Annotated in this window: 55 protein-coding genes, 1 tRNA gene and 3 pseudogenes (2 of these 59 only partly in view); 29 read left to right on the forward strand and 30 right to left on the reverse strand. The window is 62.1% G+C overall.

Annotation, left to right across the window (positions count from 1 at the left end; genetic code table 11):
- The 4 genes and pseudogenes from ligD to NLY33_RS20520 form a co-directional block, all read left to right on the forward strand.
- On the forward strand, positions 1-1,270 hold the 3' portion of the coding sequence (gene ligD / locus NLY33_RS20505) for a DNA ligase D (protein ID WP_084565821.1). The gene continues 668 nt to the left of window position 1, outside the view; the window shows 1,270 of its 1,938 coding nt (coding positions 669-1,938); the start codon falls outside the window, past its left edge; it ends in the stop codon at positions 1,268-1,270.
- 185 nt (positions 1,271-1,455) lie between these two features.
- Positions 1,456-2,427 (forward strand): ArdC family protein, encoded by a 972-nt coding sequence (locus NLY33_RS20510; RefSeq protein ID WP_023709649.1) that lies wholly within the window; start codon positions 1,456-1,458, stop codon positions 2,425-2,427.
- Positions 2,424-2,790, forward strand: a pseudogene (locus tag NLY33_RS20515) (DUF2958 domain-containing protein). Before NLY33_RS20510 ends, NLY33_RS20515 begins: the two are co-directional and overlap by 4 nt.
- Before the next feature lie 175 nt (positions 2,791-2,965).
- Positions 2,966-3,325, forward strand: a pseudogene (locus tag NLY33_RS20520) (ParB/Srx family N-terminal domain-containing protein); the annotation flags it as partial.
- A 5-nt stretch (positions 3,326-3,330) separates the two neighbouring features.
- On the opposite strand, the gene NLY33_RS20525 reads toward NLY33_RS20520, so the two are convergent.
- The gene (locus tag NLY33_RS20525) at positions 3,331-3,618 is read right to left on the reverse strand and encodes an ABC transporter permease subunit (RefSeq protein WP_031196301.1); all 288 of its coding nucleotides are present in this window, start codon (positions 3,616-3,618) and stop codon (positions 3,331-3,333) included.
- Between the two features lie 13 nt (positions 3,619-3,631).
- On the reverse strand, positions 3,632-4,291 hold the full coding sequence (locus NLY33_RS20530) for an ABC transporter permease (protein ID WP_023708335.1): 660 nt from the start codon (positions 4,289-4,291) through the stop codon (positions 3,632-3,634).
- 273 nt (positions 4,292-4,564) lie between these two features.
- On the opposite strand from NLY33_RS20530, the gene NLY33_RS20535 reads away from it, so the two are divergent.
- Entirely contained in the window at positions 4,565-5,500 is a 936-nt protein-coding gene (locus NLY33_RS20535; RefSeq protein WP_023708336.1) for a LysR family transcriptional regulator, read from the forward strand.
- Positions 5,501-5,610: 110 nt separating this feature from the next.
- Here the strand turns inward: NLY33_RS20535 and NLY33_RS20540 are convergent, their stop codons facing one another.
- From NLY33_RS20540 to NLY33_RS20550, 3 genes and pseudogenes are all read right to left on the reverse strand, one after another.
- Positions 5,611-6,084 carry a Ros/MucR family transcriptional regulator gene (locus NLY33_RS20540; RefSeq protein WP_023708337.1) on the reverse strand — a complete coding sequence of 158 codons (474 nt, stop codon included), beginning with the start codon at positions 6,082-6,084 and terminating at the stop codon, positions 5,611-5,613.
- 259 nt (positions 6,085-6,343) lie between these two features.
- Positions 6,344-6,633: pseudogene (locus NLY33_RS20545) on the reverse strand (hypothetical protein).
- 45 nt (positions 6,634-6,678) lie between these two features.
- Entirely contained in the window at positions 6,679-7,563 is an 885-nt protein-coding gene (locus tag NLY33_RS20550; protein WP_023708338.1) for a LysR substrate-binding domain-containing protein, read from the reverse strand.
- 103 nt (positions 7,564-7,666) lie between these two features.
- Between NLY33_RS20550 and NLY33_RS20555 the strand changes: the two genes are divergently transcribed.
- Genes NLY33_RS20555 through NLY33_RS20585 form a run of 7 tightly spaced genes read left to right on the forward strand, consistent with a single transcriptional unit; the run spans position 7,667 to position 15,829 of the window.
- The gene (locus tag NLY33_RS20555; protein WP_023708339.1) at positions 7,667-8,875 is read left to right on the forward strand and encodes a trans-sulfuration enzyme family protein; all 1,209 of its coding nucleotides are present in this window, start codon (positions 7,667-7,669) and stop codon (positions 8,873-8,875) included.
- Between the two features lie 27 nt (positions 8,876-8,902).
- A complete protein-coding gene (locus tag NLY33_RS20560; RefSeq protein WP_245261120.1) occupies positions 8,903-10,498 on the forward strand; it encodes an ABC transporter substrate-binding protein in 1,596 nt (531 codons plus the stop codon).
- Positions 10,499-10,506: 8 nt separating this feature from the next.
- Positions 10,507-11,448: an ABC transporter permease gene (locus NLY33_RS20565; protein WP_023708341.1), complete on the forward strand. Its 942-nt coding sequence runs from the start codon at positions 10,507-10,509 to the stop codon at positions 11,446-11,448.
- On the forward strand, positions 11,445-12,335 hold the full coding sequence (locus NLY33_RS20570; protein ID WP_023708342.1) for an ABC transporter permease: 891 nt from the start codon (positions 11,445-11,447) through the stop codon (positions 12,333-12,335). Before NLY33_RS20565 ends, NLY33_RS20570 begins: the two co-directional genes overlap by 4 nt.
- Positions 12,335-13,336: an ABC transporter ATP-binding protein gene (locus NLY33_RS20575; protein ID WP_023708343.1), complete on the forward strand. Its 1,002-nt coding sequence runs from the start codon at positions 12,335-12,337 to the stop codon at positions 13,334-13,336. Before NLY33_RS20570 ends, NLY33_RS20575 begins: the two co-directional genes overlap by 1 nt.
- On the forward strand, positions 13,336-14,382 hold the full coding sequence (locus NLY33_RS20580; protein ID WP_023708344.1) for an ABC transporter ATP-binding protein: 1,047 nt from the start codon (positions 13,336-13,338) through the stop codon (positions 14,380-14,382). The genes NLY33_RS20575 and NLY33_RS20580 overlap by 1 nt, the downstream gene beginning before the upstream one ends.
- A 31-nt stretch (positions 14,383-14,413) precedes the next feature.
- Positions 14,414-15,829, forward strand: coding sequence for an amidase (locus NLY33_RS20585; protein WP_023708345.1), 1,416 nt, complete (start codon positions 14,414-14,416; stop codon positions 15,827-15,829).
- Positions 15,830-15,996: 167 nt separating this feature from the next.
- Here NLY33_RS20585 and NLY33_RS20590 read toward each other — a convergent pair whose 3' ends face one another.
- Positions 15,997-17,058, reverse strand: coding sequence for a site-specific integrase (locus NLY33_RS20590; protein ID WP_023708346.1), 1,062 nt, complete (start codon positions 17,056-17,058; stop codon positions 15,997-15,999).
- A gap of 115 nt (positions 17,059-17,173) precedes the next feature.
- On the opposite strand from NLY33_RS20590, the gene dusA reads away from it, so the two are divergent.
- Complete coding sequence (gene dusA / locus NLY33_RS20595) at positions 17,174-18,169, forward strand: tRNA dihydrouridine(20/20a) synthase DusA (RefSeq protein ID WP_023706854.1); 996 nt, start codon at positions 17,174-17,176, stop codon at positions 18,167-18,169.
- Positions 18,170-18,174: 5 nt separating this feature from the next.
- Here dusA and NLY33_RS20600 read toward each other — a convergent pair whose 3' ends face one another.
- Together NLY33_RS20600 and NLY33_RS20605 are read right to left on the reverse strand one after the other, a co-directional pair.
- Complete coding sequence (locus NLY33_RS20600; protein WP_023706853.1) at positions 18,175-18,879, reverse strand: TIGR02281 family clan AA aspartic protease; 705 nt, start codon at positions 18,877-18,879, stop codon at positions 18,175-18,177.
- Positions 18,880-18,892: 13 nt separating this feature from the next.
- On the reverse strand, positions 18,893-19,126 hold the full coding sequence (locus NLY33_RS20605; protein WP_023824914.1) for a DUF1289 domain-containing protein: 234 nt from the start codon (positions 19,124-19,126) through the stop codon (positions 18,893-18,895).
- A gap of 187 nt (positions 19,127-19,313) precedes the next feature.
- Here NLY33_RS20605 and NLY33_RS20610 point away from each other — a divergent pair, with 187 nt between their 5' ends.
- Positions 19,314-20,312, forward strand: coding sequence for a nicotinate-nucleotide--dimethylbenzimidazole phosphoribosyltransferase (locus NLY33_RS20610; protein ID WP_023688518.1), 999 nt, complete (start codon positions 19,314-19,316; stop codon positions 20,310-20,312).
- A 9-nt stretch (positions 20,313-20,321) separates the two neighbouring features.
- Here NLY33_RS20610 and NLY33_RS20615 read toward each other — a convergent pair whose 3' ends face one another.
- On the reverse strand, positions 20,322-21,845 hold the full coding sequence (locus tag NLY33_RS20615; protein ID WP_023708347.1) for a sensor histidine kinase: 1,524 nt from the start codon (positions 21,843-21,845) through the stop codon (positions 20,322-20,324).
- 75 nt (positions 21,846-21,920) lie between these two features.
- Between NLY33_RS20615 and NLY33_RS20620 the strand changes: the two genes are divergently transcribed.
- The 4 genes from NLY33_RS20620 to NLY33_RS20635 all read left to right on the forward strand — a co-directional run bounded on the left by NLY33_RS20620 (position 21,921) and on the right by NLY33_RS20635 (position 24,446).
- On the forward strand, positions 21,921-22,544 hold the full coding sequence (locus tag NLY33_RS20620) for a thermonuclease family protein (protein WP_023708348.1): 624 nt from the start codon (positions 21,921-21,923) through the stop codon (positions 22,542-22,544).
- A 38-nt stretch (positions 22,545-22,582) separates the two neighbouring features.
- Positions 22,583-23,194 carry a glutathione S-transferase gene (locus tag NLY33_RS20625; protein WP_023708349.1) on the forward strand — a complete coding sequence of 204 codons (612 nt, stop codon included), beginning with the start codon at positions 22,583-22,585 and terminating at the stop codon, positions 23,192-23,194.
- Complete coding sequence (locus NLY33_RS20630; protein ID WP_023708350.1) at positions 23,194-23,811, forward strand: uracil-DNA glycosylase family protein; 618 nt, start codon at positions 23,194-23,196, stop codon at positions 23,809-23,811. Before NLY33_RS20625 ends, NLY33_RS20630 begins: the two co-directional genes overlap by 1 nt.
- Positions 23,812-23,954: 143 nt before the next feature.
- Positions 23,955-24,446 carry an Lrp/AsnC family transcriptional regulator gene (locus tag NLY33_RS20635; RefSeq protein ID WP_023669013.1) on the forward strand — a complete coding sequence of 164 codons (492 nt, stop codon included), beginning with the start codon at positions 23,955-23,957 and terminating at the stop codon, positions 24,444-24,446.
- A gap of 48 nt (positions 24,447-24,494) precedes the next feature.
- On the opposite strand, the gene NLY33_RS20640 is transcribed toward NLY33_RS20635, so the two are convergent.
- From NLY33_RS20640 to NLY33_RS20680, 9 genes are all read right to left on the reverse strand, one after another.
- A complete protein-coding gene (locus tag NLY33_RS20640) occupies positions 24,495-25,064 on the reverse strand; it encodes a DUF3299 domain-containing protein (RefSeq protein WP_023706850.1) in 570 nt (189 codons plus the stop codon).
- 102 nt (positions 25,065-25,166) lie between these two features.
- Positions 25,167-25,871, reverse strand: coding sequence for a DNA alkylation repair protein (locus tag NLY33_RS20645; protein WP_023708351.1), 705 nt, complete (start codon positions 25,869-25,871; stop codon positions 25,167-25,169).
- 9 nt (positions 25,872-25,880) lie between these two features.
- A complete protein-coding gene (locus NLY33_RS20650) occupies positions 25,881-26,750 on the reverse strand; it encodes an NAD(P)-dependent oxidoreductase (RefSeq protein WP_023690739.1) in 870 nt (289 codons plus the stop codon).
- 103 nt (positions 26,751-26,853) lie between these two features.
- Positions 26,854-27,684, reverse strand: coding sequence for an ABC transporter permease (locus NLY33_RS20655; protein ID WP_023708352.1), 831 nt, complete (start codon positions 27,682-27,684; stop codon positions 26,854-26,856).
- The gene (locus tag NLY33_RS20660) at positions 27,681-28,397 is read right to left on the reverse strand and encodes an ABC transporter permease (RefSeq protein ID WP_023708353.1); all 717 of its coding nucleotides are present in this window, start codon (positions 28,395-28,397) and stop codon (positions 27,681-27,683) included. The genes NLY33_RS20655 and NLY33_RS20660 overlap by 4 nt, the downstream gene beginning before the upstream one ends.
- A gap of 75 nt (positions 28,398-28,472) precedes the next feature.
- Complete coding sequence (locus NLY33_RS20665) at positions 28,473-29,258, reverse strand: ABC transporter substrate-binding protein (RefSeq protein WP_023688509.1); 786 nt, start codon at positions 29,256-29,258, stop codon at positions 28,473-28,475.
- Between the two features lie 319 nt (positions 29,259-29,577).
- Positions 29,578-30,081 carry a molybdopterin-guanine dinucleotide biosynthesis protein B gene (gene mobB, locus NLY33_RS20670; protein ID WP_023708354.1) on the reverse strand — a complete coding sequence of 168 codons (504 nt, stop codon included), beginning with the start codon at positions 30,079-30,081 and terminating at the stop codon, positions 29,578-29,580.
- Positions 30,078-30,710, reverse strand: a complete 633-nt coding sequence (gene mobA, locus NLY33_RS20675) for a molybdenum cofactor guanylyltransferase MobA (protein ID WP_023708355.1) — start codon at positions 30,708-30,710, stop codon at positions 30,078-30,080. The genes mobB and mobA overlap by 4 nt, the downstream gene beginning before the upstream one ends.
- Before the next feature lie 7 nt (positions 30,711-30,717).
- Positions 30,718-31,638 (reverse strand): DMT family transporter, encoded by a 921-nt coding sequence (locus tag NLY33_RS20680; protein WP_023708356.1) that lies wholly within the window; start codon positions 31,636-31,638, stop codon positions 30,718-30,720.
- Here NLY33_RS20680 and NLY33_RS20685 point away from each other — a divergent pair.
- Positions 31,589-31,801, forward strand: a complete 213-nt coding sequence (locus NLY33_RS20685; protein ID WP_196813887.1) for a hypothetical protein — start codon at positions 31,589-31,591, stop codon at positions 31,799-31,801. The two genes, NLY33_RS20680 and NLY33_RS20685, sit on opposite strands and share 50 nt — an antisense overlap.
- A gap of 64 nt (positions 31,802-31,865) precedes the next feature.
- On the opposite strand, the gene NLY33_RS20690 is transcribed toward NLY33_RS20685, so the two are convergent.
- From NLY33_RS20690 to moaA, 3 genes are all read right to left on the reverse strand, one after another.
- Positions 31,866-32,222: a hypothetical protein gene (locus NLY33_RS20690; RefSeq protein WP_023669002.1), complete on the reverse strand. Its 357-nt coding sequence runs from the start codon at positions 32,220-32,222 to the stop codon at positions 31,866-31,868.
- Positions 32,223-32,318: 96 nt separating this feature from the next.
- Positions 32,319-32,819: a hypothetical protein gene (locus NLY33_RS20695; protein WP_023708357.1), complete on the reverse strand. Its 501-nt coding sequence runs from the start codon at positions 32,817-32,819 to the stop codon at positions 32,319-32,321.
- 52 nt (positions 32,820-32,871) lie between these two features.
- On the reverse strand, positions 32,872-33,867 hold the full coding sequence (gene moaA / locus NLY33_RS20700; protein ID WP_031196299.1) for a GTP 3',8-cyclase MoaA: 996 nt from the start codon (positions 33,865-33,867) through the stop codon (positions 32,872-32,874).
- A gap of 200 nt (positions 33,868-34,067) precedes the next feature.
- On the opposite strand from moaA, the gene NLY33_RS20705 reads away from it, so the two are divergent.
- Together NLY33_RS20705 and NLY33_RS20710 are read left to right on the forward strand one after the other, a co-directional pair.
- Positions 34,068-34,421, forward strand: coding sequence for a gamma-butyrobetaine hydroxylase family protein (locus NLY33_RS20705; protein WP_023668999.1), 354 nt, complete (start codon positions 34,068-34,070; stop codon positions 34,419-34,421).
- Positions 34,422-34,485: 64 nt separating this feature from the next.
- The gene (locus NLY33_RS20710; RefSeq protein WP_023708358.1) at positions 34,486-35,097 is read left to right on the forward strand and encodes a pyridoxamine 5'-phosphate oxidase family protein; all 612 of its coding nucleotides are present in this window, start codon (positions 34,486-34,488) and stop codon (positions 35,095-35,097) included.
- 26 nt (positions 35,098-35,123) lie between these two features.
- On the opposite strand, the gene NLY33_RS20715 is transcribed toward NLY33_RS20710, so the two are convergent.
- The gene (locus tag NLY33_RS20715; protein ID WP_023682500.1) at positions 35,124-35,576 is read right to left on the reverse strand and encodes a MarR family winged helix-turn-helix transcriptional regulator; all 453 of its coding nucleotides are present in this window, start codon (positions 35,574-35,576) and stop codon (positions 35,124-35,126) included.
- A gap of 48 nt (positions 35,577-35,624) precedes the next feature.
- On the opposite strand from NLY33_RS20715, the gene NLY33_RS20720 reads away from it, so the two are divergent.
- A complete protein-coding gene (locus tag NLY33_RS20720; protein ID WP_023706841.1) occupies positions 35,625-36,533 on the forward strand; it encodes an alpha/beta hydrolase in 909 nt (302 codons plus the stop codon).
- Between the two features lie 40 nt (positions 36,534-36,573).
- Here the strand turns inward: NLY33_RS20720 and NLY33_RS20725 are convergent, their stop codons facing one another.
- Together NLY33_RS20725 and NLY33_RS20730 are read right to left on the reverse strand one after the other, a co-directional pair.
- The gene (locus NLY33_RS20725; protein WP_023708359.1) at positions 36,574-36,972 is read right to left on the reverse strand and encodes a rhodanese-like domain-containing protein; all 399 of its coding nucleotides are present in this window, start codon (positions 36,970-36,972) and stop codon (positions 36,574-36,576) included.
- 62 nt (positions 36,973-37,034) lie between these two features.
- On the reverse strand, positions 37,035-37,643 hold the full coding sequence (locus tag NLY33_RS20730; protein ID WP_023706840.1) for a TetR/AcrR family transcriptional regulator: 609 nt from the start codon (positions 37,641-37,643) through the stop codon (positions 37,035-37,037).
- A gap of 99 nt (positions 37,644-37,742) precedes the next feature.
- Here NLY33_RS20730 and NLY33_RS20735 point away from each other — a divergent pair, with 99 nt between their 5' ends.
- The gene (locus tag NLY33_RS20735) at positions 37,743-38,489 is read left to right on the forward strand and encodes a 3-oxoacyl-ACP reductase family protein (RefSeq protein WP_023706839.1); all 747 of its coding nucleotides are present in this window, start codon (positions 37,743-37,745) and stop codon (positions 38,487-38,489) included.
- Between the two features lie 212 nt (positions 38,490-38,701).
- Positions 38,702-40,582 (forward strand): L,D-transpeptidase family protein, encoded by a 1,881-nt coding sequence (locus NLY33_RS20740; RefSeq protein ID WP_023702268.1) that lies wholly within the window; start codon positions 38,702-38,704, stop codon positions 40,580-40,582.
- Positions 40,583-40,678: 96 nt separating this feature from the next.
- On the opposite strand, the gene NLY33_RS20745 is transcribed toward NLY33_RS20740, so the two are convergent.
- The 3 genes from NLY33_RS20745 to NLY33_RS20755 form a co-directional block, all read right to left on the reverse strand.
- Positions 40,679-41,149: a hypothetical protein gene (locus NLY33_RS20745; RefSeq protein WP_023668992.1), complete on the reverse strand. Its 471-nt coding sequence runs from the start codon at positions 41,147-41,149 to the stop codon at positions 40,679-40,681.
- 91 nt (positions 41,150-41,240) lie between these two features.
- The gene (locus NLY33_RS20750) at positions 41,241-41,981 is read right to left on the reverse strand and encodes a lysozyme inhibitor LprI family protein (protein WP_023706838.1); all 741 of its coding nucleotides are present in this window, start codon (positions 41,979-41,981) and stop codon (positions 41,241-41,243) included.
- 83 nt (positions 41,982-42,064) lie between these two features.
- Positions 42,065-42,322: a PepSY domain-containing protein gene (locus tag NLY33_RS20755; RefSeq protein WP_023668990.1), complete on the reverse strand. Its 258-nt coding sequence runs from the start codon at positions 42,320-42,322 to the stop codon at positions 42,065-42,067.
- Positions 42,323-42,678: 356 nt separating this feature from the next.
- Here NLY33_RS20755 and NLY33_RS20760 point away from each other — a divergent pair, with 356 nt between their 5' ends.
- Positions 42,679-44,451 (forward strand): adenylate/guanylate cyclase domain-containing protein, encoded by a 1,773-nt coding sequence (locus NLY33_RS20760; protein ID WP_023706837.1) that lies wholly within the window; start codon positions 42,679-42,681, stop codon positions 44,449-44,451.
- Positions 44,452-44,580: 129 nt separating this feature from the next.
- Complete coding sequence (locus NLY33_RS20765; RefSeq protein WP_286438854.1) at positions 44,581-48,888, forward strand: cytochrome P450; 4,308 nt, start codon at positions 44,581-44,583, stop codon at positions 48,886-48,888.
- Between the two features lie 21 nt (positions 48,889-48,909).
- Here the strand turns inward: NLY33_RS20765 and NLY33_RS20770 are convergent, their stop codons facing one another.
- A complete protein-coding gene (locus NLY33_RS20770) occupies positions 48,910-49,596 on the reverse strand; it encodes a Crp/Fnr family transcriptional regulator (RefSeq protein ID WP_023706835.1) in 687 nt (228 codons plus the stop codon).
- Between the two features lie 400 nt (positions 49,597-49,996).
- Between NLY33_RS20770 and NLY33_RS20775 the strand changes: the two genes are divergently transcribed.
- Positions 49,997-52,390, forward strand: a complete 2,394-nt coding sequence (locus NLY33_RS20775) for a DNA/RNA non-specific endonuclease (protein ID WP_286438855.1) — start codon at positions 49,997-49,999, stop codon at positions 52,388-52,390.
- 248 nt (positions 52,391-52,638) lie between these two features.
- Entirely contained in the window at positions 52,639-52,911 is a 273-nt protein-coding gene (locus NLY33_RS20780; protein WP_023706833.1) for a hypothetical protein, read from the forward strand.
- A 38-nt stretch (positions 52,912-52,949) separates the two neighbouring features.
- On the opposite strand, the gene NLY33_RS20785 is transcribed toward NLY33_RS20780, so the two are convergent.
- Together NLY33_RS20785 and NLY33_RS20790 are read right to left on the reverse strand one after the other, a co-directional pair.
- A tRNA-Val gene (locus tag NLY33_RS20785) sits at positions 52,950-53,024 on the reverse strand.
- Between the two features lie 127 nt (positions 53,025-53,151).
- Positions 53,152-53,835 carry a phosphoglycolate phosphatase gene (locus NLY33_RS20790; protein ID WP_023706832.1) on the reverse strand — a complete coding sequence of 228 codons (684 nt, stop codon included), beginning with the start codon at positions 53,833-53,835 and terminating at the stop codon, positions 53,152-53,154.
- A gap of 155 nt (positions 53,836-53,990) precedes the next feature.
- Here NLY33_RS20790 and rpiA point away from each other — a divergent pair, with 155 nt between their 5' ends.
- Positions 53,991-54,100 carry the 5' portion of a ribose-5-phosphate isomerase RpiA gene (rpiA, locus tag NLY33_RS20795; RefSeq protein WP_023706831.1) on the forward strand. 622 nt of this gene lie beyond the right edge of the window, so only the first 110 of its 732 coding nucleotides appear in the window; the start codon lies at positions 53,991-53,993; the stop codon falls past the right edge of the window.

The raw sequence follows: 54,100 nt of genomic DNA on the forward strand, positions 1-54,100 counted from the left end.
CTACCGCCCAAGTGACACAGGACGTGGCATGGCATCGTTGATCCTCGGCACTTACGAGAATGGCAAGCTCATCTATCGCGGCCGAGTCGGCACGGGGTTCACCGCGGCGATGCGCAAGGACATCCTCGCGAAGCTCGAGAAACGCCGTGTTGAGAAACCGGCTTTCGTCTCCGTTCCGAGAGACATTGCCCGCCGTGCCCGGTGGGTGAAGCCCGAGCTAGTTGCCGAAGTCACCTATGCCGAAGTGACACCGGACGGCAGCTTGCGACATCCAAGCTTTGAGGGCATGCGCGAAGATAAGCGAGCCGACCAAGTGGTAATGGAAATGCCGAAGACGCCGGCAACTCGTGGCTCCGCCAATCTCGATCCCGGAATCGGCAAGGAGATCGCCGCTGCTGTCGGCGTCAAGCTGACGCATCCAGACAAGGTCATGTATCCCGGGACCAAGGTGACCAAGGCCACGCTCGCCGCCTACTACGCCGTGGTCGCCGAGAAGATGCTGCCGCACATCCAGGATCGACCGCTGTCGCTGGTGCGCGATACCGATGGCGACCTGCAGCAGACCTTCTTTCAGAAGCACAGACTGCCCGGCATGCCCAAGGCCATCCATGACGGCCAGTTGGAGAAGATGTCCGGGAAGGAAAGCCGCATCTTGTGGGTCGATGACCTGGCTGGGCTGATCGCAGGCGTCCAGATGAACGTGCTCGAATTCCACATCTGGGGAAGCCTGCGCCAGCAGCCGGATCTGCCGCATCGCATGATCTTCGACATCGACCCCGACGAAGGCTTGGGCTTCACTGCCGTCAAGCAGGCAGCCCTCGACATTCGAGGCATTCTGGAAGCGCTTGGACTGCAGTCGTGGCCGTTGCTGTCCGGCGGCAAGGGCGTTCATGTGGTCGTGCCGCTCGTCCCCGAGGCAGACTGGGACGAGGTCAAGAGCTTCTGCCAAGACTTCGCCGAACTACTGGCCCGTACAGATCCGTCGCGCTTCCTCGCCAACATGAGCAGGGCGAAGCGCAAGGGCCGAATATTTCTCGATTACCTGCGCAATGGCCAGGGCTCCACTGCAATCTGTCCCTGGTCCACTCGGGCACGCGCGGGGGCGGCGTGCGCGGTGCCCGTCAGTTGGAAGGAGTTGCCCTCCTGCGAAAGCGCCAACGGTTTCGATGTTTTCGCCGCCGCCGCGCGGGCTCAGTTGCCCGAAGCCTGGGAGGGCTATTTCGACGTCGAACAAACGCTTACCGATCGCATCCGCCACGCAGTCCGGTAGCAATAACCAAACCAGATGGTTAGCGACATTTGATTTGGCGCGGACCGCCTTTGCCCAAATTCGAGAGCGTCCCCCTTCTACGGGAGGTCCCCGCAACGCCGTCTAGAGTGAGAGTACGGACCGGTTTGCCGTGACGGGTTGAGGGCTGGAGGAGAGGCCTCCGGCGCCCGTCGCGGAGAACCGCGATGTCCAGACATTACGCTCGCGCCGGCGCCGACCGGACAAGCCTCTATGACGATATCACCAACAAGATCATCGCGGAGCTGGAAGCCGGCCGCTTCCCCTGGGTGCAGCCCTGGGGAACGACGGCGGGGCAAGCGCCCCTCGCCATGCCGGCCAATGCCACGACTGGCCGCGCCTATTCCGGGATCAACGTGCTGATCCTGTGGGGTGCGGTCGTAGAGCATGGCTTTCCGGTCCAAAGCTGGCTGACTTTCCGCCAGGCGCTATCGCTGGGCGGCAATGTCCGCAAGGGCGAACACGGGACCACCGTCGTCTATGCTGACCGCTTCATTCCTGACGACGAGAAGCATCGCGCGCGGGAAACCGGCGAGGCAGCACAGGCCATACCGTTCCTTAAGCGCTTCACCGTGTTCAACGTCGCGCAATGCGAAAATCTGCCAGACGATCTGGCCGCGGCTCCGCCTGCACCGGAACCCGGACTGATCGAGCCTACAGTCGAGGCGCTGATCAAGGCGACAGGTATCGATTTCCGCATCGGTGGCAGCAGTGCCTATTATGTGTCGGCGCAGGACTACGTGCGGGTGCCGCCCCCGCAGGCCTATTTCGAGACCATCGACTGGCACCGCACCGCCCTGCACGAGCTTGGCCATGCGACCGGCCATCCCTCCCGCGTCGGCCGTGACCTCGGCGGCGCCTTCGGCACCAAGAGATATGCTTTCGAGGAACTGGTCGCAGAGATGAACGCAGCCTTCTGCTGCGCCTCGCTTGGCATCGTGCCAACCGTGCGCCACGCCGACTACCTGGCCTCCTGGCTCAAGGTCCTGCGCGAAGACAACCGCGCCATCGTGCGCGCCGCCTCCCAGGCCAGCAAGGCGGCCGACTGGCTGCTCGCCTTCCTGCCGCAACCTGACGGTGCAGCCAGGGCAGGCCCGGCCGACGTCGATGAGGCCGAGATCGAGAGGAGGGCGGCATGATCCTCCTCACCGACGAACTGCGCAAACGCCTGCTGGCCAATGGCCGCAACGCCGATCACGTACCGGTCGTGAAGCTCTTCAATCCGCTCGACGAAGGAACCTGGCTCGCAACCGAGCTGAGTGCCGATGGTGACACCATGTTCGGTCTCGCCGGTCTCGGATATCCCGAGCAGGGCAGTTTCTCGCTCTTCGAGATGACGTCGGTCCGGCTGCCTATCCGCATGGGCATCGAGCGCGATATCCTCTTTACCACCGACCTACCGATTTCGGTCTGGGCAGAGGCCGCCCGCCGGGCCGGAAAGCCTTCGCGACGCGGAACGCATCCTCTACCACGCCGCCCAGTCTGGCCGAGACGGCGCGTGAGATCTCAGCTTGAAATCCCCAATGCCGCAGGTGCGCAAAGTCGTGTCTGCGGCCCTGTCGCCCTCCGGATTTTCGGTGTGCGGCGCAGTCCTCAGAGTGAGAGGGCTGCGCCCGTTTCTTTTGACGGGTTTGGAGGTCGAGAGAGTCTCGGCCGCCCGTCGCGGAGACAGTCCACATGGCTACGCCCAAGCAGAAGATCACCCTCAACGCTTCACGTGACATCCCCTTCAACAAGCTGGTGCTGAGCCAGGCCAATGTCCGGCGCATCAAGCGCGGGGAAACGATAGAGGACCTCGCCGCCTCGATCGCACGACGCGGCCTCTTGCAGAGTCTCAACGTCCGGCCAGTGCTGGATGGCGAGGGCAATGAGACCGGCATGTTTGAGGTGCCGGCTGGTGGGCGCCGCTATCGCGCGCTGGAACTGCTGGTCATGCAGAAGCGCATGATCAAGACCGAGCCAGTTCCCTGCGTCGTCAGCGACGCCCACAGCGCGGTCCCGATCGAGGAGGATTCGCTGGCCGAGAATTTTCAGCGCGAAGATTAGAAAGGATCCCGCAGGATAACCCAGAAGATGCTGGCTCGCACCGCCTCGATCTGAGCGAGGCCGTAGTAGAGCAGGAAGAGCTGAACGAGCATCGGCGTCCCGCGGATCACATAGGTGTATGCGAGCACCGAGAGCGAGAAGCCGGGGCGTCCAAACGCGCGGATGAAGGCCAGCGGGACCGACAGAAGAAACCCGGCCGTCAGCGACAAGACCGTCAGGGCCAATGTGAGACCAACGCCCGAAGGCAGGACAACCATTGCGTCGAACATCAAGCCGAGGTTCATGTGTCGCTCCCTCCTACCGGCCGAGTGCCGGATAGCGCCGCTCGGCCAGCCGGATCGACAGCAGCGTGACGGTGGTCAGCGAGAGATAGAGAGCGGAGGCCGCAAGGTAGAAGGTCAACGGAGCGCGCAAGGATCCGGCCCCCACATACGCAACGCGCATGATGTCGGTCAGGCCGACGATCGAACCCAGCGCGGTATCCTTGAACAGCGAAATCCAGAGATTGCCATAGGCAGGCAGCGCCAGCCGCAGCATCTGCGGTCCGATGACGAACATCCAGCGCTGCCAGGCATTCAGCCCAAGCGACTTTGCCGCTTCGGTTTGACCCGCTGGCACAGCCGCAATGGCGCCCCGAAACACTTCGGTCGCATAACCGCTGAAAACGACCGAGAGCGCGATAACGCCTGCGGTGAATGCGTTCACCTCGACATACCGGCCGGCGATCTTGCTGGCGAGCGTCGTTCCGCCGAAGTAGATGAGCAGGATAATGAGAAGTTCTGGTACACCACGGACAACCGTCGTGTAGGCCGTCACGACACGGGTGAGGTGCGTTTGTGCCGTGCCCTTCGAAATAGCCAAGAACAACCCAAATGCCGTACCAAGGCAGCCGCTGACAAGGGCCAGGCTTATGGTCACGGAGAGTGCGACAGCAAACTGATTAGTAAAACCACCCATGGGGCGCTTTCCTCGACTCGCAATTACCGCAGATTACGTCGGTCTTTCTCGCCAAAACCGAGAGGTATAACCCAAGGTTGCGAATTGTTATATTTGTAATTTGGAGTTACTTTGAGGTATTGGCTAATTCTATCGCTCAAAATTATACACTCAATCTATAATTTTTATTATTTGATCTATAACCCACCGTTATATACTGAGGCGGTTCGTTGCTCCCGCAGGTTGGCGTTATCCGCTTCCCGGGTAGCGTTGTCGGGGAAAGGTGCGCAGGGAATGGAGCTGCTGCAAAGCGACCTCAAGCTCCGTCAGCTGAAGGTCTTCCGGGAAGTGTTGCGGGCCGGTTCGACACGGCGGGCGGCGGCTGCGCTCGGGATAAGCCAGCCGGCCGTCAGTCAACATGTGAAGCAGCTCGAGACCACGCTCGGCATCACACTCTTCAAGAGATCAGCCAACCGCATCGTTCCCTTGCAGGAAGCCTGGGAACTCCTGCGAAACGTAGAACTTGCCCTGACGTCGCTGGATCGCCTGGAAGCGTCGATCTTCGCGATGAAGAACGAGGAAAAGCAGCGGATCGCGATTGCCGCGCCTTCTGTGTTCAGTTTCGTGACCTTGCCCAAGGTCGTGGCGATCATCCATTCAAAGACCGCTTCGAATGTCCGGTCGATTTCGGGAAGCTACGAGCAAATCGGCGAGCACATCCTGGCAGGGCGGGCGGATCTCGGAATTTCGAGATTGCCCCTGGATCCACGTCTGTTTGAATGGGCGCCGCTCGGGTCGGCACGAAACGTATGCATCTTTCATCCCGACCACCGCTTCTCAAAACAGACCTGTATCGAGGCTCAAGACCTGGCAGGCGAAACGATCGTCGATATCGATCCGCAGTTCGCCGCTCACCAGATGAACTTCAATGCCTTGCGCTTCGCCGGCGTTGAGCCAGACATACTGGTGGAATTCGATTGCAACGGTCACGAAGCCGGATACGTCTCGGCTGGCCTGGGCATTTCGATAACCAATGAGATCATCGCCCGTGAATACGCGGCGTTTAACCTCGAAGCAAAACCGGTGGAACCGTCCGCGCTTTATCACTACGTTGCGATTTGGCAGAAGGGACGGACCTTTTCCAACGCATTGAATGTATCGCTTGAGGCGATCATCGCCGCGTTTTCCCAGATGCCGTCCGCTAGAGGGGGATCATCCCTTGAGGGCTGATATCCTCGGCAGCCGCTGCCCTTGAACAAGAGGCAGGGGTTCTTTCTGACGGAGCAATCGGCCCGCGTCCTTGAACAGAATCCGGGCTTTTGTGCAAAATAGCCCCGATGTCAGGTTGTCTTGATGCCGATCTTGCGGCGCTTGGCCGGCGCCGGCAACGTTACGGGTTCAGGCGCTACGGCCTTCCGTCCCAGGCCGATCGCCTTTGCCATCGCGGATCGCACCGCGGCATAGTTCGGCGCAACCATTGGGTAATCGGAGGGCAGGCCCCATTTCGCCCGGTACGCATCCGGCGAAAGATCGTAGTGAGTGCCAAGGTGCCGTCTGAGCGATTTGAACTTCTTGCCGTCTTCCAGGCAGATTATGAAATCGGGCGTCACCGATTTCTTGATCGGGACTGCGGGTGTAGGCTTCTCTTCCGCTTTGGGTGGGAGTGCTCCCTGCAGCTTGCTGATCGCTCCATAGGTATCGGCAATTACCCGGGCGAGTTCTGCGACTGGAACCGGGTTGTTGCTGACATAGGCGGAAACGATGTCAGCTGTCATCTCCAGCAATTCCGCGTCGGAGTTAAGATCTTCAGGCATTTGGCCAACCCTTCATTTGCTCTTCAGTTGCCGTAGCCCCGATCTACGTCAGCAGCCTCGCTACAGCAAAGCGCACCGGGTGCACAAGACGAGAAGTTGCAAAGAGAGACGTGGCGGGGGCATGGGTCACTAAACTCTGCATGAAGCAGCTCAGTCGAGGCACCGCTCAGCAATGAAGGTGGAAGTGCAATTGGGCGGGAGGGCGGAAGTTGGTTTTTGAGCGAGCCTTGTTATGCGGCCGGCTGCATGGCTGCCCTCACTAGCATGCCGAACAGATCTCGCGGCTCGTCGGGATCGGCGAGCTCCTCGTAGAGGCCGGTCGCTTGTGGCTGGCGCGCACGTATCGCAGCGCCGAAAAATCCTCGATGGCGAAGCCGACGGAATCGAACAGCGTGATCTGCTGACCTCCCGGCGGCCTTGCGCCCTGGCGTCCCGGAATTCGGTCACCGAGGGACAGTTGGAGTCCAGCTGCTGGATCTCGCACTCGATGGGTGTCTGTGGTGGGAATTCGACGAAAATGTCGGAGCCCAGCAGGATATCGCGGTGCAGTTCAGTCTGACCGAAACCTTAAGCTTCGACGTTGATCGCGCTCATCTACGCCCCGGAGGACCCCTTCAACAGCTCTTCTATAAAATCAGCCACAATTGTCGAAGGCTCCCTTTGAGGCGGAAGCAACAGAAGCGTCCGAAAGTGAATTGCTGGCTCGAACGGCACGATCATCATTCCCCGTCCGAGGAAGGGGTCCGCCGTAATCGGATTGACCATGCCGCAGCCAAGACCAGCCTCGACCATCGCCGCGATCGTCGTCGAATAAGGGGTCTCCAAGACAATTTTTGGCTTCACCCCATGCTCCGCGAAGATCGCCTCCGCCTCTCGCCTTGTCGTGTCCTCCGGCGCGAGTGCGACGAAGTTTTCATCGTGGAGGTCTCTTGGATAGATAACTGCTCTGCCCTGCAAACGGTGGCCCGGAGGCAGGGCAATGGCAACCTGATAGCTGGCAAAGGGCCGAGCGATGACGCCCGCGAGATCGATCTCGTCCGCCGCCACACCGACGTCGAACTGGCCGGAAGCAACCAACTCCTTGACCGAGGACGACATCCGCGCTTGGAACGTTATAGCCACCTGCGGGTGGCGCTTCTGGAACGAGCGCATGACTTTTGGCATGACGTTAGTGCTTAACGCCGACAGGCTTGCCACTCTTATTTCGCCCGACCCAAAGTCTCTTATACGCGCAGCCGCACTCTTGAGATGGATCAGGCCGGAAAACGAGGTTTCAACCTCTCGGAAGAAGAGCCGCCCTTCCGCAGTTGGGCTCATGCGCCCCTTAGCGCGATTGAACAGCGCAAAACCAACGGTGCGCTCCAGCTCCTGAACAGCCTTGCTCACGGCCGGCTGTGAGATGCGCAGGACCTCGGCCGCACGTGTCGTCGTGCCGTTTGTCATCAGGGCGTGGAAGACTTCGATCTGCCTCAGGTTCATCTGACCCTATAACCTCCGCGAATAGTAAACCGTAATCTTGATATTAGACCGCATAGTGAGGAGTGTGCTTAAACAATCGCCATGTCCAGGGGGTGGCGAGAGAATGAACGACTTTACTGAAGTGGTGCTGACCCCGAAGGTTAGGAATGAGGGCTTCGATCCGCTTGGAACTGCGGTCCACAGAGCCTCGACAATCGTGTTCGAGAATGCGGAGGCATACGCCAACCGCGCGCAGCGCGGGCCTGAAGGATATTCCTACGGCTTGTACGGCACGCCGACGACGCGCACGCTCGAACAAAAGCTTACCAAGCTCGAAGGAGGCGTCCGGACGTTCCTCGCCCCTTCTGGCCAAGCGGCCAACTCGGTAGCGATGCTTTCTTTCCTGAAGGCTGGCGACAACATCCTCGTTGTAGACACGTCCTACCCGCCCGTCAGGGACTTCGCTAACCAGGACCTGGCACGCTTCCAGATAGAGACGAGGTACTTCGATCCATCCACGATCGATGATCTCGAAAGCAAGATCGACGAGCGCACCGCGATTATCTGGTGCGAGTCTCCTGGTTCGACGAGCATGGACGTCCAGGACATACCAGCCATTGTGGCGGTGGCCCGGCGCCGCGGCATTCTCGTCGGATGCGACAACACTTGGGCGACGCCGCTGAACTTCAAGCCGATCCTGCACGGCGTCGATATCGTCACAGAGGCGTTGACCAAATACATCTCCGGGCACTCCGACATACTGATGGGATCGGTTACGATCGCCCATCCCGAACACGAGGCTGTGGTCAAGGGTTTCATGGGACGCTTTGGGATAGGCGTCTCGCCGGACGACGCGGCCCTCGTCCTGCGCGGCATGGAGACACTCGGCATCCGGATGCAGCGCTCGTTCGAAAGCGCGCGGACCTTGGTCGAACAGATCGAAGGGCATTCGTTGGTAGACCGCGTGCTGTGGCCGCCACTCGCCCATTCGCCTGGTCATGAGTTCTGGAAACGCGACTTCGTTGGAGCGAGCGGGGTATTCGGCGTGCTATTCAAGGACGCCTGCACCGCACATGTCTCACCGGCGCTCGACGTCTTGACGACATTCGCCATCGGCGCCTCCTGGGGAGGTACCCGCAGTCTCGTCGCGCCGATGCCCGTCCGGCAGAACAGAACGGCGACAGAATGGCTCGCGTCCGACCTCGTGCTGCGCATCAGTGTCGGGATCGAGGCGCTTGAGGACTTGCAGGCGGACGTCGCCCGCCTGCTCGAAGACATATCTGTACGGACCGCACAAGATCGGTCCGGCACGGGAGCTCGCTCCTACGGGTAATCAAATCAAAAACAAGGGGAATGGAACATGGACAGCAGCAAATTCATAACAATTCACAGACGGTCGTTTCTGACAGGATTGTCCGGCATGATTGGCATCGCCGCCGGCGGCTCCCTTTTTCCGAGCATGGTCGCGGCCGCGGCTGATAATGATACGCTTAGGATCGCCATCTCTGTGGCCCCCGGCGACCTGGACCCTCACAAATTCAAGGGGCTCTACGCGGTCCAGGACATGGTGTTCGAACCACTCGTCACGTACTCCTATGACGGAAAAATTGAACCTGGACTGGCGACCGCTTGGTCGATCGAGAATGAGGGCAAGCTCCTGCGCCTGACGCTCAGAGAGCAAGTTGTCTTCCATGACGGGACACCATTCGACGCCACCGCCGCCAAGTGGAACCTGGGGCGCTGGATGGGGCAGGCTGACAACAACTGGATGAACTGCTCCAGGCTCTTCGTGGACGCCACTGTCGTCGATGACAATCATATCGATATCCGCTTCAAGGAGCCTGTTCTTGGGCTGCTGCAGGAATTGGCCTATGTCCGCCCCGGTCGATTCCTCAGCCCGAAATCGGTCGCAGCTGACGGGAGCTACAAGGCTCCGGTCGGGACCGGCCCATGGCGTGAAATCAGCGCGGATAACTCGGGCAGCGTCTTCGAGCGGTTCGACCGCTATTGGGGCGAGAAGCCCAAGTTCTCGAAAGTCCAGTTGAAGGTGCTCCCCGACTCTCGTGGCCGTATGGCTGCCCTCCGAGCCGGCGATATCGACCTAATGGGCGGGGCCTTCGTATCGCCGATCACCGCGATCGAGGCCCAGACCTTGAAGCAGGCGGGGCTAGACGTCGTTGTGGAACCCGGTTCGACGACGATGATCATGGCATTCAATCCCGACCGGGCTCCAGCTCTCAAGGAAGTCGCAGTCCGGAAGGCCATCGATATCGGCATCGACCGGGCAGCAATTTCAAAGGTACTTTATCGCGGGATGGCAGCGACGTCGGCCAATCTCTTCGCCGAATCCGTGCCACTGGCCGGAAAGCGCTATGAGGTTCCCCAGATCGACGTCGAAGGTGCTAAGGCGCTTTTGGAAAAGGCAGGATGGGTCGGCAGTCCTGTGAGAGAGAAGGATGGCTCTCCGCTCGCTCTCGAAATCGTCGTCAGTGAAGAACAAATTCCCGGATCGAGATCCGTCGCCGAGGTGCTTCAGGCGGAACTGCAGGAGATCGGCATTCAGCTTACGATCCGCTCGGTGGACCATGCCTCGCGACACAGCGATATTCCCGAACGCAAGTTCGATCTTGCTTTCTTCCAGACATACGGCGCTCCGTACGAGCCTTTCGCCACAATCGTCGGTCTTTTCCTGTCTACCTACGACAACGGCGTCGACGGTAAGCTGTTCGTCGACGCTGAGCGGCTCGATCCGCTCGTGACCGCGACGATGTCGGCGTTGGATCCAAACATGGAAGCCAACGTCCAGAAGGTTTACGATTGGCTGCACGATAACGTCGCCATCGCTCCACTGCTTTACGTGCCAGGTATCTGGGCGCACTCCAGCCGCGTCAAAGATTTCAAGGCCCCGGCAACGGAGTACGATATGCCTTACGAAAACATCAGCCTGAGCGAATAGGAGACGCCGTGTTCTTCTTCATCGCAAAGAGAGCCCGGAACGCGCTCGTTCTGCTTTTTCTGGCTTCGGTGTTGTGCTTTTCCCTGGTGGTGTCAGCCCCAGGCAACGTCGCCATCTTGATTGCGGAGCTTCGCACTCCAACGGCGACCAAGGCGGACATTGCCAAGGTCGCGGAGGAAATCGGCCTGAACAAGCCATTGCTCATTCGATACACGGACTGGCTTGGCAATGCCGCTCACGGCAACTTCGGCATCTCCTACAAGACTGGGGAGGACGTTGGAAACGCTCTTCGGAGCCGGTTATCGGTTACTGCGACGCTGGTCGCCGGCGGAGCCGTGGTCGCCCTCGTCTTGAGTTTGCTCATAGGATTTCTAGGGGCGCTGTGGGCACACAGAATGCCCGACCACATTGCACGCGGACTGGCGTTGTTCGGTGCATCCACGCCCTCGTTCTTCGTCGGTGCGCTTCTGGTCTATGCTTTCTCGGTGTCGTTCAAGATATTTCCGACATTCGGCTACGACGGTTTTCGCAGCTTCATATTGCCATGGCTCACAATAGCGATGCTGCCTGCCGCTGTCCTCAGCCGCGTCGTCCGAGTCGGCCTTGAGGAGGCCATGGCGCGTCCGTTCGTCCTCACCGCGATGAGCAAGGGCTTCAAACGTGAGCGGATACTTATGCGCGACGCTTTGCCCAACATTGCGCCGACCTACCTGAATGCGCTCGGAACTCAGATAGGTCTCATGGTCGTCGGCGCCGTCGTGGTGGAGCCGCTGTTCGCCTGGCAGGGGGTCGCAGAGCTGTTCCTGACCGGGGTCCGGTTCCGCGACTTCATGGTGGTGCAGGCCTGTCTGCTGATCTTCATAACCTTCTTCATTATCTTGAATGTGATCGTGGACGTCCTGATGATGCTCACCGATCCGCGCATGCGCCGGCAAAGGAGCGGATCATGAACATAGTAGGCAAATTGGCAGACCCGATAGGAAAACTGCCGCGCGCATCCGTCATCACCATTGGCGCTTTCGTATTCATCGGCGTGTTCGCACCGCTGCTCACACCTCACGCACCGAACACCCAGAATCTGCTGCTCGCAGGCGAAGGGCCAACCATGACACACTGGCTGGGCGCCGACCACCTTGGCAGGGACACGCTCAGCAGGCTGATAACCGCTGCCCGGACCTCACTTGTCGGCGTCTGTCTCGTGCTCGTCATCGCCCACACGATAGGAACCACCATCGGAACGGTCGCCGGATATCGACGCGGCTGGACGGACGAGATCCTCATGCGCATTGTCGACGTCGGTCTCGCTATCCCAAGCCTTATCATTTCGCTGGCGGTTATCGGCGTATTCGGGGCCAGCTACTGGAACATGATCCTGGCCTTGGCGCTGGCTTGGTGGCCGGGTAGCGCTCGCGTCAGCCGCGCGGTGGCCGTGAGCGTCATGAACAAGCCTGAGATGGAGGCGCTGCGCGTCCTTGGTGCTAGCCCTATGCGGATCTACTTCGTCCATCTTCTTCCAACGACGCTCGGCGCCGTCCTTGTCTATGCCACGGCAGACGCGGGCGCAGTAGCTCTGGCGATTGCCACTCTGAGCTTTCTCGGCCTCGGTATCCAACCGCCGACCCCGGAATGGGGGCAGATGCTGGTCGATGCGCTTCCCTATCTGGAAACCGATCCACGGCAGGTCGTTCTCCCGGGTCTTGCCCTTACGTTGGCCGTGATTGGATTCAATATCCTAGGGGAAGCAGTCGCGCTGAACCGCGTGCCGACCCCGCTCACGAACAAGATGCTTGTCGCCCGTCGCCGCGCCACGGCGCTCTGGGCAAAGGAGTCGATCTGATGCCCGCTGAAACCGTACTGGACGTGAGAAACCTGACGGTCGATCTCCTAACTCGCCATGGGGCGGTCCGTCCGGTCGATGGCGTCAGTTACTCGATACGACGCGGGGAGACGTTGGCTGTCGTAGGCGAGAGCGGCAGCGGCAAGACCGTGATGAACTTCGCTCCTCTCGGTCTGATGCCGCTTGGTGTAAAAGCGGACGTTTCGGGCTCAGTGGTCTTCGACGGCACCGAACTGGTTGGAGCCTCGGAGGATAAAATCAGACACTTCCGTGGAAAGTCGATAGGCTTCATTTTTCAGGACCCGATGAGTGCACTGAACCCCGCAAGGAGGGTGGGGCGGCAAATCGCGGAGATGGCTGAATTCCACTTGGGCATGTCGGCAACTGCCGCCGAAGCAAGGGCGCTAGACCTTCTTAAATTGGTCGACATATCCGACCCGGCGGCGCGACTAAGGCAGTATCCTCACGAACTGTCCGGTGGCCTCAGGCAGCGCGTGATGATTGCAATTGCCATCGCGGCCGAACCCAAGCTCTTGATTGCGGACGAGCCGACCACCGCGCTCGACGTCACCGTTCAGGCCCAGATCCTGCGCCTGCTCAAGAACATTCAGTCAAAGCTTAAAATGGCGATGGTTCTCATTACTCACGACATGGGCGTCGTCGCAGGATCGGCAGACCGAGTGGTCGTCATGTACGCAGGCCGGAACGCGGAAACTGGTCCCGTCGAAAAGGTTCTGGTTTCGCCGCATCATCCCTACACAATGGGGCTGATCGACGCCATCCCGCGACGTGAAGACGCGGTCGGGGCACCCTTCCGGGGACTCCCCGGCGTGCCGCCTATACTCGCGGCGCCCATTGTCGGGTGTGCTTTTGAGCCGCGCTGCGTTCATTCGGTCCAAAGCTGCAAATCGCATCGGCCCAGGCTCGTCGAGACGCTCGATCCTTCGGTCTTTGCCGCATGTCCTGTGATCAACAACCACCTCTTGGAGAGAGTAAGCTGATGGCTGTTCTCGAAGTCGAAAACCTTGTGACGAGCTATCCCAGCGCGATGAGGGGCAAGACCATCAAGGCCGTAAATGACGTGTCAATCACGTTGAACGCGGGCGAAATCGTCGGCCTCGTCGGCGAGTCTGGCTGCGGCAAGTCGACACTTGGCCGATCCATCGTGGGGCTGGAGAAACCTCAGTCGGGTAGAGTGATCTTCGACGGCGTCGATCTCGGATCCCTCTCGGGCGGACGCCTTAGGGAAGTGCGCCGTGCCGTCCAATACGTGTTCCAGGACCCCTACGCCTCGTTGAACGATCGACAGACCGTTGGCGAAGCAATCGCAGAGGCTCTGATCATCAAAGGGATGCGCTCGAAGGAACAACGGGCGGCGCGTACGACGGAGCTGTTGGACCAGGTCGGACTGGCGACCCAGGTCAGGGACCGGTTCACCCGAGAGCTGTCCGGTGGTCAGCGTCAACGTGTGGCAATCGCGAGGTCACTTGCCGTGGAGCCGCGGGTGCTGATCTGCGACGAGCCCGTTAGCGCGCTCGACCTTTCGATCAGGGCGCAAGTGATGAATTTGTTCATGGGACTGCGCAGGGACCTTGGCGTCGCCTGTCTGTTCATCGCTCACGACCTCGGCCTCGTTCGACAGGCTTCGTCGCGTGTTTACGTCATGTACCTTGGTCGGATCGTCGAGATGGGAACGTCTGAGGACGTCTACAACCATCCGAGCCACCCCTACACCCAGTTGCTGCTGGCATCGGTTCCAGCAGCCGATCCCATTGAGGAGAGAAATCGGAAGGTCCCGCTGCTCGTGGGAGAAATACCGAGCCCGACCAATCCTCCGTCGGGATGCGCGTTTCGGACGCGTTGTCCACTAGCTGTCGCCGACTGTGCGACAGCACTCCCGCCTCAGATCGAGGTCAGTGCCGGTCACCGGGCGGCGTGCGTGCTCGCGGAAAAGGTCTTCCGTGGAGAACGCAGTGCTCTCGACGTCCCGCCTGAATCCGGAAGAATGCCCGGGCAAGTGCGTCTGATGACTGCCGCCGCCCTCTGAAATTAATCATTCAAGATCGAGTCGCACCTGCATGAGTCTGTCATCGGACATCGCCCTGCTGTCGCTTGCGGAACTGTCCCGCAGACTTCGCGCGAAGGAAATATCTCCCCTTGAACTCACGAAGACGTACCTCGACAGAATCGCTGGGCTGGATCAGAGACTTCACAGCTTCAACTCGCTGCGAGCTGAAAGCGCGTTGCAGGAGGCATCTGCGGCGGAGCAGGCGCTCGTGCGCGGGGAGTGGCTAGGCCCTCTGCACGGCGTGCCCATTGGCATCAAGGACCTGATCGATGTCGCGGGACTGCCGACCACGGCGCAGGCTGTTCATCGGCGCGACGCGATCGCCAGCGAGGATGCAGGCGTCGTCGCATCCTTGAAGCGGGCCGGCGCGATTATCCTCGGGAAGCAAGCAACCACCGAATACGCAGTCTCCGGAACGCAGTTCGATCTTGGCTGGCCGCCCGCCCGCAACCCGTGGAACCTCGATCTCGACCCATCGTCGTCATCGAGCGGCTCGGCGATTGCGGTTGCGGCGGGTTTGTGCGCCGGGTCGGTGGGGACGGAGACCGCAGGCTCGATACGAGATCCTGCCGCGTGGTGTGGGGTCGCAGGTCTAAAGCCGACCGACGCGCTGGTAAGCCGAAAGGGCGTACTTCCGCTGTCACGATCAATGGATTGCGTCGGTCCGCTAGCCTGGACGGTCGAGGACTGCGCCCTGATGATAGCGTCGATGGTGTCGACGGATACTGACGATATTTTGCTTAGAGGTTTCAAGAGCCCCGATATCTCAAGGATAGGAGAAGGCATCCGAGGTCTGCGTGTCGGCGTCATAAGGCAATTCTACGAGGGCGATCCCGACGTCGATCAGGACGTGCTCGACGCGATGGAGAATACGCTCGCCGTCGTGCAGGAGCTTGGCGGCCGTGTTTCCTCCGTGAGATTGGCGGATTTCGGCCTATACGGTTCCGTCGCAAGAAACATCACCTGGCCGGAGGAATACGCCGAACACCGGGCGGAGCTCGATGCCTATCCAGAACGGTTTCATCCTGTCAGCCGCTCCCGCCTGCAGGACGGGAAAACCGTTTCGGCGGCTGACTATATTGATGCCCGCCTTCGGCAGGCGGCGCTGACTGAAGAACTCGCCGACGTTATGGAGGACGTCGACGTCCTTGTCCTGCCGACGATGAAGACGCCCGCTCAGATCCTCGGTTATGAGATGACGGAGATGGGCGAGATCGAACTTTCGCTCAGCCGTCCTTTCAACCTTACTGGTAGCCCGGCGCTTGCGATCTGTAACGGCTTTACCGCGACGGGACTTCCGATCTCGATGCAGATCGTGGGCCGCAAGTTTGAGGACGACACAGTGCTGAGGGCGGGACACTCCGTGGAGCAGGCGCTGGGACTTCGATCCAGGAGGCCGGTGGTGGCGACAGAAAATCCCGGGTGAGACCCGCCAAAGCGCAGCCAGCCGAAACGCGTCGATCTCATGGCGCCTTCGGACCTATGTGCAGAGCAATCTCCCAAAGGAGGTGCACTCGGTCAATGCCACGCTCGTTTTCGAAGACCTTGCAAGGCAAACGCCTGGCGGAGATGCCAGTCAACCTGAGCCGCCAACTACGCTGCCCTCGCCGCTTGGATAGTGTGCAGCATTTCCGGCTTGAGATGCGTATACCGCCGCAACATCTTCCAATCCTTGTGACCCGTGACCAGAGCTACCTGTTCGATCGTGAATCCAGCTTCGAAGAGGCGGCTTGTTCCTTCATGCCGCAAGTCGTGAAAATGAAGGTCGTGGATGTCCAGGTCAGCGCACCCTAGACGGAAGGCGGTGCCGACTGACCTATGATTGAATGGGAAAATTCGATCATCGTCATTGCTTCGCTTGGCCAGTCGGTCCTCGACAATGGCCCATGCGTCGTACCCAGTTGCCGCGAACAAGGGTATGCGTTGATTGTTCCCGTTTTTGTTTCGCGGGTCTTTCCGGTCACGGATGAGAAGCATCCGCGTGCGGGCGTCCATGTCGGACCACCGCGCCTTGCAGATTTCCTCCTGGCGCATCGCCGTTGCGACGGCGAAACGTATTATCTGACCAACCGGCGCTATTTGACGAGGATTTGCATCGAAGTGGGCGATGAGCCTGTCGAGTTCATCCTGGGTCGGCCTCCTGTCGCGCTGATTGCCCTTACCAACGAGGCCAAGCCTCTTTAGGGCAATACGCGCGAGATCAACCGGTTCGACCTTGACGGGCAGGCCGTGCACCGCAGCGGCATGAGCCAGTATGAGTTTTACAAAGCCGATGTCGATGCCGAGCGTCATCGGTCCGGCACCTTGGGCGGCCCGGTCGCGCCCAAAACGAATGAGCCGTTCGCGATCGAGAGCCGCGATGTTGCACTTCCCCAGATGTCTTTGGAGCATATCGAGAGCCGCAGCCTTGGAGCGGCGAGGGGACTTGCCTACATCACACATGTCGTCGATATGAAGGTCGATGAGTTCACCGAAAGTCTTCAGGCGGGCCAAACGGGACTTGGTCGGCGTCTCACCACGATCGACTTGGCGCTCGGCTTCGGTTGCCCAGCGCCGTGCGTCGTCTCGGCGCAGGAAGGTCTCGCTGACGTAGCGACCCTTGCGACGGACTTGGACGCGCCAGGAACCGGACGAGAGTTTTGTGTAGGTGGCCATTTTTTCGTGTGCGCTCCGTGTGCACTGAGAGATCGAAATGTGGCGAAAAGGGTCGTATTCTGGCGTAAATTCGTGTGCACTCGGTAGGTTCTAACGATTTGATGTTAAAGAAAAAATGCTGAAAAATCAAGAGCATAGACTGGCTATTGCACCCATGATGGACTGGACCGACCGGCATTGCCGGTTCTTCCACCGCCAGTTGACGCAGCGTGCGCTGCTCTACACCGAAATGGTGGTGGCGGACGCTGTCATCCATGGTGCGCGCGAGCGGCTGCTTGGTTTTGACGAGACCGAACATCCGGTGGCACTGCAGCTCGGCGGCTCCGATCCGCAAAAGCTGGCCGAGGCGGCGCGCATCGGCGAGGGCTTCGGCTACGACGAGATCAATCTCAATGTCGGCTGTCCGTCCGACCGCGTCCAGTCCGGCACGTTCGGCGCCTGCCTGATGAAAGTGCCTGACCTCGTCGCCGATTGTGTGGCGGCGATGAAGGCGGCGGTGAAAATCCCGGTGACGGTCAAATGCCGCATCGGCGTCGACGAGCAGGATCCGGAGCCCGCGCTCGACGCGCTGGCCGACGGCGTTTTCGCGGCCGGCGCCGACGCGCTGTGGGTGCATGCGCGCAAGGCTTGGCTGGAGGGTCTGAGCCCGAAGGAAAATCGCGACATCCCGCCGCTCGACTATGACAGGGTCTATCGCCTCAAAGCGGGAAAATCGAACAAATTCATCGGCATCAACGGCGGCGTTCAATCGCTCGAAGAGGCGGCTCGCCACCTCGATCATGTCGATGGCGCCATGCTTGGCCGCGCCGCCTACCACACGCCAGGCATCCTGGCCGGCGTCGACGCGGCATTCTACGGCGACAAGGCCGGCGCCTACGATTTTGCCGCGCTGATCGACACGATGGCCGACTACGCCGCGCGGCATATCGAGCAGGGCGGGCGGCTCGGCCACGTCACCCGCCACATGGTCGGGCTGTTCCACGGCCTGCCGGGCGCGCGCCGCTTCCGGCAGATACTGTCCACCGACGCGACGAAACCCGGCGCCGGACCGGATGTGCTGAAGGCAGCGTTCGCTGCCGTCGATTTCGACCGTGTTGAAAAGGCCGCTTAAGCAGTTCAGTCGCGCAGAATCATCCGGTCGCCGCGCACGTCGAAACCCGACAGGGAACCGATGAAGTTCATGCCGAGCAGGCTCTGGCTGAGCGCGCCGGGCGCGGCGACCATCACCTGCATGTTCTTGCGCACGATGCCGCCGATCGCCAGTTCGTCGGTGCGCACCGAAGCGGCGCGTGCCATGCCATTGGCGGTCGAGACCGGGACGGTGAAGCTCAGCGCGGCCGGATTGAAGCCGGCCGCCTGCGCGTCTTCGGCGGTGAGCACTGTACTGGTCGCGCCGGTATCGACGACGGTGCGGATCGGCGCGCCGTTGATCGTGATGCGGGCCTCGAAATGGCCGCTGCCGGCCTTGTCCAGGGTCACGGTGGCATGGCCGTCCTCGACGCCGAGCGCCAGCGGGCTGCCGGGAACGAGGCCCGCCGTCACCCGGCTGGCGAAATCCTGCAACTCGTAGCGGTACTGGTAGCCGGCGACGAGCGCCAGCACGATCAGGGCCCACGTGCCGAGATTGCGGGCCATGACGCCCAGCGGCCTGCCGGACCGGACAAGGCCGGCGCTGACCAGCAAGCCGATCGCCCCCAGCCAGACCAGACGGCTGAAATCGTAATTCTCGATGCCGAACGTGCTGCCGGCGTTGTTGTTGATCATCAGCAGCATCAGCCCGAGGCCGATTGCCGCCATCACGATCCAGAACAGTCGGTTCATTGGACCTGCCGCCTCAAGAGAGGACGTCGCGCTCGCGCGCCATGCGGCTGCGGCGTGTTTCCCGGCGCGGCCGGCGCTCGACCGTTTCCAATCGGGCCGGCAACTCGGCCATGACGCTGCGGCGTACCTCCGGCGTCATCCCCATCCAGGCGCCGATTTCATCGCGCGTGCGGCCACAGCCGAAGCAGAAGCCGGTTTTCATGTCGATCGAACAGACCAGGATGCACGGGGATTCGATGGCCGTCATGACTTTCTCTTGAAGGTTCCGTCCGGAATCCCTCGTTCCATCTCCACATGGTGCAACGGCAAAGCCAATGCAAGCCCTTCGGAATGCGGCGCGGGCAACCGCTTTCGCGCCAATGTCGAGGGGAGTTGTGCCGGCCGGGCAAGGCGGTTATGCCGCTGATCAACCACAGGGAATGATCAGGACCGACATGACCAGCGCGCTGCCCTTCGACGACTTTCGCAATCTGCTGGCGAGCCTGCCGCCTGCCGATACAGTCGCGGAAAACAGGGTGCGCACCCTGTTTTCCAAGGCCGACAAGCCGAAAGCCTCGCTTGGCCGCATTGAGGACATCGCCGCCTGGCTTGCTGCCTGGAGCGGGCGCGCCCCGCCGGCGGTAAACCGGCCCCTGGTGGCGATCTTCGCCGGTAACCATGGCGTGACCCGCCACGGCATCTCGCCGCGCCCTGTCGCTGAGACCGCAAACGCCGTTGAGCTGTGCGCCGCCGGCGGTGCGGCAATCAACCAGATTTGCGTCGCCAACAATCTTGGCCTCAAGGTGTTCGACCTGGCGCTGCACATTGCGACCGCCGACATCACCGAGGACGCCGCCCTCGACGAACGCGGCTGCGCCGCCACCATGGCCTTCGGCATGGAAGCCATTGCCGGTGGCTCCGATCTGATTTGCCTCGGCGATCTCGGCGTCGGCAACTCCACCGTTGCGGCGGCTTTGTGCGCCGCCCTGTTCGGCGGCAGCGGCGCCGACTGGGTCGGCCCCGGCTCCGGTGCCGACGCGGCCATGCAGGCGCGCAAGGCTGATGTAGTCGATGCAGCCGTCGCCTTCCATGGTGCGGCTCTGAAGGACCCCCTGGAAGCACTGCGCCGGGTCGGCGGCCGCGAATTCGCGGCCATTGCCGGCGCTATCCTCGCCGCCCGGATGCAGAAAATCCGGGTGCTGCTCGACGGCTTCGCCGCGACCGCCGCCGCTGCCGTGCTGCACGCCGCCAACCCGGGTGCGCTCGACCATTGCCTGCTGGCCAGTCTGTCGCCGGAGTCCGGCCAAAGGCTTGCCGCCGAGCGGCTCGGCCTCAGGCCGCTGTTCGATCTCGGCATCAGCCACGGCGAAGGGGTAGGGGCCGCCCTTGCCGCCGGTCTGGTCAAGGCGGCGGCGCTTACCAGTTCGGGCATGGCGGCGGCGGTCAAAGCCTAGAACAAGCTGTCAACGTCGGCGGGCCGCCGCCACGGTCTTGGTTGGCAGCGCCGGCAGTTCCTCCATCACTCGGGCGAGCGGGAAGATGGCGATTGCCTCGGTGCCTTCGCGCAATTTCGACTGAAGTTCGAATTCGCCGCCATGCATGGCGAGCAGGCCCTGCACAATCGGCAGTCCGAGCCCGGTGCCCTGTTCGGCGCTCTTGATGGCGATCGAGCCCTGGCCGAAGGCGGACAGCACGATCGGGATTTCGTCTTCCGGTATGCCCGGCCCATTGTCCTTGACCGAAATGTACTGGCCACCGCCCGCCGTCCAGCCGACGCGCACGCGAACTTCGCCGCCGGTGGCGGTGAATTTGATGGCGTTGGACAGGAGGTTGAGCGTGATCTGCCGCACCGCGCGCTCGTCGGCGAACAGCCGCGGCAGGGCACTTTCGAAATCCTGGACGATGCGGATGTCCTTGTTGCGCGCCTTCAATTCCATCATGTGGCAGCAATCTTCGGCGATGTTGAGCAGCATTACCGGCTCTTCGTTGAGCTGATAGCGGCCGGCCTCGATGCGCGACAGATCGAGGATTTCGTTGATCAGGTCGAGCAGATGCTGGCCGGAATCGTGCACGTCGCGGGCGTAGTCGCGATAGGTCGGGTTGCTCATCGGCCCGAGCACCTCATTGGCCATCACCTCGGAAAAACCGAGAATGGCGTTGAGGGGCGTCCTGAGCTCATGGCTCATAGAAGCAAGGAAGCGCGACTTCGCCAGATTGGCGTCTTCGGCCCGCCGACGAGCTTCGTCCGACATCGATTTCGCGGTCTCCACCTCGGCGAGCAGCGCATCCTTTTCGGAGCGGAAGGACAGAAGTATCAGCGACGAGCGGTTGAGATGGCGCGCGATATAGGCAAAGAACGGCAATGCCGCGACCAGCAGGGCGACCATGATCGTCCCGACCGGCACCCAAAATTTCGTTTCAGCATAGGCATAGACCGCCACCGGAACGACGAAGGTGGCAAGCAGCGAGCCGCGCAAGGACGACGCCATGATAGCGGTCGTCGCCATGGCCAGCAGTAGCACCATCGCCTTGGCCACCTGGAACTGGTCGATCTGGCAGGTGGCGCAGCCGAGCCAGGCGAACCACGCCCAGCCGAGGCCGCACAGCGAATGGCCGATCAGGAAATCCCTGCGGGTGCGAACAGGGTTGAGCTCGGCGGCTTCGGTGCGGCCGACGCGCCGCGCCATGAAGGCGACGATCGAATAGCAGATCAGGGTGAACAGCGCCCAGACGCTGATCTGTTTGTCCACACCGGCCAGCAGCCCGGCCGCCGCGACCGCCAACACCAGCAGTGGGATGACGGCTGCGCCGCCCACCATGGTCCCGGCGTGCAGCTTCAGCAGCTCGCGGTCGAAGTCGAGATTGCCGACCTGCTGCGAAAGACGGTCGCGCGTCTTGCGCACCGCGCGCGCCACATCGCTGTTGCGGTGCGGTTTCCGGCGGTCCACAATGAATTTATCCGCTGTGTTCGAGCGTAGCAGAGGCATGGAAACTTCGATTTATGCGCGCAGCGATCTCAATTCGTTAAGCTACGTTCGAATGATTAAGAGACTGTTTGCCATATGAGCCGTTCGTGGTCGCCAAGGCCGCGCCGGCGATACTATCCGCCGCCGCCGCGAAGCCTGTGGCGCAAGCTGCTGGATTACGCGCTGACGTTCATTCTGCTCGGCCTGCTGATCCTGCTCGCCGCACGCCTCGACCGTTTCGAGACGCGCAAGGCGCAAGGGGCGGCGATCGTCAACGATGGCGATTCACTCACTCTTGGCACCGAACGTATCCGCATGCGCGGCATCGACGCTCCGGAATACCAGCAGATCTGCCGTAGGGATGGCGCAGACTACGCCTGCGGCAGGCTGGCGCGCCAGGCGCTGGTGCAGCTGATATCAGGCAATCCGGTGACCTGCAGCGGCTGGCAGCGCGACCGCTACGGCCGCCTGCTCGGCGATTGCAAGGCCGGCGGCAAGGATCTCAACCGGGCCCAGGTCGAGGCCGGCTGGGCCATTGCCTATGGCGATTTCGACACCGAGCAGGGCATTGCCCGCGCCGGCAAGGTTGGCATCTGGGCCGGCACGTTCGATGAGCCGCAAGACTGGCGCGAAAGCCACCACGGCGGCCCGCTCGAAAGAAAGCACGGCACGCTGGCTTCGGTCGGTGACGCCTTGCGAGAGATGTTTCGCTTCTGGTGACGAGCACTATAGTTGAAGGACCATATCGGGAGGAAAGCATGAAACTGTTCGATGGCGGCCGCGCCCCCAATCCGCGGCGCGTGCGGGTTTTCCTCGCCGAGAAGGGCATCGCAGTACCACTGGTGCCGGTCGATATGGGTGCGATGGGGCACAAGCAGGAGCCGGTCAGGTCGCGCAACCCGCTGCAGCGGCTGCCGGTGCTCGAGCTCGACGACGGTACCATCCTCACCGAATCCGTCGCCATCTGCCGCTATTTCGAGGAACTGCATCCCGAACCCGCGCTGTTCGGGCAAGGCGCGCTCGGCAAGGCCAAGGTCGAGATGTGGCAAAGGCGCATGGAGTTCAATCTGCTCAGCTGCGTCGCCCAGGCTTTTCGCCACATCCATCCGGCGATGAAGGAATGGGAAATTCCGCAGATCCCCGAATGGGGCGAGGCCAACAAGGCGAAAGCGGTCGAATTCCTGAAACTGCTCGACCCCGAACTGGCAAACCGCGAATTCGCCGCCGGTGACGCCTATTCGATCGCCGATATCACCGGCATGATCGCCATGGATTTCATGAAACCGGCGCGCATCAAAGTGCCGGACGAGTGCACAAACGTGCTGCGCTGGTACAGCGCCGTCTCCAGCCGTCCGAGCGCTTCCGCCTGATGGAGGCGGAACTCGAACGCTTGACGGCAAAGGTCCGCGCCTGCCGCATCTGCGTCGACACTCCGGTCGGCAGGCCACTGCCGCACGAGCCGCGCCCGGTGCTGCTGCCATCATCCAGCGCCCGCATCCTGCTCGCCGGCCAGGCGCCAGGCACAAAGGTGCATTCGTCTGGCATGCCGTTCACCGACGCGTCCGGCGACCGGCTGCGAAGCTGGCTGGGCGTAACCAGCGAGGAATTCTACGACACGGAAAAATTCGCCATCGTGCCGATGGGCTTTTGCTTCCCCGGCCAGGACGCCAAGGGCGGCGACCTGCCGCCGCGCCGAGAATGCGCGCTGGCCTGGCGCGCGCCGCTGATGGCGCTGATGCCGCAGATCGACCTCGTTTTGACAATCGGCTCCTACGCGCAATCCTGGCATATGGGCGCCACGCGCCGGCCGTCGCTGACCGAAACCGTGAAGGACTGGCGCACCATCTGGGATGCGCCGGCCAGCCTGAAAGTGCTGCCGCTGCCACACCCGTCATGGCGCAACTCAGGATGGCTGAAGCAGAATCCATGGTTTGAAATGGATTTGCTGCCGTTTCTGAGATCGGAAATCCGCTATCGCATAGATTAGACTTTAAGCAAGATATCACTCGCTTTTGTGCCATCCGGCAGAATTTCTTTCTTGTGAAAGGTCGAAATAAGAGGGAGTATAGCCAATCTATTCCCAAAGCGCGTCGCGCCCGAGGGAACGCGGCCTGCACCAGGAGCACCTCAATGGATCGCCTCGACAGAAAAATTCTCCGCCTCCTGCAGGAGGACGCGACGCTCGCGGTTGCCGATGTCGCCAAGAAAGTCGGCCTGTCGACGACGCCGTGCTGGCGCCGCATCCAGAAGCTGGAGGAAGAGGGAGTCATCAAGCGGCGGGTCGCCATCCTCGACCACGAAAAGGTCAATGTGCGCGTCACCGTCTTCGTGTCGATCCGCACCAATTCGCACAGCCATGAATGGCTGCGGCGTTTCTCGGAAGTCATCCAGGAATTTCCCGAAGTTGTCGAATTCTACCGCATGAGCGGCGACGTCGACTATCTCCTGCGCGTCGTGGTGCCCGATATCGCCGCCTATGACGCCTTCTACAAGCGGCTGATCGCCAAGATCGAGATCCGCGACGTGTCGTCGTCCTTCGCCATGGAGCAGATCAAGTACACGACCGAAATGCCGCTCGACTACATGCTGCTGGACAAGGAATCCGGCGCCAACGCGGCCTGAGCGCGGTTGTCCGTGACTGGGTGGTGACGCTGCACAAGCAGGCGGCGCTTAGTTTTTCTTTTTGTTGAGGAAACTCCAGGGCGAGTTGACCGGCAGCGTGATCGTGTCCGGCACCGTGTCGACTGCCACCACATCGGCTTTGCGTACGGTGTAGCCGGACTGGATGATGCTGACGCCGTCGAGAATGAACAACTGGCTCTTCTCCAAGCCGGGCCGCAAGGCGCCGGTCACGGCAACCGACTCATAGGCCTGCGACATCTTGTAGGGACGGGCCGGCGTCACCAGCACGATCTGGTTGGGCGGCGGCGTCGGCATGTGGCTGCAAGCGCCTGTCCACGGCACCAGCAGGAACTGGTAGACGAGATCGCCATCACGGTCGACCGGCAATGCATAGCCGGCTAATTGTACCGTCTTGTCCTGCAGGTTGAGCGACAATGTCTCGCCACGATCGGGCAGTTTTGCCGCAATCATCGGCAGGCCGGCATCTTCGGCCACCGCCTGCGTCGCCGGGCGGAGATCCTTCCAAAAGATATGCGCGGTTTGCGCTGAGGCGTCGAAGGTACCGGCTGTCAACAACGCGGCTGCAAGCGCGAGGGTCGATTGGAGATGTTTGGTCATAGGCCGAGTAAAGACGTCCTGGCCAATTGCGTCAACGCTTGAGCCGCATCATATGTCTGCGAGAGCCGGCGGCCAGGTTGCGTCGGCAAACGGGTTGCCAGGTCAGCCTTTTCTGGCGGCGATCCGCTCGATGATCTTGGCATTGGTGAGTTCCCGTACGGCGTCCTTGCCAATCCAGCGCGCCGTCTTGTCGGCCGACTGGGCCAGTCGTTCGGCGACGGCAAGGGCAGCGCCGTGCATCTCCAACGATCGCTTTCCGATCGAACGAAGCGCCCAGTTTACCGCCTTCTTCACGAAATTGCGGCTGTCGGTGGCATGCGCTTCGATGATCGGCAGGAAGCCGAGGAAAGTCGCCACCGGCTCCTGCTTCCGGTGCACGACGGACCACGCCATCATCGCAAAGGCCGTGCGTCGAACAAACTCGTGCTCGTCCGCCGCGAACTCTTCGATCAGCTCCTTCCAGGCGTTCGTGTCGACGAAGAGATCGGAGACGCCGTCGACGATATCCCAGGAATCGAAGGCCGCGGCCCATTGTCGTGCATCCGCGGCTGAGAAGCGCTTCGGGTCGGCCGTGACGGAAGCGATGAACTGCGCCTCCATGATGCCGGTCTGCCAAAGCTCGAAAGCACGCTCGTGGTTGCGCTTGATCTTTTTGGCGACCTGCCGCTGCACGCCATGCGAGATGCCGAGCGCGCGCTCGGTCTTGATACCGTAGCGCAACATGCCGCGGCGATTGTCCTCCGAGCCGATCGAGCGCAAATGGGCGACGATCTCATCGGCGCTCGATTGGGGCGAAAGCTCGGCCATTGCGAACGCCTATTTTTCCAGGCGCGCCAGCAGGGACGAGGTGTCCCAGCGCTTGCCGCCCATCGCCTGCACATCCTTGTAGAACTGGTCGACAAGGGCGGTCACCGGCAGTCTGGCGCCATTGCGGTCGGCTTCATCGAGGCAGATGCCGAGATCCTTGCGCATCCAGTCGACGGCAAAGCCGAAATCATATTTACCGGCGTTCATCGTCTTGTGTCGGTTCTCCATCTGCCATGACCCGGCAGCGCCCTTGGAAATCACCTCGATGACCTTCTCGATGTCGAGCCCGGCCTTCTTGCCGAAATGGATGCCTTCGGCCAGTCCCTGAACCAGCCCGGCAATGGTGATCTGATTGATCATCTTCGTGAGCTGGCCGGCGCCCGACGGACCCATCAGCCCGACCATGCGGGCAAAGGCGTCGATGACCGGCCTGGCCTTGTCGAAGGCAGCCTGCTCGCCGCCGACCATCACCGTCAGCACGCCGTTCTCGGCGCCCGCCTGGCCGCCGGAAACCGGCGCGTCGAGGAAGGAAAAGCCAGCCTTTTCAGCGGCGTCGGCCAGTTCGCGCGCGACTTCGGCCGAAGCGGTGGTGTTGTCGATGAAGACGGAGCCTTTTTTCATCGCGGCGAAGGCGCCATCGGCCCCGGTCGTCACCGAGCGCAGATCGTCGTCATTGCCGACGCAGGAGAAGACGAAATCCTGGCCCTCTGCGGCGTCCGCCGGCGTCAAAGCAAGCTTGCCGCCATGCTGGGCCACCCATTGTTCCGCCTTCGCCGCGGTGCGGTTGTAGACGGTGACGTCGTGGCCGCCTTTGTTCCTGAGGTGCCCGGCCATGGGATAGCCCATCACGCCAAGACCGAGAAATGCCACAGATGCCATGGGTTTGCCCTTCAGACGGAACGGAGTTGTCTTGGACAGCTCTAGGCTCTACGCGCCATTCGTCAAGACGCGCATGAGCCGATCGACTGGTACAGCCGAACGCTCAGCGGATCAGATGAATGGTGATCCGCCGCTCGATCCATTCGACGCCGTGGCGCAGGATCTCGACCATCACCAGATAGACGATGGCGACCCAGACATAGGCCTGGAAGTCGAAGGACTTGGCGTAGGCCAGCTTCGCGTTGCCCATCAAATCATAGACGGTGATGATGGCAACGATGGCGGAGGCCTTGATCATCAGGACGAGTTCGTTGCCATAGGGCCGGAGCGCGACGATAAACGCCTGCGGCAGGATGACGTTGCGCAGCGTCTGCAATTTGTGCAGGCCGAGCGAAGCAGCGCCCTCCCATTGGCCTCTCGGCACGCTCTCGATGGCGCCGCGCAGGATTTCGGCCTGGTAGGCGGCGGTGTTGAGCGCGAAGGCGAACACACCGCAATTGAAGGCGTCGCGGAAGAACCACCACAGTCCGACGGATTCGAGCTGCACCCGGAATGAGCCCAGGCCGTAATAGACGAGATAGACCTGGACCAGCAGCGGCGTGCCGCGGAAGAAATAGACATAGCAATAGGCCAGGACGGACAGATAGCGGTTCTTCGACATGCGGGCATAGGTGACGGGCAGCGAAAACAGCGCGCCGAGCACCATCGAGATAGCCACCAGCGCAAGCGTGGTTCCCAAGCCCTGCAGATAGGCAGGCGCGTATCTGGCGAAGAATTCGCCATTCCAGGCGTAAACCAGATAGACGGCGATGCCGATGCCGAACAGGATCCAGAAGCCGACCAGCGCGTAGCCGACGACACGGGCCCGCGGCCAGCCCCGCGCCCGTGGTGGTGGCTTCTCGATGTCGACGGCGGCGCGCGTCACGACGCTCATCGTGCCTCCCTCCTCCCGAGCGAACGCAGGATGAAGCCGGTGGCGATCGACGACAGGATGGCAAGGATAAGGAACACCATCGCCGCGACGCTGTAGAACAGGAAGGAATGTTTGGTGACACGGGCCGCCACGCCGGCGTTGCGCAAGGTTTCAGCCAGGTTGACGACCGACACCAGGGCCGTGTCCTTGAGCAGGCTCAGCCAGCAATTCTCAAGGCCGGGGAAGGCGATGCGCAGCAGCTGCGGCAGGATCACCTTGCGCATCGTCTGCCATTTCGACAGCCCGATCGCATAGCCGCCCTCATACTGGCCCTTCGGAATGGCGCGAAAGGCCGACAGGAAGACTTCGCTGGAATAGGACGAAAAGATCAGCGACAGCACGATCATGCCGGCGAAGAAGCTGTCGACATCGACCGTCGCTTCCGGCCTGAACAGACGGATGACATACTGCAAGAGGATCGGCATGCCGAAGAAGAACAGGAAAAGCGTCACCAGTTCCGGCAGTCCGCGAAACACCGTGGTGTAGATGTTGGCAGCCACGCGAAGCGACGGCTCTTCGGATTGTTTCGCCCAGGCGACGAAAAAACCGATCGTCAGGCCGATCGGCAGTGTCGCCAGCGCGAGCGCAATGGTGACCAGTGCGCCATAGGCAATATCGTCAATCCAGCCATCGGGTCCCCAAGTGAGAAGTATCCATATGTTCTGGCTTGGCATTGACGGGTCTTGTCTCCACTTCTGTCAGGCCAAGGCGGCAGCAGGAAACTTCCCCTGCCGCCTTGTTTCAGACGTTCAGGACTCGGCGCCGAAGACGTCGAACTTGAAGTACTTGTCGTTGATTTCCTTGTACTTTCCGTTAGCGCGGATTGCGTCGATGGCGCTGTTCAACTTGTTGACCAGATCCGTCTCGCCCTTGCGCACGGCGATGCCGGCGCCCGGTCCAAAGATATCGACCGGCTGCGGCGAGGGCTGGCCGAGAATCTTGCAGCAGGCGCCATCAGGCGAATCCAGGAACTGCTGCAACACGACGATATCGTCCTCGATCGCGTCGAGACGGCCATTGGCGAGATCGGCCTGCTCTTCGGGGCTGCTCGGATAGCCCTTGACCGTGCTGTCCGTATAGGTTTTCGAGGCGTAATTGAAATGCGTCGTCGTGGTTGCGACGCCGATGGTCTTGCCGGCCAGGTCTTCCTTGGTCACGCCCTTGAGGGTCGAATCCTTGGGTACCGCGATCGCCGACGGCGTGTTGTAGTATTTGTGGGTGAAGTCGACCTTCTCGGCGCGCTCCGGCGTGATCGACATCGAGGCGACGATGGCGTCGAACTTGCCGGCCTGCAGGGCGGGAATGATGCCGTCCCAATCCTGGGCGACGAAGGTGCACTTGACCTTCATCTCGTCGCAGAGCGCCTTGGCGATGTCGATGTCGAAGCCGACGAGCTGGCCGTCGGAGGTCAGGTTGTTGAATGGGGGGTAGGCGCCTTCGGTGCCGATTCTCAGGGTCGTTTCCTGAGCCTGGGCGACGCCGAGCGTCAGCAGCGCAGCCGATGCGGCGAGCGCGATACGCAGTGCAATACGCATGATAGTCCTCTCTTTATGGCTCCCGGCCGTCGTTCCGGAACGGCTCTGTGGGGCGGTGCTTTTGACCGCCCGCTGGCGCGATACTCCCACTGTTTTCGGGAGAAAAGCAACTGTAAAACCGTTGCTTGCGGGATTTGCGGGTCCAGCCAATGCCGACGCCGGGTTAATGCATGTCGCCCAAAAGTGCGCAGCGGTTTTGGGACGACGACATGCATAAATAAAACAACCTGAAGCGCGTCGCATGAGGCCGTTCAGGCGCGACGCGCTTAGACAATGCAACGGCGGAAGAGGGCGGCTGACCCGGGCGAGGGCAGGGGCCTCAAGGTTTGAGCCCGGTCATGCTCTCGATGAAGTCGGCTATCCCTCCCGTGTCGTCGAGATCGAACACAGGCAGGCTTTCGCCGGTAACCGCGAAGTCGGCGGCAATCGCCACGATATGTCCGTCGTTCGCCGACAGCGGCGAGCGGTCCTTGGCCTCCCGCCGCCGGGTCTCGATCTTTTTGTGCGCCTCGCGCTTGTAGCCTTCGACCAGCACGATGTCGCACGGGGCCAACCGCGACAGGACCGTCTCCAGCGTCGGCTCGTCCTCACCGCGCAATTCATGCATCAGCGCCCAGCGTTTGCCCGACACCACCGCGACTTCGGTGGCGCCCGCCTGGCGGTGACGAAAGCTGTCGGCGCCAGGCTTGTCGATGTCGAACTCATGATGGGCGTGTTTGACCGTCGACACTGTCCAGCCGCGCCGGACGAGCTCTGTGACCAGCTTCTCGGTCAGTGTGGTCTTGCCGGAATTCTTCCAGCCGGTGATGCCGAAGATGTTCATGGGCCGATGCTCTGCAACAGACGCTCGGCCACCGCAAGGTCGTGCGGTGTGTTGATGTTGAAGAACGGGTCGATCTCGTCACTGCCGTGGGTCAGCAACGGAAATTCCACTTCGACACAGTCGTGCCGCTCGATGAAGGCGGAGACGCGCCTGTTGTCCTCGTCGATCAGGAAATGACGCAAGGCCTCACGCAGCCCGAGCGGCCACAGCGCGAAGGTCGGATGCTGCCGGCCGCCGGAACTGGCAACCGCCATCGAGCCCGGCCGACTGGTCGCGGCAGCGGCCAGCTTTGCCACCAGATCCACCGGCAGGAACGGCGTGTCGCCGGCGGCCGTCGCCAATGCCTTGAAAGCGGTATTCGCTGCCGCCCATTCGAGGCCGGTGAGGATTCCGGCAAGCGGTCCGGCATAGCCTTCGACCGTATCGGCGAGAACCGGAAGACCGGCCGCGGCGAAGCGCGCCGGGTCACCATTGGCGCTGACCGCCAGCGATCCGACCTGCGGCGCCAGGCGGGCAACGACATGGTCGAGAAGCGGACGCCCGCCAAGCCCCAGCAAAGTCTTGTCGCCGCCGCCCATGCGCCGTGACAGGCCTCCGGCGAGGATAATTCCTGCAATGTCTTGGCTCATGGCCAAACTATATGCCGTCCGGCGCCATGTCGGGTCCAGCGCTTTCGGCTGCGGGTTTTTGCCGGCCGGCGACCCGCTCGCGATAGAGCGCGTAGAGGCCGGAGCCGATGATGATGGCGGAGCCGAAGATCATCGGCAGGTCGGGAACATCGCCGAAGATGATGAGGCCAAGCAGCATCGACCAAAAGAGGGCGGTGTAGCGGAATGGCGCAATGAAGGAGATGTCGCCGGCCCGCATTGCCATGATGATGAACTGGTAGCCGATCAGCACCAGCACCGCCGCCAATGCCAACAGTGCCGTGCCTTTGCCGGACATCGGCGTCCAGCCACCCATCGGCGACAGCAGCACGGCGCCAACGATGGTCATGGCGATTGCCGTTGCCGTCGACACCAGCAAGGTCGGGATAGCCCTCGGGATGCGCTTGGTGGCGAGGTCACGTACTGCGCAACAGGCGACGCTGACGAGTGCGTACAGCGAATAGACGCTGAAGCCTTCGAAGCCTGGTCGCACGATGATCAGCACGCCGCCGAAGCCGACGGCGATCGCCAGCCAGCGCCGCCAGCCGACCGCTTCGCTGAATACGAGTGCCGCCCCCATCGTCACCGCCAGCGGCAGCGCCTGCAGCACCGCGGAGACATTGGCGATCGGCAGATGCGCCAATGCGACAAGGAAGGCGACGGTGGCGCCGGCCTCGGCGATCACGCGCAATGCCACCAGCGGCTGCAGCATCGAGCCCGGCCGTGCGAGCGCGCCTTGCTGCCAGGCGAGCAGGCCGACGAGCAGCGACGCAAAGGCGCCGCGCACCAGCATGACTTGCGCCATGTTCATCGATTCCGACGAGAACTTGGTAATGGCGTCGTTGAGGGTGAAGCCGATCATGGCCACCATCATGCACAGCGCGCCGCGAATGTTTGGGGAAAGAGGCAAGGGCGTTACCGGTTTGCAAGAGCAATTCCAGGAAAAGTGTGAAACTGTTTTCCGTCCGGAATTGCGTGAAAACAAAGAACAAAGCGGTTCGACGTTTCGGCGAAACGGTGAACCGCTCAAGCCTGTAGCAGCCGGCGGCAAGACAGCAACGTCAAAGAAATAGGCCACGGATGCTCACCCGTGGCCCCTAGAAATCCCTGAGAGGGCTGGCCGGATGACCGGCAGCCTTATTTCGGCGTCAGCACCTCGGTGCCGCTGCCGTTCTTGCCGGCGATCGTCCACAGGCCGTGCAGCGAGCCATCATCTTCTACCTTGTAGACGACGAGACCGATTTCCTTGCCCATGACATAGCCGGCGGAGAAGGCATCGTCGTTGCGCATGCAGATGCCGTCCGACGATGATCCGCCCGTCTCCCAATGGATGGTACAGGTGGTCTCGCTGGTCAGCGTGATGGTGGCTTCGCCGCCATATTTCGAGCCGTCGAAATTGGTGCCCGCGACGGTGTAGCTGCCACCGATGGACTGTGCTGCTGCCGGCGCGGCGGCAAACCCAAGCATTGCAAGAGAAAGTAAGAATGTGCGCATGTCGTATTCCCCCAAACCGAGCGACGAGCCGCTATAGGCCGAAATTTAGGGCGGAACGCGATGGCGGTAAATCGGGTTTGCAGCGTCGAGAGCGATTTATTCCCAGTGTTGCTCAGCCCCATGCAGGCTGTCGCCGATAGCGCCGACCAGTGGGTCGTACTTGGCCTTGAGCGAGGCGGGATTTTCGATCCAGACTGTATGGATTGCATCCTCTTTTTCGAAGACGATTCGGGTATAGAAGATCTTGTCGCCTTTGGTGCTTGAGACCACTGCCCAGTTCTTACCGGTTTTGCTGTAAGTGACCTTTTCCCCAGAGTCAGGGTCGGCTTTTTCCTTTTCAACCAGACTGTCGGGCGTATCTTCCGTCAGCTTGTATCCGCCGTAACAGGACAAGCTCGCACCATCGGGGCTAAGCCATTTTCGACCGTCGCCATTGAGGGACTCAGGCATCGGCTTGCTGAAAATCTGGCTCGGGAACGTGCACACCGTGCCATAGCGCGCATTGATGTAGGTGAACGGCTTTGCGAGCGCCACTGTGGTCGCCAATGATAGGGCCACGACCAGCGCTGACAGCCCGGTTTGGCAAACACGCTGCATGGAAATCCCCCTCGCTTCCAACGGAAGCATTCTGCACCAATCGCGGAGAAAATCAGCCGCCGGTGACGCTCATATGTCTCGACACCGACGGGCGGCTGGTGCGGCGGTCGATGATGAAATCATGGCCCTTCGGCTTGCGGCCGATCGCTTCGTCGATGGCAGCAGCGACCAGCTCGTTGCCTTCGGAGGCACGCAACGGCGCGCGCAGGTCGGCGGCATCCTCCTGACCCAGGCACATATAGAGCGTGCCGGTGCAGGTCAGCCGCACGCGGTTGCAGCTTTCGCAGAAATTATGCGTCATCGGCGTGATGAAGCCCAGCCTGCCGCCGGTCTCTGCGACATGGACGTAGCGGGCCGGACCGCCGGTCTTGTAGGGGATGTCGCTCAGCGTGAACTGGCGCTCGAGCGAAGCGCGCAGCAGCGACAGCGGCAGATACTGGTCGGTGCGGTCGGCGTCGATCTCGCCCATCGGCATGGTTTCGATGACGGTCAAGTCCATGCCGCGGCCATGCGCCCAGCGCATCATCTCCGGCAGCTCGACGTCGTTGAAGTCTTTCAGCGCAACGGCGTTGAGCTTCACCTTCAGCCCCGCCGCCTGCGCGGCATCGATGCCTTGCATGACCTTGTCGAGATGGCCCCAGCGGGTGATGGCGTGGAACTTGTCGGCATCGAGCGTGTCGAGCGAGACATTGATGCGCTCGACACCGCAATCGGCAAGCTCGGCGGCAAAGCGCGACAGCTGCGAGCCATTGGTGGTCAGCGTCAACTCTTCCAGCGCGCCGCTCTTCAAGTGCCGCGACAGCTGGCGCACCAGATGCATGATGTTCTTGCGCACCAGCGGCTCGCCGCCGGTGAGGCGCAGTCTGCGCACGCCCTTTTCGATGAAGACGGTGCAGAGCCGGTCGAGTTCCTCGAGCGACAGCAGGTCCTTCTTGGGCAGGAACGCCATGTCCTCGGCCATGCAATAGGTGCAGCGGAAATCGCAGCGGTCGGTGACCGACACGCGCAAGTAGCTGATCGTGCGACCGAAGGGATCGATCATGTCCATGCGTTCAAGCGTTTCCAATGCTGTGAGTGGTGCCGTTATATACGGCTATGTGATACGATCCAACCCGCCATTCAAGATAGCCGCTCTCGATCTTTGGTGACATTCCCCGGCCGACATCCGATGTCGGCCGGGTCCAAATGGCCTTTTCCGCTCGCGCGAAGCAGCGTAGGGAAGGGCGGATCGATGCGGGATGCAGAACAATGACGGCGCCGAAGGAACTCAGGGTCTCGAAGGACAGAAAACTGCTGTCCGTCACCTTTCCCGATCATCGGCCGTTCGAGCTGCCGGCCGAACTGCTGCGCGTCGCTTCACCCTCGGCCGAGGTGCAGGGCCATTCGCCGGACCAGCGGGTGACGGTTCCCGGCAAGCGTAACGTTGCTATCCTGAAGATCGAGCCGGTCGGCAACTACGCCGTGCGCATCACCTTCGACGATTTTCACGACACCGGCATCTTCACCTGGAATTACCTGCACACGCTTGGCCACGAAAAGGACGCGCGCTGGAATGCCTATCTCGCCGAGCTCCAGGAGAAGGGACTGAGCCGCGACCGCTAGTCGGCACTGTCCGCAAAACGTCATTGACTGGGGGTAACGCCGGCAAAGGTTCGGAGACGGGAAAATGTCTGACATCACCACGGTCGAACAGCTCGAAGCCCTCTACGGCCTGCCCGGCGAAGCGTCGACGATCAAGGAACTCGACCACGTCATTCCCGAATATGCCGCCTTCATCGAAGCCTCGCCTTTTGTCGCCCTGGCGACGAGCGGGCCGGAAGGGCTGGACTGTTCGCCGCGCGGCGATCTCGCCGGCTTTGTGCGCATGCATGACCCGAGAACGCTGATGATGCCGGACAGGCGCGGCAACAACCGCGCCGATTCGCTTAAGAACATCATCCGCGATCCGCGCGTCGGGCTGCTGTTTCTTGTGCCGGGTTCGGGCACGACGCTGCGCGTCAACGGCCGCGCCCGCATCACCACCGACGCCGCGCTTTGCGCCTCCTTCGCCGTCGAAGGCAAGCCGGCGCGCTCGGTCACCGTGGTCGACGTCGATTCGGCCTATTTCCAGTGCGCCCGCGCCATCGTTCGCTCGGAGCTGTGGAACCCGGCAAAGCACGTCGACCCGAAATCGCTGCCGACACCCGGAACAATCCTGGAAGTCACCAGCCGCAAGAATATCGATGCCGGTACTTACGACAAGGAATGGCCGGAGCGGGCGAAGAAGACGATGTGGTGAGGTGGGAGGCGCGTGGATCGAACGGCTCAGGTATCCTTCAGCACGTCATAGATCTTGCGCATCTGTTCGCCGATCATGTCGCACTGTTCCGCTGTCGACTGGCTCATCGCCTTTTCGATCAGCGCCATATGCACCTTCAGCGCTTTCATCAGGAGCTCCGTGCCGGCCTCGGTAAGCGTCAGCCGCAGCACGCGCTTGTCCTTCTCGTCGCCTTCGCGGCGCAGCAGGCCGCGCGCCTCGAGCTGCGGCAACAGCATGGTGATGTTGGAGCGGCCGACCAGCAGTTTGCGGGCGAGATCGTGCTGCGACATGCCGGGATGGCGATAGAGGTTCATCAGCACGTCGAGCTGCGCCGGCTTGAGATCCAGCGGCGCCAGCTTTACCGCCAGCGTACGCTCCAGCACATGGCAGGCGCGCGCCACCGCGACCCAGTTGCGAAAGCGCGGGTTGTCCCAGGGCAGCTCTTGTTTAATGTTCATGTTTGAACTATTATGTTCATGCTTGAACGGAATGGATGGATCGCCACTATGGCATCATTTGGACTGAAGGTCATCCGGGGCGTGTTCCGCGCCGCCGAGCATGTGGCGCCCCGCCTGAGCGGGCGCGCCGCCTTCGAACTGTTCTGCCGCACGCCGAGCGTGAAGGCGCTCAGTGACGGCGAGCGGCGTGCGGTCGACCGCGCCGCCGGCTTCATGGCCGAGGCGCGCCATCATCGGCTTACGACCAAGGCCGGCTGCGTCATGGTGCACGAATTCCGGCCCGAGCCGGGCAGGGCGTCCGCCGGCACGGTGCTGGTCGTCCATGGCTGGCGTTCGCGCACGGAATATATGCGCGCTCTGATCGAAGGTTTTCGCGATGCGGGCTACCGGGTCGCCTCGCTTGACCTGCCGGGCCACGGCCAGTCGCTGGGCCGGCATCTCAACATGGTCAATGCGGTCGAGGCGGTCAGGGTCGCCGGCGAATGGTTCGGTCCGTTCAAGGCGATCGTCGGCCATTCCTTCGGTGGCGCCGTCGCCGCCAATGCCATTGCCGGTTCGATCAGGGGTATCCACCCAGTGGCGGCCGAGCGGCTGGTGCTGGTGGCCGCGCCAAGTTCCCTGCCGGCGATCTTCGCCGACTTCAGCCGCATGCTCAACGTCGGCCCGCGTTCGCAGGTTTCCATGGCCGATCAGGTGAAAAAGTTGTCGGGCCGGCCGCTGCACGAATTCACCGGCGATCGCCAGCTGGCCGAAGCGCCGGTGCCGACTCTGGTCATCCACGCGCCGGACGACCGCGAAGTCCCCGCCGATCATGCCACACGTTATGCCGGCGCCGGCAGCCATGTGCGGCTGCACTGGGCCGATGGGCTCGGCCACCGTCGCATTCTCGCCGACAAAGGTGTCATCGAACGCGCTGTGACCTTTGTCAAAAACGAGCGCGAGCCGATACTGCATTGATTCCAATCGGTGTATTGTCCGACAACGCCGGAGCGGTGAGCTAGCCCTTCTTCTTGCCGCCCGGCTGGACGGGCAATCCGGCCGCCTTCCAGGCGGTATAGCCGCCAAGGATGTGCTTGACCGGCGACAGCCCCATATCCTGCGCCGTCTTGGTGGCCAGCGCCGAGCGCCAGCCGCCCGCGCAAAAGAAGACAAAGCTCTTGCCCGAGGCGAAGAACGGCTTGTGGTAGGGGCTTTCGGGATCGATCCAGAATTCCAGCATGCCGCGAGTGGCATGTTTGGCGCCGGGGATCTGGCCGTCCCGCTCGATCTCGCGTGGATCGCGCAGGTCGACGAAGATGGTGTCCTCGTCGTCGAGCAGCCCGGCCGCTTCCTCGGGCGAGACCACCTCGATATCGGCATTGGCCTCGTCGAGCAACTCGCGATACCCTTTTTTCACGGATGATCCCTCCCGGCGCATTTCGCCGCCGACTGGATTTCCAGCACAAGCTCCGCGCTTTGTCACGCTGTTCCGACCAGCCCCTGCCACGCCGCCATCGCTCCGGCCACTGTGGCCATCAGCGCTTCGCACGAGGCGCCGTCGCGGGCCTGGATCGACATGCCGTGCTGGACCGTCGCATAGAAGGTCGCCGCCGCGTTGCTGTCGAAGCCCGCCGGCAATTCGCCTTTCGCCACACCGCGTTCCAGCCGTCTCAGCAAGAGGGTGTGGTTTTCGGCGCGGCGGCGGCGCAAATCATCGCAGATCGCGCCGCTGCTTGAATCCTGGTGCAGTGCGCCCAGCGCGATGAGACAGCCCTGCGGGCGGTCGTCCTGAGAGTACGCTTTTGCCGTCTGGCGCAGAAAATTCTCGATCGCCTGGCATGCCGTCGGCGCTTCGTCCAGCGCGCTCCAGATCTCGGTGCCTTCGTTGCGGGTGTAATACTCGGTCGCTTCCAGAAACAGCGCCTCCTTGCTGCCGAAGGCGGCATAGAGGCTGGGCGAGCTGATCCCCATCGCCGCGGTCAGGTCGGCGATCGAGGTGCCCTCATAGCCTTTGGCCCAGAACAGCTCCATCGCCTGCCGCAAGGCGACGGTTCGATCGAAGGTGCGGGGACGGCCTCTTTCCGGCATGACGATCTTTTCTGTGTTGATCGATACATAATTCACTTGACGTCGCCAGGCAAGGTTGCCAGATATTTATGTATCGATCGTTACATAACGGAGCATGACATGTCAGCGAACGGATTGAACGGCAAGGCAGCACTGGTCACCGGCGGCAGCCGCGGCATAGGTGCTGCGATAGCAAAACGGCTTGCGGCCGATGGCGCCGACGTCGCCATCACCTACGTCAACAGCTCGGCGCCGGCCCAAGCTGTCGTCGCCGAGATTATAGCGGCAGGTGGTCGCGCGATCTCCATCCAAGCCGACAATCGCGACGCCGCCGCCATCGAAGGCTCGGTCGCCGAGGCGGTGAATGCCTTCGGCCAGCTCGACATCCTGGTCAACAGCGCCGGCATCTGGCGCGCGGCGCCCATCGAACAGATGTCGCTGGCCGACTTTGACGAGACCATTGAGGTCAATCTGAGAGCGCCGTTCGTGGCCTCGAAGGCGGCAGCGGCTCACATGGGCGAGGGCGGCCGCATCATTTCGATCGGCAGCAATCTGGCCGAGCGCGTCACCGACACCAGCCTCAGCGCCTATTCGACCAGCAAGGCTGCGCTGGTCGGCCTGACCAAGGCGCTGGCGCGAGACCTGGGTCCGCGCGGCATCACCGCCAACGTCGTTCATCCCGGTTCGACCGACACCGACATGAACCCGGCCGAAGGCCCGCATGCCGAACACCAGCGGCGGAAGATGGCGACGCCCCGCTTCGGCAAGGCTGACGAGATCGCCGGCATGGTTGCCTGGCTCGCCGGTCCGGAAGGGCGCTTCGTCACCGGCGCCGCGCTCACCATCGACGGTGGCGCCAACGCCTGAAGCAGCAGCCGCTTTGACCGGTCTGGAGCGGCAACGCCGCTCCAGACGTCACGATGTTGTGAAACCGTTCTGCAACAGGCCTGCGGAAATTTATGGAAGCTTAACGAAATCGGTATGAATCGGTATAGTAGCGCCTTACATCCGCCATGCGGTTGGCAAGATCGTCTAGCGGCGCGGAACGGGAGCCGGCTTGCAGCCGGAGCGGGTGATTAATGAAATTCCTCGGAAATAAAGCCACCGTGATGCCGCTTGCAGTGGCGGCAGCACTGGCCTTCGGTGTGCCGCAGGCAAGCGCGCAAGGCCTGTTCGACATGCTGTTCGGCGGTGGCGTCAAGCACAGGCCGCAAGGCGAATTCCCGCCGCCGCCAAAGCGCAAGCCGAAGCCCGCCGTATCGGGCGGCGGCGGCACCAGGATCAGCAGCCCGTCCTACTACACCTACAAGGCCGACCGGCTGGTGCGCGTCGACTTTGCCGCGTTGGTGGCAGCACCTCCCCAGGTGGCAACAGCTGAAGACGCCGCCTTTGTGCCGTCGGCGACCAGCACTGCCTTCCGCGAAGCCGTTGCAGGCCTTAGTGACTATGAACTCTATGCCGAGCCCGATATCGCCAAGGCACTGATTGCCTATTACTCTGCCAATCCTGATTTCATCTGGGTGAACGAGGGCAATCCCAATGCCCGCGCCCAGGATGCGGTGCGGGTGCTTGGCGAAGCCGCAAGCTATGGTCTCACGTCGGCCGACTACACGGTCGAGGTGCCGGCAGCCAACGCATCGGCAGTCGATGCCGACGCCCATCTGAAGGAACTCGTCCGCTTCGAGATGGCGCTGTCGGCGCGCGTACTGCGCTATGCCCGTGACGCCCAGAGCGGGCGCGTCGATCCCAATCGCATCACCGGCTACTATGAATTTCCGCCGAAGCCGGTCGACATGGAAGGCGCGCTCAAGACGCTGGCTCACACCCAGGAAGTGCGCACCTACCTCGAATCGCGGCACCCGCAGAACGCGGAATATCAGGCGCTGCGCGTCGAACTTGAATCGCTGCAGGCGAGCGCCGAAAACGAAATCGTCGTCGATCCCAAGCTGTTGCTGAAGCCCGGCGAGACCAGCGCCGAACTGCCGAAGCTGCTGACGCTGATCGCGCGCAATCTCGACGACGAGATGGGCGGCGCCTATGGCGAGATCCTGTCTCGTCTCGGCACCAGCGATGTCTATGTTCCCGAACTGGTTCCGATCATCAAGGCCGTGCAGGTGAAGGCCGGCATGAAGGGCGATGGGGTCATCGGCCCGCGCACCGTCGCCTCGCTCGCCGGCACGTCCAAGGCCGACAGGCTGCAGAAGGTGCAGGTCGCGCTGGAAGAATTGCGCTGGATGCCGTCCGATCTCGGCAGCCCGCGGGTCTTCATCAACCAGCCCGCCTTCACCGCCAGCTATATCGACAATGGCGAGGAGAAGCTGAAGACCCGCGTCGTCATCGGCCGGACCACCAACCAGACCGCCTTCTTCTTCAAGGAGATCAAGCAGGTCGATTTCCATCCCTATTGGGGCGTGCCGCAGTCGATCATCGTCAACGAGATGCTGCCAAGGCTGCGTGGCGATCCGGGCTATCTCGACCGTGCCGGCTACGAGGTGACCGATTCGCGCGGCAGGCGGGTTCCCTCTTCCTCGGTCAATTGGGGCGCCTACGGCGCCAACATTCCCTACAGCGTGCGCCAGCAGCCGAGCGAAGCCAATGCGCTGGGCGAACTGAAGATCCTGTTCCCCAACAAGCACGCCATCTACATGCACGACACGCCGCAAAAATCCTTCTTCCAGCGCGATATGCGGGCGCTCAGCCATGGCTGTATTCGCCTTCAGGATCCGCGTGGGATGGCGGCGGCGGTGCTCGGCGTCTCGGTCGACGACATCGCCGAAAAGCTCAAGCACGGCCATGCCAGCGAAGACGTGACACGCACGATTCCCGTCTATGTCTCCTACTTCACTGCCTGGCCGGACCTGTCCGGCAAAGTCGAATATTTCAACGACGTCTACGACCGCGACACGCGGCTGATGCAGGCGCTGGACGCGACTGAAGCGGTGCGCTCGCCGACGAGCTGAACCAGCGGAGTTCCTCGTTCAACGAACGAGGAACTCACTTTATCTCTCTGGTTTAATTAGATTTTTGGCCGATGGACGGTCGCCCGTTTCCTGCGATCAGCGCTGGATGAGCGGACGCCGGAAGCCGGCGTCGCGGCCCGCGATCAGCCAATAGACCAGACCGGCTACGAGGCCGGCGGCGGCGATGATGCCGATATCGGCCCAGCGTCCGGCATCCTCTTCCGCGGCCGGCCAGACCAGGAAGAAGCCGGCTGCAGCGGCAGCGGCGCCAAACAGCATGTGCACCAGGAAATTGCGCAGGGCAAAGAATTCGGCGAGCAGCGCGAAGATCAGCGTCTGCAGGCCGGTCAGCACGATCGTCAGGAAATAGACGACCATGCCGAGCGGCGGCCACAGCAGCACGACAATGGGCGAAAATTGCATGGCGCCGAAATAGTCCGGCGCGTTGGGCAATACGGCGAGTGCGCAATATATCGCCACGACCGCGAACAATCCGATCAGCACCGAAACGAAATAGCCGGCAAGCATCATCAGGATGCGCTTCAAAACATGCTTAACCATGGCCATGCACCCCCGTGCCCTGCAACTGTTACGCGCACTCAGCCATCAAAGGCGGACCGGCGCAAGAGTGCATCCAGCAGTGCTTTGCGGCAAATCTTCAGGCGCCGCCGCATAGATGTTGTGAATCCGGCAAAACCCATGTGCCTTTTATCGTGAGGTCGACGCCGTAATAGACCCGCCCGCGCTCGTCGCCCTGCGGACAATCCCTCGGGATCGATATCAGGCACATGACGACAGGATCGCCGGCTTTCAAACTGGCAAGGCCAGGCTCCCGCTCGTAGGAAACCCCGGCGCCGCCATTGCTGAACCGCGCCAGGCTGCCGGCTTCAGGGCCGGCGGTTTCCAGCGGGTCGTCGCCGAGCCGCATCGTCAGCGCGGTGATGTGGGTCAAGGCGCATTGGCCGATCGACGAGGGCAGGGGCTGGTCGGGGCTGCCCGGATGGCGGGCCGCGGTGTCAAGCGCCTTCTTGCCGATCAGGGCGATGTTGTAATCCTGCACCCAGGACGGCGCATTGCCGTAGGTCTGCAGCGCATTGTTCTGGGCGCTGACGATGCAGGCGGCATCCTGCCCACAGGCGTTCCTGTCGTCGATGAGCGCACGGGCGATCTTGCGCTTGTCGCCGCCAAAGGCTGGCTCGAAACCCGTAAAGGCCTCGGCCACCAAGGCATCAATTGCCGACAGTTGCGGGTCGGCACAGATCGCCTTTTCCACCGGCAGGCTGGCTTTGCGGCAGTCGAAGGATGGCCCGTCGGCACGCGCTGGACCAAGGCAGACCGCCGCGCCAGCCAGTGCAACGACAAGCGCAAGCGAGTTGGCAATTCGATTGGAAGAAAGCATGGTCGCCCCGTTGTCCGACAACTGCCACCATCGTAGGCAAAAAACGCGGCGGACGGAATTGCCGAAGCGGTGCGGTATCGGCGCTATTTCGGTTCGGCGGTCACGGGATCGAACGTGATTTCGACTTTCGCCTTGTCGGCGGTGTAATAGGTCACGGTGTAGCCGTCCTTGTCCCAGTCGACCTCCTTCACATAGCGAAAGCCGTCGCGCTGCTCGACCTTGGCGATGATTGCCGACAGTTTCTGGGCATTCGTCGGCGGCAGCGGGCTGTCATCCGCGGCAAAGGCCGTCGAGCCGGCCAGAAGAACGACGACACCGGTCGCCAGAACAAGATTTCGCATGATTACCCTCATTTCACGTTGGCTGAACCGCACCGGAAACTCGCAGGCAGCACAGTTTGTTCCGATAGCTGACGTCGCGCAGGTTCCGTGAAGCCCTGGATCGCGGCGATCAGAGCGACGGCACGCCCATATTTGCGCCAACGGCCGGCCAACCATGAGTGCTGCCACGGCCCGCGCTGGACAACCCGATGGTGGTAGAGCTTTGCCAAAGACCCTGCTAGACTTCTGGTCCTGGCGGGGTGGCATGGCGCGCCAACCCCGCCGGAATCTTCATCTCTCAGCGCGCGGCGAAGTGTTTCAGGAACGGGTCGTCGCCTGTGCTGGACCAGAACCAGAAAGGGAGCGGGGGCTCGAACATGGCTGTACGGAACTACACCCGTCAGCTGGCGACAATCATTTCTATCGATGCCGTCGGGTTCTCGAGGCTGATGGGCATCGACGACGAGTCTGCTGTCGCGGCATTCGAGGAACGGCGCGACATCATCGCCGACAGCTGTGGCACATTTGGCGGCCGCACGTTCGGCGACGCCGGCGACAGCATCATGGCCGAGTTCGGCAATCCGATCGAGGCGTTGCGCGCAGCCTTTGATTTCCAGGGCCGCATCGTCGCCCTCAACGCCGAGGTTGCCGACGATATGCGCATGCCGTTTCGCGCCGGCATCAACACCGGCGACGTCATCGTGCGTGGTGGCCGCCTCTACGGCGACGACGTCAACATCGCGGCGAGAATCCAGGAATTCGCGCCGGGCAACGGTCTCGCCGTTTCGGAGACGACCTGGCACCATGTGAAGGACAAGACGGCGGCCGAATTCACCGATCTCGGCGAATTCATGCTGAAGAACATCGCCTTGCCGGTGCGCGTTCTGATCGCCGGCCGCAGCGGCAACGGATCCTCGCCGGCGGCGTCGTTCGCGGCCATTCCCCAGGCCAATGCGCAGCAGAAGCTGTCGTCCAAGGGGCCGCCGGCGATCGCCGTCCTGCCCTTCCACGCCGATGGCGGCGAGCATGACATCGGCTACATGGCCGACGGCATCGCCGAGGACATCATCTATGGTCTATCCAACACCAGATGGCTCTCGGTCATCGCCAAGGGCTCCAGCTTCCAGTTCCGCGACGACACGCTGGGCACGCGGGTGATCGGCAACGCGCTCGGCGCGCGCTACATCGTCAGCGGCACGCTGATGCGCAATGGTGGCCAGATCCGCCTCAACACCTCGCTGGCCGACGCGTCCAACGGGCGGCTGGTGTGGTCGCAGCGCTTCGATCGCGATCTGGTCGACATCTTCAACCTGCGCGACCAGATCGGCGCTGAGATCGTTTCGATCCTCGACAAGGAGGTCGACCGGGCGGAACAGGCACGCACCTTCCAGGTTCCCTGGGAAAGCCTGGAGACCTGGCAACTGGTGCGACGGGGCCGCTGGCACATGAACCGGCGCACCCGCGGCGACACCGAAACCGCACTCGAGTTCTTCCAGAAGGCCTACCGCGAGGACGCCAACTCGAGCGCCGTGCTCAACGAACTGGCGTGGTGGTATTTCTGGCGGGCATGGCTGCGTTTCGGCGACAGCGACGATTTGAACAAGGTCGAGCAGTTTGCCCGCAAGGCGTTGCTGGTGGACAGCCTGGATGCGCGCCCGCACGCCCATCTCGGCGCCGTCGACATCATGCGCGGCGAACCGCGGTCGGCCGTCGACCATCTCGAGGAAGCGATCCACATCAATCCGAGCTTTGCCTTCGCGCGCTCGGCCATGGGCAGCGCCCAGCTGCTGCTCGGCAATGCCGCGTCAGCGATACCGTTCTTTCTCGATACCGAGCGATTGAGCCCGTTCGACCTCTACCGCTTCCACAATCTGGGGGAACTGACGGCGGCCTATTGTCTGGTCGAGAACTGGCCTGCGGCGATCGCTGCTGCCGATCGCTCGCTCAACCTGTCTCCCGGCTATTTCTATTCCAGGTTCCTGAAGATCGGCGCGCTGATGCGAAGCGGCCGGCCGGAACAGGCGCGGCGCGAGATGACCATTTTCACCACCCGGCATCCCGATTTTTCAGAACAGCGTGTGCGCTGGATACCGTTCACCGACAAGGCCGCGAACGAGTTCCTCGTCGCCAATTTCCAACTGGCCAAATGAACATGGCGTCAGTGCTGGCTGGAACATGGACCAACTGTGAAAAGATTCACATACGTGCAGCCGATGCAAACCTAGGCGTTGAACGGCCGGCATCGCAATGACGTGGATGGCCGGGGGGCTTGAACGCGCATGACCAAACTGAAGTATTTCGACGCTATTCGCGCGGCCCAGAAAAACCAGCGCCCGCTGTCGGAAATGCCGCCCTTCGATCTCGGCCGGATCCGGAAGACAGGGCTGATTGCGCGCGTCGTCGGGTCTCTGGCCGAAGACCCCCGCTGGGCGCTTTCCTTGTTGCGGCGTTTCCGGCCGACCGGCAAACTTTTCGGCGTTCTCGTGGTCACCAAGAACGCCGATGTCCGCGACATATTGGAGCGCGGCGACGAATTCCAGACCCCATACGGCCCGGAAATGACCGAGCTTGCCCGGGGATCCAACTTCATCCTCGGCATGCAGGACGGCGCCGACTACCGGCGCATGAAATCGTCGGTGCTGAGTGCATTCCCGCCGGCCGAGGTCGAAGCCGCCGTCGGGCCGATCGCGGCGCGTCATTCGCAAGAGATCATGACGCGCGCCAGCCCCGGCTTCGATGCGATCTCCAGGTTGATGAAGATCGTCCCGGTGCACATCTGTCGAGATTATTTCGGCGTCGAGATCGACGATGAATCCGAATTCGCCGACTGGGCGATCGCGCTGAGTGCGCTGTTCTTTTCGGACCCGACGGCGAGCCCCGTCATGCGCGAACTCGCGGTGGTGGCGGGCGACCGTCTTCTCAAAGTCATCGATCGCTCCATCCAGTCGGCCAGGGACCGGGGCTTGAAGGCCGAGCAACCGCTGGCGAGGCTGGTTGTCCAGATGGATCAGGGCCGCCTGTCGCGGGACGACCTCAATTCGATCATGCTGGGCATGATCGCCGGCTTCGTCCCGACCAATGTGCTGGCCGCCGGCAATTGCCTCGACGTGATCCTGTCGCGGCCCGACGCACGGCAGGCTATCGATGCCGCATTGGCCGAAAACGATACCGCCAAGCTCGACAGGGCCGTCCTTGAAGCCATGCGCTTCAAGCCGATCTGGGTCGGCCCCTGGCGCTACACGGCCCGCGACGCGATCATCGGCAAGGGTACGCGCCGCGAGCGCCTGGTGAAGGCCGGCACGGTGGTGATGCCGGCGACGCTGTCGGCGATGTTCGATGCCGACGCCGTGCAGAACCCGGACCAGTTCGACACATCGCGCCCGTATCGCGACTACATGGTGTTCGGCCACGGCATTCATCAGTGCATCGGCGCCGAGATTGCCAGGATCCAGATCGGCGAAAGCCTGCGCGCCCTGTTCCAGAAGCAGGGCGTGCGCCGCATGCCCGGCAAGGCCGGGCGGATGACCCGCATCGGCGCCTATCCCGAAACCCTCAAGGTCGATTTCGAACGGGCAGAACTCTGCCGCACCGTAACGCAGTCTATGGTGACGGTGGTCTGCCCGGTCACCCGATCCGCGTCGCTGGATGCTGTCCGCGACAAGGTTGCCAGCCTCGGCAACCCGGCCGTCGAAGATATCCGCACCGCGCTCGATATTGCCGGCACCGTCCACTTCACCAGCCTGACCGTGGTCGGCACCGGCGAGATCGGCGCTGATTCCGGTCAGGAAAAAGGAGCTCTGGTTCTCGAGTTGTCCGGTGACGGCAGCATCGACGATGTCATCGATGCGGTCACGCACGCCATCGGGCACCGGCTGCGGCCGATCTTCAAGGATGTCTGCGATCTGCCCGATGGCGGCGCATTGAACGATTTCCTGCGCAAGCACAATGTCGACATATCGCCGTCCTTCGGCAGCAATGCCGGACTGGTGTTTTCGGGCACGCCGGGGCACTCGGTCCAGCGTATCAAGGCCGAGCAGCAGCTTTTCGAAGCCGTGCGCGACATCGTCGAGCGGCCACGCAAAGGCGCCGGCAACGCTCCTGCCGTGCTCGCTGAAGTTCGCCAGCATGTCCAGTCATTAGGGACGTTTGCCTGGGCGTTCGAGCCGGCCGAGAGCCTGCTGGAAAAGCCGCCGGGTCATTGGGGCCGTGCCCTGATGACGACGTTGCTGGTACCGCCGGTCTTCGTCACGGTGGCGATCATCTGGGCTGCTTGCTGGTACATGGCCTACGGTGTGGTGTTCGGCAGATCTATCGACATCAGCTCCCAGGAAATCTCCTTCACCGCCATAGCCGTAGCAATCACCTCACTTCTGTTGTCGGGACTCGGAGTGTTGGTGGCAGCGGCGCTGCTGGCGTTTTCGTGCTTGCTGGCGCTGCGACGCCGCGAGGACAGGGATCGGCCGGAAAGCACATCGATCGGCATATCTGAATTGAACGCGATACTCGTCAAGGAGGGCCACGCGGCACAAAACCATCTGACTGCGATTTCGACGATGAAGGCCGGCATTCTGCGGCGGCTGGCGCTCAGGTTTTCTTTCTACCTGATCTCGATAGCTGCCCAGAAGGTATTCAAGCCAGGCTTCCTCAACACCATCAACACCATCCATTTCGCCCGCTGGATACTGCTGCCCGGCTCCAACCGATTGATGTTCTTCTCCAACTACGGCGGCAGCTGGGAAAGCTATCTTGAGGACTTCATCGCCAAGGCGTCCGCTGGCCTGACCGGCGTGTGGAGCAACACCGTGGGCTATCCACGCACACGATGGCTGTTCCTGGACGGCGCGCGCGACGGCGATCGTTTCAAGCGCTGGGCGCGGCGCCAGCAGGTGCCGACCCTGTTCTGGTACTCCGCCTATCCCCAAATCAACACAGAGCGCATCCGGATCAATTCCCGGGTCAGGCGCGGCATTGCTTCCGCCGTCGGCAACGAGGCGCGCGACTGGCTGAGCTTGTTCGGTTCGCTACGGCGCCCGGCGAGCGAAACGACCACCGTTCAAAAGACCACTTCGCTGCTGGCCAATATCAGCTCTGCCTTTCCGGCGCCTCTCGAACAGCAGCTGGAAACCGGCGAGATCCAGTCCATCTTCTTCGGCCCGCTCGGCCCGCTCGCTTATTCGCATATGCTTGCGATCCGGGTGCCGGACAAGTTGCCGGCGCCCAAGCGCAGAGCCTGGCTCGATTTCGTTGTCGAGCAGACGAGTTTCGGCGAAGGCAGGCCCGCCGGGCGAGCTATGATAGTCGCCTTTGGTCCCGGTGGCCTGCGGCAGTTTGGGCTCGACGAGGGTGTGGAGGGCGATCCACTGGAAACATTTCCGATCGCCTTTCGCCATGGCATGGGCAATCCCGAGCGTGGGCGCATACTGGACGACCGAGGCCGCGACGGCCCGGACGAATGGGAGTGGGGGTCGTTGGAGAACCCTGTGGACCTGGTCATCGTCTGCTATGCTGAAGACCCGGGACGGTTGAAGACCGAGATTGCCACCGTGAGACGAAAGACGACCGGTGCAGGCATGAAGGTCGTCGCCGAACTGCCGCTCGCCGTAAACCGGGGCCCGACCGACACGAAGACGAAATCGTCCGACGGGGCAAAGCGTGACGATCGGTCGGAACGTGGGCCAGCCTACGAGCATTTCGGTTTCGCGGACGGGATTTCGCAGCCGATTGTCCGGGGCACGACCCGCGCCAGCAGGGGCGCCGCGCCCATGCATCTGGTCGCGCCCGGCGAGTTCCTGTTCGGCTATCGTGATGAGCATGGGTTCTATCCAGCCTCGCCCTCGGTAAGCGCATCACGCGATCGGACCGGAATCCTTTCGCAGGTGCGCCGTAGCCGGCTGATTCCGGGCCTGCCGCCACCGCCGCGCGATTTCGGGCGCAACGGTTCATTCCTGGTTATTCGCCAGTTCGAGCAGCACGTCGACGTCTTCAACAACTACTGCAAAAAGGCTGCAGCCTTGGTCGCGAGCCAACTCGGCAACCAAGCCATCACGCAAGACTGGATTGCCGCCAAGATGCTCGGCCGCTGGCAGAACGGCAGCTCGCTGGTGCGCAACCCCGATCATCCGGGACGCGTCATCGACAACAACTTCGCCGCTGGCGCCGAGGATCCGCAAGGCCATCGCTGCCCGCTTGGTGCCCACATTCGCCGTTCCAACCCACGCGACTCGCTGGGTGAGGACCGCGATACGCAGATCAATATCGGCAAGCGCCATCGTATCCTGCGGGTCGGCCGTACCTATGAGAAGCAGGACGGCAAGAATGGCAAGGTCGAAAAAGGGCTGCTGTTCATGTGCCTCAACGCCGACATAGAGCGCCAGTACGAATTCATTCAGCAGACCTGGGTTTCGTCGGCCACGTTCCAGGGCCTCGTCGCTGAAAAGGACCCGACGATTGGTTCGCGCGGCGGTGATGGCAGGTTCACCATTCCGTCATGGGAAAAGGTCACGACGCTCCGTGACATGCCGCAATTCGTCACCACCAAGGGGGTGGATACTTCTTCATGCCCAGCCGCTCGGCGCTGCGCTACCTGATTTCGCGGCTCTGATTCGGCGTCAGTCGTCGTCCTGCGACTCGGCGATATGGCGCAGTGCCCCGGTGTCCGTGATACGCAGCCCGCCGCGTTTGATGGCAATGAACGACCGGTTGCGCCAGTCGTTGAGCGTCTTGTTGACGGACTCGCGCGTGGCGCCGAGGAACTCTCCGAGTTCCGATTGCGAGATCGGGATCCAGCCGGCGCTGTCGGCCATCACCTTGGCCAGGAAGACCAGGCGTTTGGCGAGCCTCGCCTCGATGCCGAAGAAGGCCTGGTCGCCGAGTTCGCCGCTGACCCAGCGCAGCCGGGCGCACAGAAGTTCGATCATCGCGCGTGCCAGCGGTGGATTTCTCTCAATGCGATCAAAGAGTTGTGTCCTGCTGAGCGAAACCAGCTCGCAAGCGGTCAGGCAGATGGCGGTGGCGGTGCGTGGCCGCCCGTCAAGCGCGCCGATCTCGCCGACGAGGCTGCGCGACAGCTCGATATTGGCCACCAGCTTCTGCCCGCCAGGCGAATAGATCGAGATTTCCACCGTGCCGCTCATCACCCCGTAGATCCGGTCGGCGGCGTCTTCCTGGACGAACAGATGCTGGCCGGCGGCGTAGCGCTCGGCCTTGCAGCCGCTGAACAGGATATCGAACAGCTTTGGATCGATGCGTGCTAGGCGCGGCAGATCGTTTCTGTCGTTTGGGCCGCCAAAAGCCATGTTCCAAATTCCCAATTGCCGCAATCGGCGAAGTTTAAGGGCCGAAGTCTAAGGCAAGAGTGCACCGCGTCAAAGGCCGGCGTTCATCCCTTGCGATTACGCCTTGTAAAGGCTTGGCGCAGTGGTCGCGCCCAGTGCCTGGCTCGTGCCGGGCGGAAAGCCGCCTGCACGCGCGGCGAGAGGAGCCGCGCGTGCAGGCGCCAACTGATTAAAATGGTTAGGTGATGATTAAAATGGTTAGGTGATAAAATTTCTGTAAAACCGAGCGGCCGCAATGGCCTTTCCGCCTGTTGCGATAGCTGGGCGCAAACAGCGTGAGCGTCTGTGACGGAGATCACATACAGCATCGCTGAAATAATGCGAGCGTCATACATCGCGCGAGCGACTGCGGCAAAGAGACATGCCGACGTTGCGCTTCGGTCATCTTCGACGCGAGTTGATTTGTTTCCTTGCCTGCCGGTCAGAATTGCACCAGTCTAAAATGGGGCAATACATTTCTTTACTTCGACAGAACCTTTGGGGGGCGACTATGCCGGTCAGCAGAGAGCAGCGAATCCGTCAATATCTCGATCTCGTCACCGGGGGCGAGGGGACTGAATCGGTCCTCGGCAACATGGAGACGATGGCAGGCGGCGGCCTGGAATCCCTTGCGCCTGCGGAAGCCGGCAAGACGGAGGCGGCGTTTGAATCGGCGCGCGCTGGCATGGAGAGCCTTGCGCGGGGCGCCGAAGTCGCGCCCGAGCAGCTTTCCGATCTGGAAGCCATAATCATCCCGGAGTTGCGGCCGGTCTATGACATCAAGGATGGCACCTTTACGACGCTGACTTTCGACGGCGCTCCGACACCTGGCCATTCGCTGTGGACGAAGCTTACCAGCGAGGCCGCATTGAAGCAGCGCATCGAAGCCGCCCTGCCGGCGATCGGGCGTATCGAACTGTTGTGGGACACCAATATCCCTTACGGCGGCACGGGCTTCGTCGTCGGCCGCAACCTGTTGATGACCAACCGTCATGTGGCGCAGATATTTGCGGACGGCCTTGGCGACCGCAATCTGCAATTCATCAACGGCCGCGCCGCCGGCATCGACTTCAAGCGCGATTCGGCGGCAGGAAACGTCTTCAAGATCCGCAATGTCCGGATGATCCATCCCTATTGGGACATGGCGATACTCGAAGTCGAAGGCCTGCCCGACAACATCACGCCGCTGTCGCTCGCGGTCGCCGACGCGCGCGATATGCTGCGCCAGGAAGTCGTCGCCATCGGCTATCCCGCGTTCGACAATCGCAACGCGGTCGATGTCCAGAACGAGCTCATGCGCAATCGTTTCCAGGTCAAGCGCCTGCAACCGGGCATGCTGCAGGGCGGCTTCGATACGGAGAGTTTCGGCAAGATCGTCAGCGCGGCGACACATGATTGCTCGACCACTGGCGGCAACTCCGGCACCGCCATGATCAACCTCGCCACCGGCGAGGTCGTGGCGCTGCATTTCGCCGGCCGCTATCTCGAGCGCAACTACGCCGTGCCCACCGGCGCGCTCGCCAAGGACCAGCGTGTCGTCGACCTCGGCCTCAATTTCGCCGGCGCCGCCAGCGGCGGCCCAAACGATTGGGGCGCATGGTGGAACAAGGCGGACAGCGGGTCGCCGGCCGAGGGCGTAAACCTGGTTGAAGTCGGCGGCGTCCAGCAGATCCCGGGCGTCGCCACTCAGAGGCCTCCATCCGGAGGTGTCGTCGTTTCGCCGGGCGGCAGCGTCACCTTCGAAGTGCCGTTGCGCATCACCGTCTCGCTCGGCGCAACGCCTGCCCATGAAGCGGTCACGGAATCGGTCGAGCTCGAAGCGGCCAAGTCGACCCCTCCAGGCGGCGCATTCGTTCCCAAAACGGTCGCGGACTATGCCGGCTATAAGGGCTACGACGAGAAATTTCTCTCTGGCGGCACTAAACTCGCGCCGGTCGTTGTGCCGATGCCTGAGGCCACCGACCTCTCAGTGCTGGCGCCGCTCAAGGCCGGCGGCACGCAACTCGACTACCAGAATTTTTCGCTCAAGATGCACGCCAAGCGGCGGCTGGCGCTGTTCACCGCCTCCAACGTCACCGAGGAGAGCAATCTGCGCGAGCCGGAAAAGGGCCGCAACTATTCGCGCGGCGGCCTGTTCAGCGAGCGCTGGTTCCCGGATCTGCGGCTCGACGACAAGTACCAGATCCCCGACGTCTTCTACACCCAGGATCAGGGCGCCTTCGACAAGGGTCATATCGTCAGGCGCGATGACGTAGCCTGGGGCAGCACCTTCGAGCTGCTGCTCAGGGGCAATGTCTGCTCCTTCCATGTCACCAATTGCTCGCCCCAAGTCGAGGGCTACAACCGCTCCGACAGCGGTGAGAAGAACTGGGGCGATCTTGAGAACCACGTCCTGTCGGAGGCGGCGAGCGAACGGCTGTGTGTCTTCGCTGGCCCGGTGCTCGCCGATGACGACCGAACCTTTGCCGGCAAAGGCCCCAAGGGAACAAGTCTTCGCGCGCCGGTGCCGCGCCGTTTCTGGAAGGTGATCGTGGCGCGCGTCACAGACGGGCTCGCCAGCTATGGCTTCGTCCTCGAACAGGATCTGTCGGACACGGAGCTGGAGTTTGCCGTCTCCGACGAATTCATCGGCGCCATGTACCCGCTAACCGAAATCTCCGAAATGACCGGCATCACCTTCGACAAATCGATTGTCGACGCCGACCAGTACGAAACGGTTCGTGGCGGCGAAATTGCAATGCGGGCGGGATCACGGAGACGAAAGAAGAAGGCTTAGGCTCGCGCGGCGCTGCGATGCCTTGCAGGGAACACCATGACCGAATGGACGCAATCCAAGCCGACCTCCCTGCTGCCGGCCACGCGCCCCCGAGCGGTACCAATTAGCGCCAACACAGCGGAGATCTGGATCAGCACATAGCTGACGGCGAGCCGGGCACCGGAAAGAAGTCGTTCGTCAAAAAGCCGTGATGCAGCGCTTCAAGATAGCGGCAATAATACGGGCTGGTTTTCATTCGGGGTTTTTACATGCGCACACGTCACGCCATCATGCTTGCACTTTCCGTGCTTTCCATTCCTGCCGTCTCCATCCCGGCGCAGAAGGCACGAGCGCTGGAGCCTGAAAAATACACGGTCTACTGCGCCAACGATCACATCGAGGTTTCGTTCTGGGATCTCGAGCAGATGAAGGTGCGGAACGGCTCCGATGTCTGCCAGTTCCAGAGCTACACGAGCTACTCAAGCGCCTTGAACTTCGCGCAGAAGAATTTTGGTGGGGAAGGGGCGAGTTGCAGCTGCTAGGAGTGCTGGCTTGGAGTGCGCTGTTCAGGGAAAGAAAATGGTGGGCGATGCAGGGATTGAACCTGCGACCCCACCCGTGTGAAGGGTGTGCTCTCCCGCTGAGCTAATCGCCCGCTCGTTGCCCGAAGGCCAAGCGAGCCGCGATATAAGGGAGGCAGGGTTGTGAAGTCAAGGCGATGCGCCCGCCTTCTGTGCCTGAAATAGGCGAGGGCAGGCGCTGCCGCGCACTCGCTCGTTTCGTCAGCCGGCCGCCGCAGCAATCAGCCGTTCCGCCAGGTCGAGCGTCAGCGCGTCGAAATGCGAAATCACCGCCGACGGCTCGAATTCCCTGACATGGCGGTCGGTGTAGCCGAAATCGACGGCGACCACCGGAATGCCGGCGGCCTTTGCCGTGTCGATGTCGGTCTGCGAATCGCCGACCATCAGCGCATGGTGCGGGTCGCCGCCGGCCAGCTTGATCGTTTCGGTGAGATGGCGCGGGTCGGGCTTGCGGAAGGCGAACGTGTCCTGGCCGGCGATCGCGGCGAAATGCTTTGTCAGGCCGAGCGCCTCGATCAGCGCCACCGAATTCGCCTGGTATTTGTTGGTGCAGATGGCGAGCAGATAGCCCGCCTTTTCGAAGCGGGCGATCGCCTCGACCACGCCGGGGTAGGGGCGCGACTTGCCGGGAATGTTGAGCGTGTAGTGGTCGAGGAACAGCTTCAGCAGCCTGTCGTGCTCGTCCACCGCTAGCGACTTCTGCTGCGCGGTATGCGCGCGCTCGATCATCACCCGTCCGCCCTGGCCGACAAAACGCCGGAAGCCGGCCTCGTCGACAGCGGCAAGCTCGCTGGCGGCAAGGCTGTGATTAAGGCTGTCGAGCAGATCCGGCGCCGTGTCGATCAGCGTCCCGTCGAGGTCGAACACGATGATCGGTTGGGTCATGGCCTATCCTGTGGTTGATGCATTGCAGGCAGGCGATAGCGGCTGCGCTTCTTTCAGGCAAGCCGGTGGGAGCCAAAGTCTTTGACCGTGCGGGCAAAAGTGCTAGGAGCGCGCATCCAGAAAAATCAGAACCAAGCCAAACCCCCGGGGCGAGCATGGATGCGAGGCAGTTGAAGGTCGAGGCCGCGCGGGCAGCACTTGCCCATGTCAGCGACGGCATGCGGCTCGGCATCGGCACCGGCACGACGGCCGACGAGTTCGTGCG

It is taken from the genome of Mesorhizobium sp. C432A (assembly GCF_030323145.1).
Taxonomy (GTDB): Bacteria; Pseudomonadota; Alphaproteobacteria; order Rhizobiales; family Rhizobiaceae; genus Mesorhizobium.

Excerpts from the sequence above, each read along its gene's own strand:
- NLY33_RS20510 (WP_023709649.1), top strand. The coding sequence starts at position 1,456 with ATGTCCAGACATTACGCTCGCGCCGGCGCCGACCGGACAAGCCTCTAT.
- NLY33_RS20525 (WP_031196301.1), bottom strand. The coding sequence starts at position 3,618 with ATGAACCTCGGCTTGATGTTCGACGCAATGGTTGTCCTGCCTTCGGGC.
- NLY33_RS20530 (WP_023708335.1), bottom strand. The coding sequence starts at position 4,291 with ATGGGTGGTTTTACTAATCAGTTTGCTGTCGCACTCTCCGTGACCATA.
- NLY33_RS20535 (WP_023708336.1), top strand. The coding sequence starts at position 4,565 with ATGGAGCTGCTGCAAAGCGACCTCAAGCTCCGTCAGCTGAAGGTCTTC.
- NLY33_RS20540 (WP_023708337.1), bottom strand. The coding sequence starts at position 6,084 with ATGCCTGAAGATCTTAACTCCGACGCGGAATTGCTGGAGATGACAGCT.
- NLY33_RS20550 (WP_023708338.1), bottom strand. The coding sequence starts at position 7,563 with ATGAACCTGAGGCAGATCGAAGTCTTCCACGCCCTGATGACAAACGGC.
- NLY33_RS20555 (WP_023708339.1), top strand. The coding sequence starts at position 7,667 with ATGAACGACTTTACTGAAGTGGTGCTGACCCCGAAGGTTAGGAATGAG.
- NLY33_RS20560 (WP_245261120.1), top strand. The coding sequence starts at position 8,903 with ATGGACAGCAGCAAATTCATAACAATTCACAGACGGTCGTTTCTGACA.
- NLY33_RS20570 (WP_023708342.1), top strand. The coding sequence starts at position 11,445 with ATGAACATAGTAGGCAAATTGGCAGACCCGATAGGAAAACTGCCGCGC.
- NLY33_RS20575 (WP_023708343.1), top strand. The coding sequence starts at position 12,335 with ATGCCCGCTGAAACCGTACTGGACGTGAGAAACCTGACGGTCGATCTC.
- NLY33_RS20580 (WP_023708344.1), top strand. The coding sequence starts at position 13,336 with ATGGCTGTTCTCGAAGTCGAAAACCTTGTGACGAGCTATCCCAGCGCG.
- NLY33_RS20585 (WP_023708345.1), top strand. The coding sequence starts at position 14,414 with ATGAGTCTGTCATCGGACATCGCCCTGCTGTCGCTTGCGGAACTGTCC.
- NLY33_RS20590 (WP_023708346.1), bottom strand. The coding sequence starts at position 17,058 with ATGGCCACCTACACAAAACTCTCGTCCGGTTCCTGGCGCGTCCAAGTC.
- dusA (WP_023706854.1), top strand. The coding sequence starts at position 17,174 with ATGCTGAAAAATCAAGAGCATAGACTGGCTATTGCACCCATGATGGAC.
- NLY33_RS20600 (WP_023706853.1), bottom strand. The coding sequence starts at position 18,879 with ATGAACCGACTGTTCTGGATCGTGATGGCGGCAATCGGCCTCGGGCTG.
- NLY33_RS20605 (WP_023824914.1), bottom strand. The coding sequence starts at position 19,126 with ATGACGGCCATCGAATCCCCGTGCATCCTGGTCTGTTCGATCGACATG.
- NLY33_RS20610 (WP_023688518.1), top strand. The coding sequence starts at position 19,314 with ATGACCAGCGCGCTGCCCTTCGACGACTTTCGCAATCTGCTGGCGAGC.
- NLY33_RS20615 (WP_023708347.1), bottom strand. The coding sequence starts at position 21,845 with ATGCCTCTGCTACGCTCGAACACAGCGGATAAATTCATTGTGGACCGC.
- NLY33_RS20620 (WP_023708348.1), top strand. The coding sequence starts at position 21,921 with ATGAGCCGTTCGTGGTCGCCAAGGCCGCGCCGGCGATACTATCCGCCG.
- NLY33_RS20625 (WP_023708349.1), top strand. The coding sequence starts at position 22,583 with ATGAAACTGTTCGATGGCGGCCGCGCCCCCAATCCGCGGCGCGTGCGG.
- NLY33_RS20630 (WP_023708350.1), top strand. The coding sequence starts at position 23,194 with ATGGAGGCGGAACTCGAACGCTTGACGGCAAAGGTCCGCGCCTGCCGC.
- NLY33_RS20635 (WP_023669013.1), top strand. The coding sequence starts at position 23,955 with ATGGATCGCCTCGACAGAAAAATTCTCCGCCTCCTGCAGGAGGACGCG.
- NLY33_RS20640 (WP_023706850.1), bottom strand. The coding sequence starts at position 25,064 with ATGACCAAACATCTCCAATCGACCCTCGCGCTTGCAGCCGCGTTGTTG.
- NLY33_RS20645 (WP_023708351.1), bottom strand. The coding sequence starts at position 25,871 with ATGGCCGAGCTTTCGCCCCAATCGAGCGCCGATGAGATCGTCGCCCAT.
- NLY33_RS20650 (WP_023690739.1), bottom strand. The coding sequence starts at position 26,750 with ATGGCATCTGTGGCATTTCTCGGTCTTGGCGTGATGGGCTATCCCATG.
- NLY33_RS20655 (WP_023708352.1), bottom strand. The coding sequence starts at position 27,684 with ATGAGCGTCGTGACGCGCGCCGCCGTCGACATCGAGAAGCCACCACCA.
- NLY33_RS20660 (WP_023708353.1), bottom strand. The coding sequence starts at position 28,397 with ATGCCAAGCCAGAACATATGGATACTTCTCACTTGGGGACCCGATGGC.
- NLY33_RS20665 (WP_023688509.1), bottom strand. The coding sequence starts at position 29,258 with ATGCGTATTGCACTGCGTATCGCGCTCGCCGCATCGGCTGCGCTGCTG.
- mobB (WP_023708354.1), bottom strand. The coding sequence starts at position 30,081 with ATGAACATCTTCGGCATCACCGGCTGGAAGAATTCCGGCAAGACCACA.
- mobA (WP_023708355.1), bottom strand. The coding sequence starts at position 30,710 with ATGAGCCAAGACATTGCAGGAATTATCCTCGCCGGAGGCCTGTCACGG.
- NLY33_RS20685 (WP_196813887.1), top strand. The coding sequence starts at position 31,589 with ATGGCCACCATCATGCACAGCGCGCCGCGAATGTTTGGGGAAAGAGGC.
- NLY33_RS20690 (WP_023669002.1), bottom strand. The coding sequence starts at position 32,222 with ATGCGCACATTCTTACTTTCTCTTGCAATGCTTGGGTTTGCCGCCGCG.
- NLY33_RS20695 (WP_023708357.1), bottom strand. The coding sequence starts at position 32,819 with ATGCAGCGTGTTTGCCAAACCGGGCTGTCAGCGCTGGTCGTGGCCCTA.
- moaA (WP_031196299.1), bottom strand. The coding sequence starts at position 33,867 with ATGGACATGATCGATCCCTTCGGTCGCACGATCAGCTACTTGCGCGTG.
- NLY33_RS20705 (WP_023668999.1), top strand. The coding sequence starts at position 34,068 with ATGACGGCGCCGAAGGAACTCAGGGTCTCGAAGGACAGAAAACTGCTG.
- NLY33_RS20710 (WP_023708358.1), top strand. The coding sequence starts at position 34,486 with ATGTCTGACATCACCACGGTCGAACAGCTCGAAGCCCTCTACGGCCTG.
- NLY33_RS20715 (WP_023682500.1), bottom strand. The coding sequence starts at position 35,576 with ATGAACATTAAACAAGAGCTGCCCTGGGACAACCCGCGCTTTCGCAAC.
- NLY33_RS20720 (WP_023706841.1), top strand. The coding sequence starts at position 35,625 with ATGGCATCATTTGGACTGAAGGTCATCCGGGGCGTGTTCCGCGCCGCC.
- NLY33_RS20730 (WP_023706840.1), bottom strand. The coding sequence starts at position 37,643 with ATGCCGGAAAGAGGCCGTCCCCGCACCTTCGATCGAACCGTCGCCTTG.
- NLY33_RS20735 (WP_023706839.1), top strand. The coding sequence starts at position 37,743 with ATGTCAGCGAACGGATTGAACGGCAAGGCAGCACTGGTCACCGGCGGC.
- NLY33_RS20740 (WP_023702268.1), top strand. The coding sequence starts at position 38,702 with ATGAAATTCCTCGGAAATAAAGCCACCGTGATGCCGCTTGCAGTGGCG.
- NLY33_RS20745 (WP_023668992.1), bottom strand. The coding sequence starts at position 41,149 with ATGGCCATGGTTAAGCATGTTTTGAAGCGCATCCTGATGATGCTTGCC.
- NLY33_RS20750 (WP_023706838.1), bottom strand. The coding sequence starts at position 41,981 with ATGCTTTCTTCCAATCGAATTGCCAACTCGCTTGCGCTTGTCGTTGCA.
- NLY33_RS20755 (WP_023668990.1), bottom strand. The coding sequence starts at position 42,322 with ATGCGAAATCTTGTTCTGGCGACCGGTGTCGTCGTTCTTCTGGCCGGC.
- NLY33_RS20760 (WP_023706837.1), top strand. The coding sequence starts at position 42,679 with ATGGCTGTACGGAACTACACCCGTCAGCTGGCGACAATCATTTCTATC.
- NLY33_RS20765 (WP_286438854.1), top strand. The coding sequence starts at position 44,581 with ATGACCAAACTGAAGTATTTCGACGCTATTCGCGCGGCCCAGAAAAAC.
- NLY33_RS20770 (WP_023706835.1), bottom strand. The coding sequence starts at position 49,596 with ATGGCTTTTGGCGGCCCAAACGACAGAAACGATCTGCCGCGCCTAGCA.
- NLY33_RS20775 (WP_286438855.1), top strand. The coding sequence starts at position 49,997 with ATGCCGACGTTGCGCTTCGGTCATCTTCGACGCGAGTTGATTTGTTTC.
- NLY33_RS20780 (WP_023706833.1), top strand. The coding sequence starts at position 52,639 with ATGCGCACACGTCACGCCATCATGCTTGCACTTTCCGTGCTTTCCATT.
- NLY33_RS20790 (WP_023706832.1), bottom strand. The coding sequence starts at position 53,835 with ATGACCCAACCGATCATCGTGTTCGACCTCGACGGGACGCTGATCGAC.